This is a genomic window from Virgibacillus sp. W0181, from assembly GCF_051846915.1.
Classification (GTDB): domain Bacteria; phylum Bacillota; class Bacilli; order Bacillales; family Amphibacillaceae; genus JBPYCR01.
This window is the reverse complement of the sequence record NZ_JBPYCR010000012.1, coordinates 1-57,671: the sequence shown is the minus strand read 5'-3', so window position 1 is coordinate 57,671 and position 57,671 is coordinate 1. Positions and strand designations below refer to the sequence as shown.

General features: G+C 38.3%; 46 protein-coding genes (1 of these 46 running past the window's edge). 38 read left to right on the top strand and 8 right to left on the bottom strand.

The window, feature by feature from the left end; genetic code table 11:
- The 4 genes from ACLIBG_RS07325 to ACLIBG_RS07310 all read left to right on the top strand — a co-directional run.
- Positions 1 to 596, top strand: the 3' portion of a protein-coding gene (locus ACLIBG_RS07325) for an ABC transporter ATP-binding protein (RefSeq protein ID WP_439312103.1). The gene continues 1,138 nt to the left of window position 1, outside the view; 596 of the gene's 1,734 nt are visible here — the last part of the coding sequence; the start codon falls outside the window, past its left edge; it ends in the stop codon at positions 594 to 596.
- The gene (locus ACLIBG_RS07320) at positions 593 to 2,386 is read left to right on the top strand and encodes an ABC transporter ATP-binding protein (RefSeq protein ID WP_439312102.1); all 1,794 of its coding nucleotides are present in this window, start codon (positions 593 to 595) and stop codon (positions 2,384 to 2,386) included. The genes ACLIBG_RS07325 and ACLIBG_RS07320 overlap by 4 nt, the downstream gene beginning before the upstream one ends.
- Positions 2,387 to 2,480: 94 nt before the next feature.
- Complete coding sequence (locus tag ACLIBG_RS07315; RefSeq protein ID WP_439312101.1) at positions 2,481 to 4,517, top strand: DEAD/DEAH box helicase; 2,037 nt, start codon at positions 2,481 to 2,483, stop codon at positions 4,515 to 4,517.
- Between the two features lie 15 nt (positions 4,518 to 4,532).
- Complete coding sequence (locus ACLIBG_RS07310; RefSeq protein WP_439312100.1) at positions 4,533 to 5,504, top strand: hypothetical protein; 972 nt, start codon at positions 4,533 to 4,535, stop codon at positions 5,502 to 5,504.
- Between the two features lie 51 nt (positions 5,505 to 5,555).
- Here the strand turns inward: ACLIBG_RS07310 and ACLIBG_RS07305 are convergent, their stop codons facing one another.
- A complete protein-coding gene (locus ACLIBG_RS07305; RefSeq protein WP_439312099.1) occupies positions 5,556 to 6,791 on the bottom strand; it encodes a MerR family transcriptional regulator in 1,236 nt (411 codons plus the stop codon).
- Positions 6,792 to 6,947: 156 nt separating this feature from the next.
- Between ACLIBG_RS07305 and ACLIBG_RS07300 the strand changes: the two genes are divergently transcribed.
- The 3 genes from ACLIBG_RS07300 to ACLIBG_RS07290 all read left to right on the top strand — a co-directional run bounded on the left by ACLIBG_RS07300 (position 6,948) and on the right by ACLIBG_RS07290 (position 12,588).
- A complete protein-coding gene (locus tag ACLIBG_RS07300) occupies positions 6,948 to 8,207 on the top strand; it encodes an NAD(P)/FAD-dependent oxidoreductase (RefSeq protein ID WP_439312130.1) in 1,260 nt (419 codons plus the stop codon).
- Positions 8,208 to 8,389: 182 nt separating this feature from the next.
- Positions 8,390 to 9,982: a sodium:solute symporter family protein gene (locus ACLIBG_RS07295; RefSeq protein WP_439312098.1), complete on the top strand. Its 1,593-nt coding sequence runs from the start codon at positions 8,390 to 8,392 to the stop codon at positions 9,980 to 9,982.
- 302 nt (positions 9,983 to 10,284) lie between these two features.
- On the top strand, positions 10,285 to 12,588 hold the full coding sequence (locus ACLIBG_RS07290; protein ID WP_439312097.1) for a hypothetical protein: 2,304 nt from the start codon (positions 10,285 to 10,287) through the stop codon (positions 12,586 to 12,588).
- A gap of 50 nt (positions 12,589 to 12,638) precedes the next feature.
- Here the strand turns inward: ACLIBG_RS07290 and ACLIBG_RS07285 are convergent, their stop codons facing one another.
- On the bottom strand, positions 12,639 to 14,126 hold the full coding sequence (locus tag ACLIBG_RS07285; protein ID WP_439312096.1) for an amidase: 1,488 nt from the start codon (positions 14,124 to 14,126) through the stop codon (positions 12,639 to 12,641).
- Between the two features lie 242 nt (positions 14,127 to 14,368).
- Between ACLIBG_RS07285 and ACLIBG_RS07280 the strand changes: the two genes are divergently transcribed.
- Both ACLIBG_RS07280 and ACLIBG_RS07275 read left to right on the top strand, forming a co-directional pair.
- The gene (locus ACLIBG_RS07280) at positions 14,369 to 15,592 is read left to right on the top strand and encodes a Zn-dependent hydrolase (RefSeq protein WP_439312095.1); all 1,224 of its coding nucleotides are present in this window, start codon (positions 14,369 to 14,371) and stop codon (positions 15,590 to 15,592) included.
- Positions 15,593 to 15,803: 211 nt separating this feature from the next.
- Positions 15,804 to 17,105, top strand: coding sequence for a pyrimidine-nucleoside phosphorylase (locus tag ACLIBG_RS07275; RefSeq protein WP_439312094.1), 1,302 nt, complete (start codon positions 15,804 to 15,806; stop codon positions 17,103 to 17,105).
- Between the two features lie 277 nt (positions 17,106 to 17,382).
- Here the strand turns inward: ACLIBG_RS07275 and ACLIBG_RS07270 are convergent, their stop codons facing one another.
- Entirely contained in the window at positions 17,383 to 18,132 is a 750-nt protein-coding gene (locus ACLIBG_RS07270) for an Rpn family recombination-promoting nuclease/putative transposase (protein ID WP_439312093.1), read from the bottom strand.
- Between the two features lie 958 nt (positions 18,133 to 19,090).
- Here ACLIBG_RS07270 and ACLIBG_RS07265 point away from each other — a divergent pair.
- A complete protein-coding gene (locus ACLIBG_RS07265; RefSeq protein WP_439312092.1) occupies positions 19,091 to 19,792 on the top strand; it encodes a Crp/Fnr family transcriptional regulator in 702 nt (233 codons plus the stop codon).
- A gap of 290 nt (positions 19,793 to 20,082) precedes the next feature.
- On the opposite strand, the gene ACLIBG_RS07260 is transcribed toward ACLIBG_RS07265, so the two are convergent.
- The gene (locus ACLIBG_RS07260; RefSeq protein ID WP_439312091.1) at positions 20,083 to 20,619 is read right to left on the bottom strand and encodes a helix-turn-helix domain-containing protein; all 537 of its coding nucleotides are present in this window, start codon (positions 20,617 to 20,619) and stop codon (positions 20,083 to 20,085) included.
- A gap of 464 nt (positions 20,620 to 21,083) precedes the next feature.
- On the opposite strand from ACLIBG_RS07260, the gene ACLIBG_RS07255 reads away from it, so the two are divergent.
- The 4 genes from ACLIBG_RS07255 (at position 21,084) to ACLIBG_RS07240 (ending at position 25,476) form a co-directional block, all read left to right on the top strand.
- Complete coding sequence (locus ACLIBG_RS07255; protein ID WP_439312090.1) at positions 21,084 to 22,148, top strand: TRAP transporter substrate-binding protein; 1,065 nt, start codon at positions 21,084 to 21,086, stop codon at positions 22,146 to 22,148.
- 71 nt (positions 22,149 to 22,219) lie between these two features.
- Complete coding sequence (locus ACLIBG_RS07250) at positions 22,220 to 22,708, top strand: TRAP transporter small permease (protein WP_439312089.1); 489 nt, start codon at positions 22,220 to 22,222, stop codon at positions 22,706 to 22,708.
- A gap of 2 nt (positions 22,709 to 22,710) precedes the next feature.
- Entirely contained in the window at positions 22,711 to 23,985 is a 1,275-nt protein-coding gene (locus ACLIBG_RS07245; RefSeq protein WP_439312088.1) for a TRAP transporter large permease, read from the top strand.
- Positions 23,986 to 24,096: 111 nt separating this feature from the next.
- A complete protein-coding gene (locus ACLIBG_RS07240; protein ID WP_439312087.1) occupies positions 24,097 to 25,476 on the top strand; it encodes an amidase in 1,380 nt (459 codons plus the stop codon).
- A 279-nt stretch (positions 25,477 to 25,755) separates the two neighbouring features.
- On the opposite strand, the gene ACLIBG_RS07235 is transcribed toward ACLIBG_RS07240, so the two are convergent.
- Both ACLIBG_RS07235 and ACLIBG_RS07230 read right to left on the bottom strand, forming a co-directional pair.
- Entirely contained in the window at positions 25,756 to 26,514 is a 759-nt protein-coding gene (locus ACLIBG_RS07235; protein WP_439312086.1) for a creatininase family protein, read from the bottom strand.
- 591 nt (positions 26,515 to 27,105) lie between these two features.
- Positions 27,106 to 27,555, bottom strand: coding sequence for an Lrp/AsnC family transcriptional regulator (locus ACLIBG_RS07230; RefSeq protein ID WP_439312085.1), 450 nt, complete (start codon positions 27,553 to 27,555; stop codon positions 27,106 to 27,108).
- Between the two features lie 344 nt (positions 27,556 to 27,899).
- Between ACLIBG_RS07230 and ACLIBG_RS07225 the strand changes: the two genes are divergently transcribed.
- The 11 genes from ACLIBG_RS07225 (at position 27,900) to alr (ending at position 38,745) form a co-directional block, all read left to right on the top strand.
- Positions 27,900 to 29,066, top strand: coding sequence for a M24 family metallopeptidase (locus tag ACLIBG_RS07225; protein WP_439312129.1), 1,167 nt, complete (start codon positions 27,900 to 27,902; stop codon positions 29,064 to 29,066).
- Between the two features lie 245 nt (positions 29,067 to 29,311).
- Positions 29,312 to 31,228 (top strand): TRAP transporter permease, encoded by a 1,917-nt coding sequence (locus ACLIBG_RS07220; protein ID WP_439312084.1) that lies wholly within the window; start codon positions 29,312 to 29,314, stop codon positions 31,226 to 31,228.
- A gap of 177 nt (positions 31,229 to 31,405) precedes the next feature.
- Positions 31,406 to 32,476, top strand: a complete 1,071-nt coding sequence (locus ACLIBG_RS07215) for a TAXI family TRAP transporter solute-binding subunit (RefSeq protein WP_439312083.1) — start codon at positions 31,406 to 31,408, stop codon at positions 32,474 to 32,476.
- Positions 32,477 to 32,488: 12 nt separating this feature from the next.
- A complete protein-coding gene (locus ACLIBG_RS07210; RefSeq protein WP_439312082.1) occupies positions 32,489 to 33,217 on the top strand; it encodes a maleate cis-trans isomerase family protein in 729 nt (242 codons plus the stop codon).
- A 97-nt stretch (positions 33,218 to 33,314) separates the two neighbouring features.
- Positions 33,315 to 34,118, top strand: a complete 804-nt coding sequence (dapB, locus tag ACLIBG_RS07205; RefSeq protein ID WP_439312081.1) for a 4-hydroxy-tetrahydrodipicolinate reductase — start codon at positions 33,315 to 33,317, stop codon at positions 34,116 to 34,118.
- A 258-nt stretch (positions 34,119 to 34,376) separates the two neighbouring features.
- On the top strand, positions 34,377 to 34,976 hold the full coding sequence (locus tag ACLIBG_RS07200; protein ID WP_439312080.1) for a chromate transporter: 600 nt from the start codon (positions 34,377 to 34,379) through the stop codon (positions 34,974 to 34,976).
- Positions 34,973 to 35,503 carry a chromate transporter gene (locus tag ACLIBG_RS07195; RefSeq protein WP_439312079.1) on the top strand — a complete coding sequence of 177 codons (531 nt, stop codon included), beginning with the start codon at positions 34,973 to 34,975 and terminating at the stop codon, positions 35,501 to 35,503. Before ACLIBG_RS07200 ends, ACLIBG_RS07195 begins: the two co-directional genes overlap by 4 nt.
- A gap of 183 nt (positions 35,504 to 35,686) precedes the next feature.
- On the top strand, positions 35,687 to 35,824 hold the full coding sequence (locus ACLIBG_RS07190) for a hypothetical protein (RefSeq protein ID WP_439312128.1): 138 nt from the start codon (positions 35,687 to 35,689) through the stop codon (positions 35,822 to 35,824).
- A 28-nt stretch (positions 35,825 to 35,852) separates the two neighbouring features.
- Entirely contained in the window at positions 35,853 to 36,158 is a 306-nt protein-coding gene (gene ortA / locus ACLIBG_RS07185; RefSeq protein WP_439312078.1) for a 2-amino-4-oxopentanoate thiolase subunit OrtA, read from the top strand.
- Between the two features lie 3 nt (positions 36,159 to 36,161).
- A complete protein-coding gene (gene ortB, locus ACLIBG_RS07180; protein WP_439312077.1) occupies positions 36,162 to 37,571 on the top strand; it encodes a 2-amino-4-oxopentanoate thiolase subunit OrtB in 1,410 nt (469 codons plus the stop codon).
- Positions 37,572 to 37,623: 52 nt separating this feature from the next.
- Positions 37,624 to 38,745: an alanine racemase gene (gene alr, locus ACLIBG_RS07175; protein WP_439312076.1), complete on the top strand. Its 1,122-nt coding sequence runs from the start codon at positions 37,624 to 37,626 to the stop codon at positions 38,743 to 38,745.
- Between the two features lie 191 nt (positions 38,746 to 38,936).
- Here alr and ACLIBG_RS07170 read toward each other — a convergent pair whose 3' ends face one another.
- Entirely contained in the window at positions 38,937 to 39,479 is a 543-nt protein-coding gene (locus tag ACLIBG_RS07170) for a helix-turn-helix domain-containing protein (protein ID WP_439312075.1), read from the bottom strand.
- A gap of 247 nt (positions 39,480 to 39,726) precedes the next feature.
- On the opposite strand from ACLIBG_RS07170, the gene pruA reads away from it, so the two are divergent.
- Entirely contained in the window at positions 39,727 to 41,280 is a 1,554-nt protein-coding gene (pruA, locus tag ACLIBG_RS07165; protein ID WP_439312074.1) for an L-glutamate gamma-semialdehyde dehydrogenase, read from the top strand.
- 238 nt (positions 41,281 to 41,518) lie between these two features.
- Here the strand turns inward: pruA and hemQ are convergent, their stop codons facing one another.
- Positions 41,519 to 42,262 carry a hydrogen peroxide-dependent heme synthase gene (gene hemQ, locus ACLIBG_RS07160; protein ID WP_439312073.1) on the bottom strand — a complete coding sequence of 248 codons (744 nt, stop codon included), beginning with the start codon at positions 42,260 to 42,262 and terminating at the stop codon, positions 41,519 to 41,521.
- 235 nt (positions 42,263 to 42,497) lie between these two features.
- Here hemQ and ACLIBG_RS07155 point away from each other — a divergent pair, with 235 nt between their 5' ends.
- The 12 genes from ACLIBG_RS07155 (at position 42,498) to ACLIBG_RS07100 (ending at position 57,298) form a co-directional block, all read left to right on the top strand.
- Positions 42,498 to 42,647 (top strand): hypothetical protein, encoded by a 150-nt coding sequence (locus tag ACLIBG_RS07155; protein ID WP_439312072.1) that lies wholly within the window; start codon positions 42,498 to 42,500, stop codon positions 42,645 to 42,647.
- Between the two features lie 768 nt (positions 42,648 to 43,415).
- The gene (locus tag ACLIBG_RS07150) at positions 43,416 to 44,810 is read left to right on the top strand and encodes an FAD-binding oxidoreductase (protein ID WP_439312127.1); all 1,395 of its coding nucleotides are present in this window, start codon (positions 43,416 to 43,418) and stop codon (positions 44,808 to 44,810) included.
- Positions 44,803 to 46,092, top strand: a complete 1,290-nt coding sequence (locus ACLIBG_RS07145) for a (Fe-S)-binding protein (protein ID WP_439312071.1) — start codon at positions 44,803 to 44,805, stop codon at positions 46,090 to 46,092. Before ACLIBG_RS07150 ends, ACLIBG_RS07145 begins: the two co-directional genes overlap by 8 nt.
- Before the next feature lie 273 nt (positions 46,093 to 46,365).
- Positions 46,366 to 47,232 carry an N-acetylmuramoyl-L-alanine amidase gene (locus tag ACLIBG_RS07140; RefSeq protein ID WP_439312070.1) on the top strand — a complete coding sequence of 289 codons (867 nt, stop codon included), beginning with the start codon at positions 46,366 to 46,368 and terminating at the stop codon, positions 47,230 to 47,232.
- A gap of 344 nt (positions 47,233 to 47,576) precedes the next feature.
- Positions 47,577 to 48,722 carry a conserved virulence factor C family protein gene (locus ACLIBG_RS07135; RefSeq protein ID WP_439312069.1) on the top strand — a complete coding sequence of 382 codons (1,146 nt, stop codon included), beginning with the start codon at positions 47,577 to 47,579 and terminating at the stop codon, positions 48,720 to 48,722.
- 428 nt (positions 48,723 to 49,150) lie between these two features.
- On the top strand, positions 49,151 to 49,717 hold the full coding sequence (gene folE / locus ACLIBG_RS07130; RefSeq protein WP_439312068.1) for a GTP cyclohydrolase I FolE: 567 nt from the start codon (positions 49,151 to 49,153) through the stop codon (positions 49,715 to 49,717).
- A gap of 183 nt (positions 49,718 to 49,900) precedes the next feature.
- Positions 49,901 to 50,362 (top strand): VanZ family protein, encoded by a 462-nt coding sequence (locus ACLIBG_RS07125; RefSeq protein WP_439312067.1) that lies wholly within the window; start codon positions 49,901 to 49,903, stop codon positions 50,360 to 50,362.
- 535 nt (positions 50,363 to 50,897) lie between these two features.
- Complete coding sequence (locus tag ACLIBG_RS07120; RefSeq protein ID WP_439312066.1) at positions 50,898 to 52,475, top strand: cation:proton antiporter domain-containing protein; 1,578 nt, start codon at positions 50,898 to 50,900, stop codon at positions 52,473 to 52,475.
- 248 nt (positions 52,476 to 52,723) lie between these two features.
- Positions 52,724 to 53,647 (top strand): LCP family glycopolymer transferase, encoded by a 924-nt coding sequence (locus ACLIBG_RS07115; protein WP_439312065.1) that lies wholly within the window; start codon positions 52,724 to 52,726, stop codon positions 53,645 to 53,647.
- Between the two features lie 615 nt (positions 53,648 to 54,262).
- Positions 54,263 to 55,399, top strand: a complete 1,137-nt coding sequence (locus tag ACLIBG_RS07110; protein ID WP_439312064.1) for a hypothetical protein — start codon at positions 54,263 to 54,265, stop codon at positions 55,397 to 55,399.
- A 67-nt stretch (positions 55,400 to 55,466) separates the two neighbouring features.
- Positions 55,467 to 56,564: a 5,10-methylene-tetrahydrofolate dehydrogenase gene (locus ACLIBG_RS07105; protein WP_439312063.1), complete on the top strand. Its 1,098-nt coding sequence runs from the start codon at positions 55,467 to 55,469 to the stop codon at positions 56,562 to 56,564.
- Between the two features lie 107 nt (positions 56,565 to 56,671).
- The gene (locus tag ACLIBG_RS07100; protein WP_439312062.1) at positions 56,672 to 57,298 is read left to right on the top strand and encodes a metal-dependent hydrolase; all 627 of its coding nucleotides are present in this window, start codon (positions 56,672 to 56,674) and stop codon (positions 57,296 to 57,298) included.
- The last annotated feature ends 373 nt before the right edge of the window (positions 57,299 to 57,671 follow it).

Genomic DNA, 57,671 nt, shown 5'->3' with positions numbered 1-57,671 from the left:
TGATTCCACGGTTTTATGATGTTACGAAAGGGACAATTCGCATCAATGGGATCGATGTTAAGGAAGCATCTCAAGCAGAGGTTAGATCTAAAGTAGGACTCGTTCCACAAAAAGCATTTTTGTTTACGGGGACAATTGCTGAGAATATTCGTTACGGCAATGACGAAGCTACCATGGAAGACATTCGCTGGGCTGCAGAGGTTGCGCAAGTGGATGCGTTCATTTCTGACATGGAACATGGGTATGATACAAGACTTGATCAAGGAGGAACCAATTTATCTGGTGGACAAAAACAACGTCTCGCGATAGCAAGAGCCCTTGTCAGACGTCCGGATATATATTTATTTGATGACAGTTTCTCCGCTCTTGATTATAAAACAGATGCCAAGCTCCGTCAGGCATTAAAAGAAGAAATTACGGATGCATCGATCGTGGTCGTCGCCCAAAGAGTCAGCTCTGTCATGGATGCAGACCGAATTATTGTGCTTGACGACGGACATGTAGACGGTATTGGCACCCATGAGGAACTACTTGAGTCGAGTGCAACGTACAAGGAAATTGTTACGTCTCAGTTCGGGGAAGAGGGGATCGCATGAGTAAACAAAACAAAAAACCACGTAAATCATTGGGTATATTAATGCGCCTCCTCCGTTATCTTGCTCCACGAAACAAACGTTTAATTGTTGTACTTTTTGCTGTTATTTTGAGTACCTTTTTTACTATTTTAGGTCCTAAAGTAATGGGGGATACAATAACAGAAGTGTTTGAAGGTGCTTATGCACAATTGACTGGTACCGGTGAAGGGATTGACTTTGTTACCGTTGGAAAAATGCTTCTCTTTCTAGGGGCATTGTACTTGTTCAGCAGCCTGTTTACTTTTGTTCAACAATATCTAATGGCAAGTGTGGCACAAAATACCGTTTATGATTTACGGGAAGATATTTTCACTAAGTTGAAGAAGCTTCCATTGAAGTATTATGACGGTCACAGTCATGGAGACACATTAAGTCGTGTAATCAACGATATCGATACGATTGGTAATACATTGCAACAAAGTATTACCCAGTTTATACGTTCGATGGTAATGATAATCGGTATTACAATCATGATGTTGACGATCAGCCCATTATTGACGCTTATTGCTTTTGTCAGCATCCCGGTATCTTTGTTTGTCATTAAGCCTTTTTTAACGAGATCCCAAAAGCATTTTGCCGACCAACAAGATACACTTGGGAAATTAAACGGGCATGTTGAGGAAATGTACACAGGGCATCAGGTTGTAAAGGCATTTGGTCAAGAAGCTAAAGCGCAGCATGAGTTTGATGATGTAAACGAAAAATTATTTCAGGCAGGACGTCGTGCACAGTTTATTTCGGGGATTATTATGCCTGTGATGACGTTTATCGGAAACTTAAGCTACGTTTTAATTAGTATTGTCGGTGGTATACTCGTCACCCAGCGGACAATTTCCATAGGGGATATTCAGGCATTTATCACGTATACAAGGGAATTTAATCAACCGATTAACCAAACAGCGAACATTGCAAATATCATTCAGTCGACAATTGCTGCAGCTGAGCGGGTATTTACGCTGCTTGATGAGGAAGAAGAAGTCTTAGAGACAGCTTCAGGAAAAGTCGCACAAACAAAAGGAGCGGTTTCGTTCAATCATGTTGCATTTGGTTATGATGAAGCATTGTTAATGAATGACTTGAATATTGATGTGAAACCTGGACAAACGGTTGCTATCGTTGGACCAACCGGTGCCGGAAAAACGACATTGATTAACTTACTGATGCGATTCTATGAAATCAGCAGTGGCTCAATTAGCGTTGATCGTACAGATATTCAGTCGATGTCACGACATAAGCTGCGAGCACAATTCGGTATGGTGCTACAAGATACATGGCTCTTTAACGGTTCAATTAAAGATAATATTGCTTATGGAAAAACCGGTGCATCCGAAGCTGAAGTGATTGAAGCGGCTAAGACGGTTCGAGCGGACCAGTTTATTCGTACACTTCCAGACGGATATGACACGATGTTGAACGAAGATGCCACCAATATATCCCAAGGACAAAAACAGCTGATTACAATTGCCAGAGCAATATTAGCTGATCCGCCAATCATGATCCTTGATGAGGCGACATCTAGTGTGGATACCCGGACAGAAGCTTATATTCAGGCAGCGATGAACAAAGTAATGGAAGGTAGAACGAGCTTTGTTATTGCCCATAGACTTTCTACGATACAGGACGCCGACAATATCTTGGTCATGGACCAGGGGGATGTTATCGAGCAAGGCACACACGAAGATTTGCTTCAGCAAAAAGGATTTTACGCTGACCTGTATTATAGTCAGTTTGCTGGTGAAGAGGCCGGGTGAGCGAGGCCTTCACTCCAGGAAATGATAAAGTTCTGACGTGAAGTAGGGAGAAATCTCTTTACTCAAATGGTATAATAATAGGGGAAAGTCAGAAATGAGGTTGGTGTATCTGATGGAACGGTATCTATTTAAACTGAATAAAGAATTGATGGATCTACAGGCCATGGAGATGGATGAGGCGCTATGTACATTTTTCCAGCAATTGCGTATAAATGATGAGCCATTTGAAATAGAAAATGATCAAGGAATGAAAAGGAAATTTACGATTAATTGGGACGAAAAGTTATTGCAGGGCAGGGGAATTAAAGGCTTTTTTGCCAAATATGATGCAGCTTATTTATGGATTACCTCTACGAAGGAGCAACAAATTCTAGTAGAAGCACAAGAAGCAGTGACAGCGGATGGTCAATTGCATAACCGAGAACATGCGGACGCTGTGCTTCGGGAACTATCCGGATTTATGAATCATAAAGATGCGTGGTTTCAACTCTATCAATCTGCAGAAAAATTTCAATTGAATCCGGACGATAATCAGTTGATCTGTCAGCCGTATATTCGGGAAATGGAGCCGTTTGAATATCAAAATCGAACAGTGAAGGCCGTACTAAGTCGCTTTAAAGGCCGGGTGATGCTTAGTGATGAAGTTGGACTTGGGAAAACAGTGGAAGCCGGTATGGCCATGCTCGAATATATAATGCGTGGTCTCGCTCGGCGAATTTTGATATTAGTTCCGCCATCGCTTGTTCAGCAATGGGAAAACGAGATGAAAAGAAAGTTTAATCAGGACTTCGTACGCGCCGATCATCCCGAGTTTAAAAAAATGGGAGATGCTGCTTGGGGGCATTATCAAAAAGTCATTGCTTCCATCGATACTGCGAAACGGAAAAATCATCGTACGGCGATTAGCGAACAGTATTATGATTTGGTCATTGTGGATGAAGCCCATCACTTGAAAAATAGGCGAACACAAAAATGGCAATTTGTTAATGCGATTAATAAAAAATATATTTTTCTTTTGACCGCAACCCCGGTACAAAATCATCTGGAGGAACTGTACAATCTAATTACTCTTTTAAAGCCGGGGCAGTTAAGCACCTATAGCTATTTTCGGAAGAATTTTGTGGATGGAAAAGAAGGCATTGAAGCAAAAAATGTGGACAGGCTGAAACAATTATTGGCAGATGTGATGATACGCAACAAACGAAGCAATGTGGATGTAACGTTCACCAAACGAACAGCGTATACGAAAACGGTACAGGTTCCGGAGCGGGAAAAGGTGTTGTATAACCATTTGAGTACATATATTCGCAACAACTATGAACGGCAGCATAGTGTGTTAAACCGTTTCAGACTGAAAAAATTACAGGAACAAATCGGCAGCACGATTACGGCAGTCATCCCGTCGCTGGAAGGGCTAGTGACGAATGAAAAATTATCCGCTTTTGACCGAAAAGCAATAAAACGATTTTTAGATGAGGCACGGGCGATCGTTGCTGATGGTGACGCAGGGAATGAAAAGGCAAAAGAAGTGGCAACTATTTTGCAAAACTTTGACGGGAAAATGATTGTTTTTACTAAATTTACTTCCACCCAGCGGTATTTGAGTGACTTCCTGAAAGATAGCGGTTTTAACGTTGCTGAATTCCATGGGGGTTTACGCCGCATAGAAAAGGAAAAACAGATCACATATTTTCGTGAAAATGCGGATGTGTTAGTTAGCACCGAAGTTGGCGGGGAAGGGCGGAACCTACAGTTTTGCAATGGCATGATTAATTATGACCTCCCTTGGAATCCGATGGCCATTGAACAACGGATTGGCAGAATTCATAGGATCGGTCAAGAAAAAGATGTGTTTGTGTATAATCTGGTCACGGAAGATACGATCGAATATTACATTCTCGATTTGCTTGACCGCAAAATTAATATGTTTGAGCTCGTTGTCGGTGAGGTCGATGCTATTCTTGGTGATATGGAAGAAAAAGATGACTTTTCTGAGCAGGTTATGAAAGCTTGGGTTGATGCGGAGAACAGTGAAGAAGTTGAAGCAGAGTTAGATGAAATCGGTGAGACGATGCTGGAAAACAAGGAGAAATTAATTAAACAGCGAAATTTGGATGATACATTATTTTAGGGGGGACTGGATCACATGCAATTACAACAATTTGTAACGGAAACAGTTGAAAATCTGGGCGGTATGGTTATGCCGGTCGAATATGCATTATGTGATGTACTGATCCCGGAAACGTATGCTCCTTATTTCCAAAGTAAAACAGAACTCAAGCTGGCTTTTGATTTTGAAGTCGCACAGGAAAATCCCGATGCTGAATTTGTCACGTTTGGAAGTTATATACTGGAACAATTGCTAACCCTTGTGAACGAAGAAGCCAAAACGGCTATGCGCTATGCCGTGCTGGATCGGTTGGAACTTGGCAATCCGGAAAAAAAGATTGCAGCGTTTTTAGAAAACGAGCAGGGGAGATTGACGATTGAAACGGAAAGAACCGTGTTCGGTGTCTGGGCTGTTTTTCAATATGTTATTGCCTTTGTAGCGGATGAAAAAACGGAAAAGGCTAATCAAGTCTGGATGAATCTGCTTACAAATGAAGTTGACGATGTAATGAAACAAGAACAAAACAGAATCATGTATGAGAAAAAGGAAACCCATACTTATCCAATCCCCGGTATGCTTGATATAAATCGTGCCCTCCAGAAAGCAACGACACATGTGAAGGAAGTAAGTGAACAACATCAACGTGACCAAACCGATGAACGGGAAATTGCTAAGGATATCGAGCGAATCAACAACTATTACGATGCACTTCTTGGTGAAAATGCGAAACGTGCGAATCGGAAGGGATTGAGTGAAGATAAGCAAAAGGAAATCTATGCCAAAGCAAAAACGATTAAACTGGAGCGCGACAAGCAACTGAAGGAAATTTATAATAAGGCAAATGGGGAACTGGAAATTAATCTTCATCATGCTATTCTATATTTTGTGCCCCTCTTGGAATATACCGTAAACAGCGAGTTTAAAGGAAATAAAAAGCAATGGACCATTTTTTATAATCCAATAACGAAAGGGTTTTTTTCGGGTGAATTGATTGAGAAAAATAAATAAAAAGTAGACCATAATTTAGGGCTACTTGAAGAAATACTTGCATGTTCACTTTTAACTTCGGAGAGCAGTGTAGTTGTAAAATTTCGCTGCTTCTCCAGGGACATGGTATTTTATATATTTACCTGGATCGGTTGTTTGACCGACTTTTTCCTTATCTGACATGTGAAAATTTCCAAGTTGCAAATTTTCCATCATGTAATTTATCTTTAAATTATCCGGGTGACCATTCGGATGTAATGCTTTTAGTTTAAGTAATGTCTTCGCTTTTTCTTCGTATTGAAAATAACATCCAACTATTAGTGAATTGGTGTGCAAATAAGGACTGAGCTGTTTCATTGGCAATGTACGGTGGAATAATGAATATTCGTTAAAGGAATAGCTATCGATTAAGTAATCAATTGAACCATGTTTAAATGGTAAATTCAAACCACTGTTTAAGACATACAATACGTGTAAGTCTGGTTGGGTTTGATCAATTTTTGTTTTTAACATTTTCAGCATTGAAAGGGTACTTCCAGTAAAAATATAGCGGGCCTCCGGATCTAAATCAGCCGCATATTTGTTTAAGAAGACATATGTTTCTACGTTCGTTTCCACTATAATTTTGTTTTTTAAAGGTTGTTTGAGAAGCTGTTCTTTAATATATAATCCGGCTTTTTCACTTATGCTGATAAAACTAGATTGAACAGTTTTTAGCATTTCAATGTCATAAATATAAAAAGGGTTGAAGGAATCCTTGTTTAAATGTTCTGTAATCACAATACCTTCCTGAATTTTCGCGGAGTAATCACAGACAGAACACGACAGATCGCCGGTTATTATTCGCTGGCCTTTTGTATTAACGTTTTGTAACTCCAATGCTTCCTGACAGGTAGGACAGTATAACAGCGAGATAAAATCAAAAGCCATTCCCGTCGTTTCCAACTCACCATATTGCTCATTATTAATTTCCGTAATTTTATTGGAAATGGCATTGATGGCTTGGTTTGTGTGTTCGACTTCCACGGTAAGTGATCTTTTCTTTTCTTCCAGCATTTGAATTAAAAAACCAACACCTTCTTTATTGGATAAAGAAGTGACCCTCTTAATGGCAAGTATGTTATTAATTTCCTGCAAGGTAAAATAGTAACTTTTTAATTCTGTAATCCACTTCATATCTTCCACACAAGTCGCATCAAATTCGTAATAATGATTCTTTTTCTTTGGTATAAGCAATCCTAATTCCATGTAATAACGGATCGTGTCAGTTTTGACATTGAATTTTTCCGCGAATTTTCCAATCAGCATAAGTAACCACCTTTCTCATTTTTATTATAAAGAAAGGGTGGAGTATACTCAATGGTTAAGGTAATCTTTCGTGAAATTAGGCCTTGCTATAATGTGGACTCCATTACTTAAAATATGTCTATATTGTGAAAAAAGGGGATAGTGAAGTTGGAAACGGTGACACTATGGGAAGAAAACGCAGCGTATAATAAAACATATCCACAGTTGGATACGAAGATAGATACAGATGTTGTCATTATTGGGGGAGGCTTTACAGGTATTTCGTCTAGCTATCACCTTCAGGAAAGAGGAGTTAACTCCGTTGTACTTGAGGAACATACAATAGGCTGGGGAGCAAGTGGAAGAAATGGTGGCATGTTAAATACCGGTTATAAGCTTTCGCCAGCTGAATTAATAAAAAAATTCGGTTTGGAAGAAGCAAAGAAATTGGATCAATATGCTTTAGATAGTAATGAAGCAGTAAGAGCTATTGCTGAAAAGCATCAAATCGATTGTGAAGTAAGGCAATGCGGTCATTTAGGTTTATCAAGAAAAGCTTCTAAAGCAAAAGATTTTGCGAAGTCTCAGGAATTGATTCAGAAGCATTTTAATCGTGAAGTTCATGTGCTGACAGGGAATGCTATTCAAGAGGAATTAAATTCAGATTACTTTAAATCGGCATATCTTGACCCATTAAGCTATCAATTCCACCCATTAAATTATGTGCGTGGTCTGGCGGAAGTGGCATATGAAAATGGGGCACGAATTTTCGAGAATTCAAAAGCACTTCATATTCAAAAAGAAGGTACGACTTTTATCGTTAAAACGGCAAAAGGGGAAGTTCATGCTAAAGAGCTCATCTATGCAACAGATGGTTATTCCGGAAAAATAACAAAAGAATTGCATAAAGGTATCTTTCCATTAGCCAGTTTCGTTATTGCTACACAGCCTTTAGACGAACGTTTTGTGAAAGAGCTTATTCCAAATAATCGTAATTTATATGACACAATAAATTTAACGAACTATTTTAGAAGAACACCTGATAACCGCATTATATTCGGAGGGTCAGGGATTGGATATCCGGCAAAGCCGAAATTTAAAGAAGAGTTAATCATGCTATTGACTTCAGCTTTTCCACAATTAAAAGGTACGAGAATAGATTATTTCTGGGGCGGTATCATCGGGGCTACAGTAGATAAATTTCCGGTTATTGGACGAACTTCCGATGGAGCCTATTATTCAGTTGGGTACACGGGTCACGGAGCTGCACAATCAACATTGCATGGTAAAATGCTTGCAAAATGCATCGTACAAGAAGATCGAATCAATACGGTATTTGAAGAAACTCCGTTACGTACGGTTCCGTTGTATCAACAGAAAAAACTACTTGTAACTGCAGCAAACCTATATTTTCGGATGATGGATAAATTAAGCTAGGTGAAACTTGTAAGTAATAGGTATGTATAGAAGACAGGCTTAGAAAGGGGTTTTAAAATGGCCATTGGTGAACTGCTTTTCACCGTGTTTTTTGGTGGTGTTATTGCACTTACTGGTATTATGACTAAGATTTTTATAGACAATGTATATAAACAATAAATTTCAGTGTGGAGGATTTTTTTATGATTTATACGGTTGGTGCGTTGGTATCTTTTGCAATATATATGTTAGTAGGCTTGATGGTTTCAAAAAAAGTTAAAAACTTGGAAGACTATTATGTATCAGGAAGGAATGCCCCAACATTATTAATAGTTGGGTCATTGGTCGCTTCCTATTTAAGTACCGTAGCTTTCATGGGTGACTCTGCCTTTTCATATGATGGTTATGGATTACCGATGCTCATTATGTCTATCTTTGTTTTGCCTGGTTATATTACAGGCGTTATGTTTTTCGGTAGGTATTTGCGCAGAAGTAAAGCATTAACATTGCCTGAGTATTTTGGGGACCGCTTTCAATCCAAAGGCATTAGGCAATTGGCGGCAGTTACTTTGATTATTGGGATTACCGCGTACTTGGTCGCAGTAACTCAGGGAGCTGGCTTATTATTATCAGAAATTACCGGAATGGATTATACCTTTGCACTCATTTTGATTACGGTTATTTTTACGGTCATTACCTTTTCTGCAGGGGCTAAAGGGGTATTAATTACGGATACGATTATGTTTTTCGTTTTTACTATCGCTACCTTTCTATCCATCCCTTATATTTTAAAAGCTGCAGGTGGTGTGCCCGAAGCGATTATTAATGCATCAAAGCTGTCTGAGAAACCCAATATTATGGCATGGCACGGGATCACAGGTGAAGGGGCATATATGGGTTCGTCCCTCGATATTTTGCTTTATGTTATTATTATTGGACTTGTTTGGGGATTTGTTATTGCCGTGAGTCCATGGCAAACGAGCCGTTATTTAATGGCAAAAAGTGAACATGTGGCACTACGTTCATCTGTGCTTTCTACTATCTTTTTGGCATTGATCTACTTATTTCTTCATATTACAATGCTTACGGTTAATGTTGTTAACCCGGGAATTGAGCCTTCAGAAAGAGTATTTATTTGGGCGGCAATGAATTTAATTCCGACATGGATAGGAGTTATTGCGGTTAGTGGTATTTTGGCAGCTGCATTGTCATCTAGTTCAACCTTTTTACAGTTAATCGGAAATAGTATTTCGAAAGATTTATTTCGAAGCACGTCCATGTCTGATGAAAAATTATTGAAAATAAGTAGATTTATGATGATATTGGTCGCTGCAGTCACCTTAGTTATTACACTTTGGCAGCCACCGGCTATTTTTTGGATTTCTGTATTTGCCGCTACTTTGTTTGCTGCATCATGGGGACCAGTTGCTTTTGCTAGTGTTTTATGGAAGAGAGTCACTAAAGTTGGGGCCTTTTGGAGTATCGTTGCTGGTACAGTAGGTGTTCTTGCGACAGAGTTATTAAAATTGGCTGGTATCTTAAATTTGCCGGTATACTTGAATTCTGCCGTGTTTGGAGGAATTTGTTCTCTTGCCGCTTTAATAATCGGATCTTTATTAACAAAACCAACAGAAGCTGAGTTGGCATATAGAGAAAAATTATTAGTCCTTCCCGAAGAAGAAAAGGATCCGGCAGAAATTCGTCGAACAAGAAAGTATCCAGCTCTATTAATTATTGCCGGGTTGTTCATGATTGTAGTCACTTTTGTTTTCTATTACATGCCTTTATATATGTAATGTGTAAGAGAAGTACTATTTCATCCAAGTGGTGGAATAGTACTTTTTTGCTTGCTCGAGGAGTCTTTCTTCACCTACATCACAAGCTCATTTTGATAGATCGGAAATCCAAGTGATCGAGCCAGTAAGCATTCATAATGAACTAGATTTTATCTGTGTTTCACACTACATATTACATTCGCAGGAAAGCTACTAACGATAAAAATAAAAGACACATATCCATTAGCCCTAGTACACACAATCACATTCATTTGTGAATAACATAATGTAAATTTCACGTAAACAAATGGAGGGTTGTGCATATGAAAATTCCAGCCCTATTGGCCGGGCCGATCATTCGTCGTGTCGAACCCGCTCGTGTTTATATTTGGATGGCTACAAGCTCCCCATTTCAAATAGGAGCGGATTTATATGAAATTAAACAGCACGAAACAAGTGAAATGGAATATAGGCAGATAAACACAATTACAAGAACAGAAACGGTGCAAACGGGCGAGTACATGTTCATTCATTTATTGAAAGTCATACCCGAATTAGGGATGTTCCCTACAGATATGTTAATTGGCTATAATCTTCTCTTTTCTACAAGGTCAGATCAATTTGACTTAGAGAGCCTCAACCTACTTTCTCCTGAAAATCCAAACAATATCACTTATGGCAATTTAAAATATCCGTCTTTTTTTATTCAAAGAAATAAACCGAGCCATCTTTTGTATGGATCATGCCGAAAACCGCATAGTCAAGGAAGCGATGTATTAGCATATGCTGACCAAACGTTGGAAGATACGTCATGTAATTTAAGTGAACGACCAAGTCATTTGTTTTTGATGGGCGACCAAATTTATGCGGATGACGTGTCGGACCCCCTTTTTTATGTGCTTTCTAATTGGGGAGAAATTTTGATGGGAAATGAAACTAAGCTGCTAAGTGGAGCCGATACTTCCTTAGTTAAGTCCGGTGCCAGAGATGGAAATGGTTATACGGAATTCTTGGCGGAAGTCGATAGAAGACTGAAAAATGAACCTTTTCCATCTGCGTTGAATCAAGTTCATGGCAGGCAATATATTATGGAAAACTTTTGTCAATTCACGTCACGAAATGCGGCAAATCATCTTATTAAATTTAGTGAATTTGCTACGATGTATTTGTTGACATTAAGTCCGGCCCTATGGGAAAGCATAGGTGGGGAGGACTCATCCTCAGCAATGAAGGTAAACACGGAAAAGCTATTTCCAACTTTTGAACAATTAATTGATAGGGAAGCTATTTATTTTAAGTACCCAGATGAGAAACCTTTTGAAAAAGAAAGGGCAAAAGAATTAAAAAAACATCGTAAAAGGTATGAGGAACAGTTGCAAGCGTTGCAGCTATTTTTAAAAGCATTGCCTCAAATGAGGAGGGTGCTTGCCAATACGCCAACATACATGATATATGATGATCACGATATCACAGATGATTGGAATATTTCGGCCGAATGGAAGGAGCGTGTTCATCGTGAACCTTTGGGCAAGCATGTCGTTGGGAATGGTTTAGCAGCTTATTGGCTTTTTCAAGGCTGGGGAAATGACCCAGATTCTTTTGATCATACTTTCATATATACGATGACGGACTATTTTAAAACCGGTTTTCAGAAAGGACCAATGTATGAAAAGTGGCTAGAGCAATTATGGGATTTCGAATATTGGTGTTTTGCAGCACCTACAAATCCTATAAGTCTATTTTTAGACACTCGAACGATGCGAGAATATGATATCTCTCCGCAACCGGTTCGAATTGGTCGCAAAATGGAAGAAGGTACAAAAGCGGCAGAGTTAATTAGTTTGGAAGGCTGGGAAAAGACGGAGGAGGTTTTAAAGAAAGGTAATTGGAATCATGGGGATGCGTTGATAATTATTTCACCAACTCCGTTATATGGCCTCGGTATTATTGAATCGTTTCTTTATAAGTATATTTATCCGTTCCGTATTCTCGGCATTCCGGTTCGGTATGAACTTGACTTTGAAGCATGGAAATACAATGGAAAAGGATTTAATCAATTTATTCAACAAATTGCTAACTGGCGTCCACGGGCTTGTTTTATTTTATCCGGAGATGTCCATTATGCAAATGCCGTTCAATCCCGGATAGCGTTTAGCGCTGGGCAGGAATTGGTTGTCAATCAATTCACGAGTAGCCCGGTTCATAATATGAGTTTTACCGGTATATGGGGGTTTCTGCTAAAAACAATCATATGGTTCAAGTCATTCAAGCGAAAAAAACGTACACTTTATCGTTGTTGTGATGAGGAAAATAATTTACACATGGAAAGGAAGCTTTCAACACATGATCCATCCCATCAATGGCGTGAAAAAATACAATACCTTAGCTCGGAGCATGGGGGTATTATTGAAACAAACAACAATATTGGACTACTGACGATTAATGAAGCATCTGTCCATAATAGACTATTAGTTGACGACGGTCGAAATGAAGTTAGAAGCGACAGTTGGAGTATCGACTGGGATATTGCTCAAAGCCCAGGCTGGACTGATAGTAGAAATAAATTAGTAGAATATGAAACGATATATTTAGATAAAGAGGAAGAGAAAGTTAAGAGGGGGATGTAGTCCCCTCTTAAATAAGTAATATATATCACAGTGAGTAAAGTTATACGTAGCTATTTCACTGTTTGTCGATCCCTGCATAATTGGTATATGTCTTGCCACGGCTGTAGCTTTTCAAAAGTGCTGCTTGCAGTAAATACATCGATGTCTGCTTGCTTTCTTCCTATAATTTGCATACCGACAGGATATTGATTATCGGCTAGACCGGCAGGAATGGAAGCAGCTGGGTGTCCGGTAAAGTTTGTAAAGTAAGTCATGCACCAGCCGATTAAAGGATCAACATCAATCCCGTTGATTTGCGTTGGCCCCTTCGTTTCGCCATCCGTAGCATTTTCTACAGGTAAACATGCTAATGTCGGTGTAATAATCAGATCATAATCTTGAAAAACATTTTCCATAGCATCATAAATTTCCGTGCGAATAATTTGGTCTCTAATATGATCTGTTGTTTTCATTTCGTAGGCATGCTCTAGCCAGTAAATAAACTCGCCAGGTAAATCATGACGGAAATCTTTCAGAAGATCGAGGCCTTGTTGTTTAAAACCCTCAAAAGCTCCAACGCTTGCAGCCATTATCATACGTGACCAAAGATCACTTAATTCTTTCTGATCTCGGTTAATTCCGAAGGTCACTTCTTCTACATGTGCGCCCGCTTCCTTGAAAACTTGGACGGCTTTTCCGACAACACTTTTTACTTTTGGATCGACCGGATAAACATCAAAGTCGGGGCTGTAAGCAATTTTCCAACCTTTCATCGGGCGGTTCAGAGCACTCAAATAATCCACACTATCCTGTAAACTCATTGGATCACTAGGATGATACCCGCTTAGCGTGGTCATCCCGATAGCTGCATCTTCAACGGTTCTAGTAAGGGTACCTTCATATAAAAATGGGTTTAGTCCTCCAAAGGCATTGGGACGCATAACTAAAGGAACTCGTCCATAACTTGGTTGGTAACCGAACACACCACTCCAAGAAGCTGGAATACGAATGGATCCCCCACCATCGGTTCCTTCCGCAATGGGAATTAATCCGTCTGCGACAGCTGCCGCACTTCCACCTGAAGAACCCCCGCTATTTTTAGATAAATCAAAAGGATTCTTCGTTGGTCCAAATAATGGATTGTCACAAGCACCACGAAATCCCATAATGGGGCTGTTTGTTTTTCCCACAATAATTGCACCGGCCTGTTCCACTCTTTCCGCATACATACAATAAAAGTCGGCAATGTTATCCTTTAATGCAGGTATTCCACCAAAAGTGGATGGCCATCCCGGTTTGAAGTCAAATAGATCTTTAATAGCAGTGGGAATACCGTGAAGTAAACCAAGATCTTCTCCGTTCATCACTTTTTGTTCGGCTAATAAAGCACTTTCCCTTGCTTCATCTAGGCCTAAATAAACAAATGCATTTGTCTCGTCGTTTCTGCTTTCAATCTGTTTAATCGTGAAATCCATTAATTCCACTGGAGAAATTTCTTTGTTGGCAATTAGTTGGGACAGTTCTTTGACAGTGCGATAAGCTAGTGTTTCATTTGTCATATAAATCCCCTTTCCAACGATTTTATAACATTGTAACAGAATTTTTAGAATAATGGTACATATTTCTGTGGAAGTTGGTATTAATTGATTATGTTTTAGTGACTATTATTTAATTTAGTGGACAAAAAGTTGTATTAGGAATTCGAATGATGGATATATATCGCCATCCATCTATAATAAGAAAACTTACAATTGAATAAGTTTTATCAATGCGTTACCTTAATAGTAAAGGAGACGATTTTATGGGGATTAACATAGAGCGAGTAAAAGAAAAACATAAGGCGCTGGCTGATATCGGAGCACTTCCAGACGGAGGGGTATCCAGGCTTGCTTTAACAAAAGAAGATGCAGAGGGACGTCATCTACTAAAAAAGTGGATTACTGATATCGGCGCCGATTTTCGTATGGATGATTTGGGTAATATGTACGGTTGGATTCCAGGCACGAAACGAAGGGAGAAGCCGGTCGTCGTCGGTTCTCACTTAGACTCTGTACCATCGGGTGGCACGTTTGATGGGGTGATTGGCGTGTTGGCGGGTCTGGAGATTATGACCCGATTAAAGGAAGAAGGAATTGAGTCGAAGATTCCCTTTGCGTTGGCGAACTTTACAAACGAAGAAGGAGCGCGTTTTCCAATATCAATGATTGGCAGTGGCGTATTAAGTGGAAAGTATACGAAAGAAAAAATGGAAAGCCTGACTGATAAAGATGGTATTTCAATGGGGGAGGAATTACAACGTTTTGGGTTAGCGGGAGAAGCGTCCAATCGCTTAACAGATGTGGAAGCTTTTGCGGAAATTCATATTGAACAAGGTCCTATATTGGAAAAAGAAGAAAAAACGATTGGAATAGTCAATGGTATCCAAGGGTTGTCGTGGTACGAAGTGCAAGTGGTAGGTGAGTCCGACCATGCGGGTCCGACACCGATGAAAATAAGAAAAGATCCGCTGATAGCGGCAACGAAAGTCATTCAGTCATTACACCAGTGGGTTTGTTCTTTAAATGATGAAACGACGATTACGTTCGGCTCATTATCTGTGAAGCCAGATGTAGTGAATGTAATTTCAGGGAAATTGACATTCACCATTGATATTCGCCATCCAGACGGAGAAATATTGGAAAGTCGGGAAAAGGAAATGCACGAACGGTTAAAAGCTGCCATGGAAACAGAACCTATTGATTCGTGGGAGATCAATCCGTTATCGAAAATGCTCCCTGTCGAGTTTCACCAACCTTTTTTACAGCAAATTGAACAAATTTGTAAAAGCAACGGATACACTTATCGACATATCGTAAGCGGGGCGGGACATGATGCAATGTATATGAATCGACTTGCTCCTACATTTATGCTGTTTGTGCCGAGTGTTGGCGGGAAGAGTCATCACCCTGCAGAAAAATCACATTGGGAGGATATTGAGGCAAGTATAAACGTTTTATATGATTGGGTGAAACAACAGATCGGTTAGATTAAAGGGGTTTTATGTTCCATTTACTCCACAATCAGGCCAAATGCAAGCAAATTTATAAGTATCGGGGTCCTTGAAAAAATCGAAACAGCATATATACGTTATTTTCGTATGAAGTGGTAAACTATATATGTACACTTTTTTTAATGGATCCAGTGTATAAACAGACCACAAGTCTAACATAAAATGCTTCATCGATAGGGTGAGTAAATTGAGAATGATTGATTTAATAGAAAAGAAACGAAATGGCTTTGAACTGAATAAAGCAGAAATCGAATTTATTATTATGGGATATACGGAAGAAAAAATTCCGGATTATCAGATGGCTGCTTTCGCAATGGCTATATTTTTCCAAGACATGACACAAGCTGAAAAAGTCTATTTAACCGAAGCAATGGTCGATTCTGGTGATACGATTGATTTATCGAAAATTAAAGGGATTAAAATTGATAAACATAGTACTGGCGGTGTTGGTGATACGACAACGCTAGTGCTGGCTCCCCTTGTAGCCTCGTTGGATATCCCGGTAGCAAAAATGTCGGGCAGAGGATTGGGGCATACTGGCGGAACATTAGACAAGCTGGAATCCATTCCCGGTTTTAACGTTGAAATATCTAATGAAGCATTTATAAATTTAGTGAATAAAAATAAAGTTGCTGTTATAGGCCAAACGGGAAATTTAACACCTGCCGATAAAAAAATATATGCGTTAAGAGATGTAACAGCTACCATTGATTCCATTCCGCTAATTGCTAGTTCGATCATGAGTAAAAAGATTGCAGCTGGAGCTGATAGGATCGTGTTGGATGTAAAAACTGGTAACGGTGCTTTTATGAAAGATTTAGGTCAAGCGAAAAAGTTAGCAAAAGCGATGGTCAGTATAGGAAATGGCGTTGGACGTAAAACAACTGCTATTATATCTGATATGAATCAGCCACTCGGTTGTGCAATTGGAAACGCGTTGGAAGTTAAAGAGGCAATTGATACGCTGAAAGGCGGGGGGCCAAATGATCTGCGTGAATTATGCCTCACATTGGGCAGTTATATGATCGTGCACTCAGGCAAAACAACCAATCTGGATGAAGCACGTAAATTGCTTGAAACGAACTTGGCAAATGGCAAAGCATTCGATACGTTTAAAACATTTTTGTCTGCCCAAGGGGGGGATGTATCCGTTGTAGATGACCCGACCAAATTGCCAACAGCGGCATTTATTATCGATTTACCATCTGAAACAGATGGATATGTGTCCGAAATAATTGCTGACAACATAGGTGTTTCTGCGATGATGCTAGGGGCTGGAAGAATTACGAAAGAATCCGAAATTGATTTGGCTGTAGGAATTGTGTTGCATAAGAAGATTGGTGATTATGTTAAACGTGGAGAACCAATTGTTACGATTCACAGTAACACGGAACAAATCTCTGAAATAAAGTCCCGGATTTATAATGCATATAAAATTGTAGATGAAAAGGTAAGTGCGCCAACGTTAATATACGATGTGTTTGAATAGCCTGCAATTATGCTTTACAAAGCAGGCTATTTGCAATTTCCCTTTATCGATTATAGCTGTCGATGCAGCGTTTATGTGCCGGTGTTCGGGAAAATGAATGTAGAAACAATTGCTTAGCACCAACGTCGGAAAGTATGTACACAGCTAAGCATTATCTGTGACATGAGAGGGCATCCCCTTCTATTATGGCGGATCTAAACAAACTAACTGGTGGTGGAAATCCCGTTATCATCAAACCGAACAGCTTCAGCATGACGGGCATCTATTGCTTTTCACATTAATTTTGCAATTTTTCTATTTCTCTGTGACTGAGGCCTGTCACTTTGGATATGTCGTCTATCGCAAAGCCTTCTTTTAACATAGAGGCAGCAACTTCCTTTTTACCAATTTCTTTCCCCTTTTCTTCATACGAAATCGGCAGTTCCATAATTTTTTCCATATCGGGTGATTTGCTAACCTTTTCCATCACAGTAGCCTCCTCCTTTTCATTTAATGAAAGATATCTTTCGAAAAAGCCATTAATAAATCGCATTTTGGCTTGGTTAAGTTCCATCCTGGACATCATACGGAGGAATTCAAATTTGACTTGTGCTTTTTCCTTTTCCGTGTAGCCCATCTTGCTCAATAAAGCAGCTGCCACGGGATTATTTGACTTGATGAAATCACGCCAGTTTTTTTGTCTTAACTGGAGGGTCAAAAAGTTGAATCTCAATACGTGGAAGAAGGGAAACGTCATATTGAATGTGTTCGATTTATCGCGCTTGTCGTCATAGCTAAAAACAGCGATCGGAACAATGGGTTTGCGATATTTGTTGTATAGCATACTGAAATAGTGATACATCCGTTCATGAAAGTCGGGTTGTATATAGCTTTGGGGTTCGATGTGAATGATCAGAAGTGTATTTTGATCTTTCAATTTTGTTTCCATTACAATGTCAAGGCGTCTAGTATTCCCTTCATGCAAATCCGTAAAAACCTCTTCCGATATCGGCGTCAGATGTTGGAAATCAACATGCTTATAAACCATTTTAACACACCCTTTTAGTGGCATGAAGTCAAAACAAGGCGTGTCATCTATAGATAGTATACTACAAAGCCTAACAGGGAACGAGAGTTCTATACCAATTCATGATTTAATTGTCCTTGAACGTTTGCGTTTCTTGTTATTGTAAGACAATGAATGGTATAGTAATTAGCGCTATTATGGTCAAGAACTTACGTATCTATTTCATGTTCAATTGAACAGCAACTACATTCAAAGCATAGTACGATTTTATACTCCAAAATCATTACCATTTTGAATGCTTGGAAAGATCCTGAACACTTCGTTATCAATAAGTAGTTCAAACAAGCAGAAATTAATTTAAGTGCTATTAGCCGGGAAAGTAAATTACTTTAAGGAAATGGAGAAGACGGTGAAGCATAGTCCTCTCTATTTCCATCTTTGTTTTAAGTTAAGTTAAAATTGTATTTCCCGGCAGTTATATAGGTCATATCGTCACCTGCCATAGATCACTCTCAATCATCATATTCACTTTAAAAAATTAACGGGGAGGACGATTTTGCTTATATTTGTTATCGTTCTTCATGTCATTTAATTCTTCTTTGCTTTTGTTTTTTGTTTTCGTCTTATTTTTGTCTTTAGCCATGTCATACCCTCCTTCACGTATATTTTGTCGCATTGTATGAAAAATTATGAAGTTCTATTAATAAAGATATTTATTTTCTAGATTTATCTTATTTCCATATTAATGTTAGAGCTCTCATTTTAATTGGATAGATCGGCAAGGCTGTCGCTAAAAGTGCTGGCATCTTTTTTGCCTATTATGTTTACGATATTGGAAACTGTACAAAAAATGGTATCCTTATATATAGAAGTTTTAATTACGGATTATTTTTTTAAAAGTGAAGCTTGCATTTCTAATTAATCTCTTGAGAGAAAGAAGAACGAAGAAACGGAAATTTTATGGAAAGGGGCTGTTCAAATGTCAACGAAGCAAGATCACAGCTGTGCGCACGACACGCACAGGGGTTGTGTTTCCATAGTACCCATCTTTAATCATTTGGAGTCGGAACAGATGGACGAAATTATGAACGAGGTGCAGCATGTTTCATTGAAAAAAAGAGAAGTTCTATATCATGCCGGAGACGAGTCAGATGCATTATATATTATTCATCGCGGGAAAATTAAAATTTATCGATTAACAGAAGAAGGAAAAGAACAGGTCATTCGAGTGTTACAGCCGGGTGATTTTACGGGAGAATTAGCTTTGTTTCAACACTCCCTTCACGAAGCATTTGCAGAAGCGATGGACGATACGGAAATATGCATGATTCAGCGGAAAGATCTGCAAGGATTACTATCGAAATATCCGACCATTTCTTTGAAGATTTTAACAGAGTTTGCGAACAGACTGGACACTGCTGAAAAACAGTCTACACGTTTTGCTGCTGAAAAAACTGAGACGAGAATCGCTTTGTTTTTGGCGGAATGTTTAGAGCGCATAAATACAGATAGCGGTGAAATCGAATTGCCGATGAGCAAGAAAGATTTAGCATCCTATTTAGGCACCACTCCAGAGACTCTAAGTCGCCGGCTAAGCCAATTTGAAGCGGAAGGGTATATTAAGCAAAAAGGACAAAGAAAAATAATTATTAATGATTTGGAAGGATTGTTATTAGTATAGTTGCTGTTTTTTGAAACTCATGATAACACCAAGGTTTTTCTAGCAGTTGTTGTTCCTCTATTTATCTGATCGTGGTAAGCTAGAAGCTTCCCGAGCGTTCATTGCCTTTTTTCGATTTAAGTTACACGCTGTTTGCTTTCTTTCAATAAAACGCTAATTCAAACTTCTGTATTTTATCGGAATTAGATGTGTACCTGTTCGGGTTATTGAGAGTGAATCGTCTATTATTAGTTCCTCCGGCATGGTAACAACCTCTTATATAAGAGTCATTTCGAGCACAAGACTATTTATTAATAATCAGCATAGACATATAACAGCTTAACAGGCTTTTTAGAATTATTAAACCAGGTATGCGGAATGGAAGAATCGATATGAAAACTGTTTCCTGCCTCAAGCAATGTTTCTTCATCTTGGATCACTAGAGTAAGTGTACCATCCATTACGTAAACGAATTCTTGCCCACTATGGCTTGAGGGCATTTCTTTTTCTTCATTATGCAGTAAAATAACAAGCATTGGTTCGAATAACGGAGTATTCATATTGCCTGTTAAGCTTTGATAGATAAAATATGAATCCTTAAAATTCAAGTCATTACCTTTATTTTTGTATACATCGGACTTTGCGGTATGATTGTTAAAAAAGTAACTACGACTTACATCAAATGCTTCAGCAATCCGTGAAAGTGATTGTAATGTTATAGAAGATTTACCTCTTTCTACTTGAGATAAAAAGCTAATAGATAGGTCGGCGCGTTTTGCTACTTCTTTTAATGTTAATTGTCGTTTTAATCTTAGTTTTTTTATGACTTCTCCAATATTATCTTTCATTTCTTCCTCCTAATAAAATGACAGTTCCTTTTATAATAAATTTCAGCCTGCATATACATTAAATGCTTTAAGATTAATCATTGAAACCATTTATGACTTCTACATAATAAAAATATCTAATTTCATTTATTGTACACCATTACAATTATTTGTAATAGTTAAAATTGAAGTGTCATCAAAAAAATTATATTGACTTTGTAATTATTGTTATGTAAAATTATTCAAAGCGTTGTATTTTTTCAATTTTTAAACTGTTGGATTCATCTATATTTAATAAACTCACTAACAGTGCTCACCAATTTCTATCTGTATAGTATTAACTTAACAATTGAAAGCGATTCCACTTTGATTTTAACTGCAATAATTGATTGAAGTAGTTTATAAAGACAATTGAGAGTGTATAGTCCCGATATTAAATGTTTAATGTAAGGAGTTACAAAAATAAAAGGAGAGTGAAGAAAGTTATGAGAAAAATAATTGTTGTACTGTCTGCAATTTTTTTATTGCTGTTCATTAGCGCCTGTGGTGAAAACTCTAGTACGGAAAGCACTAATAATAGTACTGGCACGGAAACAGGTAATGATAACAGTGAAGGAACGGAGTCAAATGAGACAGTAGAACTTAGACTCGGTCATGCGGTACAAGGAGAAAACCATCCATATCACATGGCTGCCCGACATTATGCGGACTTAGTAGAAGAAAAGTCAAATGGAGAAATAAGTATTGAAATATTTCCAGGAGGACAACTGGGTGGAGAGCTGGACATGCTGGAAATGGTTCAAAACGGCACATTGGATGCTGCTTTAATATCTGCATCTATCTTTAGTGGGTCAACCCCTGTTATGGATGGATTAACCATTCCTTTTTTATTTGATAATTATACGACGTTTAATGAAGCTTTAAAAACGGATGTTGCTCAACAAATGCTTGATAGTTTGGAAGAATTACAGTTGAAGGGCTTAGGTTTTAATAATGCCGGTATGCGCCATGTTGGTAGTAACGTAGCACCGGTGGAAGATCCCGAAGATTTTTCCGATTTAAAAATCCGAGTCATGGAAAGTCCGTTAATGCTGGATATTTTTGAAACGTTAGGAGCAAATCCGACACCAATGGCTTACGGTGAGCTATATAGTGCATTGCAAACAGGAGTAATTGATGCACATGAAACGAATTTGATTTCTTTTACGGATGAAAACTTCCATGAAGTAACAGAGTATATTTCACTGTTAAGTATATATCCGACGCCAAATATAAATATTATGAATCTGTCATCATACAATGAGATGTCGGATGAACATAAAGAAGTGCTTACTGAGGCTGGACACGAAACTTCTACATGGATTGTTGAACAAATGGAGGAAATAGACAAGGAAGCGTTGGAAGAATTAAAAGATCTGGATAAAAACATAAATGAAATTGATGATATGCAAGTGTTTATTGATAAGGTTCAACCAATCTATGATGAATATGGTGATAAGCATCCACTTATAAAAGAATTTATTACGACTGTAGAGGACATTAAGAATTAATAGAATGTTGCTAAATAGGATAAGGTGCTTTCTTATCCTATTTAGTTTTTAACAAGTAGGGAGGTTGCGTGTTGATTCTTAGTAAATTAAGTAATTACATATATGCCGTTTCCAGATATATGCTTATCTTTCTAGTTGGATCAATGTCATTGGTCATTATCGCGCAGGTTTTTTGTCGTACATTTTTAGGATTCTCCATTTTTTGGAGTGAGGAATATGCTCGTTATTGTTTGATTTGGACTACTTTTATCGGAGCGAGTATGGCCATGAAAAATGGGGAGCTCGCTATGTTTGATTTGTTTTTGGCAAAAACAAAGAAAGAATGGCAGGATTATTATCGATTGATCTTAAACTTTCTCGTGCTAATTTTTGTTGTTGTGTCTATTTATTTTGGATTCAAACAAGTGTTTAGTCCAACAGCACTTATGCAAGTTTCCCCTGCACTTCGTATACCTATGTGGTTTGTAAATCTTTCTGTTCCTACAGGTTTCATTATCATGTTTATCTATATTGTAAATACCATCATGGAAACATTGTTGGCAAAAAACAAGGGGGAATAACGATGTCCATTGCCCTTATCTTTATGGTTCTTTTACTTGCAGGTGTCCCTGTTGCTTTTGTTTTAGGATTGACGAGTGTATTTTATTTATTGGTAAGTGGTAATTATGATTTCTTTTTAACCATTCCTCAACGAATGATATCTGCACCTAATAATTTTAGTTTATTGGCGATTCCGTTATTTGTTCTCGCTGGTGAAATTATGAATAGTGGTGGGATTACAAAAAGACTTGCTGACTTTTCTCGCGCGCTCGTTGCTCATCTAAGAGGTGGGCTGGCCTATGTAAATATATTGGTAAGTGCTTTTTTATCAGCAATTGTTGGTTCGGCTAATGCGGTTGCCGCTATTCAAAGTACTTTCATGGTTCCAGAGATGAAAAAAGATAATTATGATGAGGATTATTCTGCAGCTGTTACAGCAGGTGGTTCTATTATGGGCCCTATTATTCCACCGAGTTTAATTTTTATTTTATATGGTGTAGCGGCTAGTACATCGATAGGGGCTTTATTTTTAGCAGGTATTATCCCAGGTATTATGCTGACGCTTGGATTTTTTGCATTAGCTTTTATTTATGCGAAGAAAAAAGGATTCCCGGTAAAAGAAAGAGCAAGCATGCAGACAGTTTTTAAAAGTTTTCTAATGGCGCTACCTGCACTGCTCGTTCCATTTTTAATCATAGGGGGTATTTTTTCTGGCCAATTTACTCCTACTGAGGCTGGTGCAATTGGGAGTGTTATTGCATTCATTGTAGGAATGTATGTTTACAAAGAGTTAAAGATTTCAAACATGCCAAATGTATTGATTCGAACAGGTGTAATCAGTGCCTCGGTTTTAATTATTAATTCCACTGCTAGCGTGTTTAGTTGGACAATTACAATGGAAGGAATCCCACAAATGATTGCTGAAGGGCTGACTTCCATTTCGGAAAAACCGTGGGTAATTCTTTTAATTATTAATATACTTTTACTTATAGTAGGAATGTTTTTGGAACCTTTATCAGCAATTATTATTTTAGTGCCGATTTTACTGCCGGTTGTTGAAGTATTAGGGATTGACCCTATTCATTTTGGTGTCGTGGTATCACTCAATTTAACAATAGGCTTGATTACGCCTCCAGTTGGTTTGGTTTTGTTCGTAGTGTCAGGAATTACAAAGGTATCTTTTGTTCGATTAAGTAAAGCAATTATCCCTTTTGCATTAGTGGCTATTGTCGTATTGCTTATTATTACTTATATTCCAGCCATTGTAACGTTCATACCAGAGTTTTTTCTTTCATAGGTAATTAGGGACAATTTTTTATATAGTTAATAAACTAAGAGTAGGAATTTAAGTACTAACTATTTGTGTTTTTTCGACTGATGTATACTGTAGCAGCAAGGAGGATGACTATTGAACAAACAACTAGCTAAAAAGTCCATTACGGAGCTTGCGTCGTTAATCCAAAGTAAAGAAGTTTCTCCGGTTGAAATTACAACTGCCGTCATAGATGAAATTGAAGGTAAAAATGATTTAATTAATGCTTACATACGAGTCGATAGTAATGAAGCGATGTCGTGTGCAAAGCAGGCCGAAGCGGATATTGTTAAAGGGAAATATATCGGCCCATTACATGGTATTCCAATGGCACTGAAGGATATTTTTTACTTTAAAGGTAAAAAGATGACAGTAGGTTCACGCATTCATAAGGACTTTACGCCAACGTATGATGCAACCGTTGTAAAAAAGTTGAAACAACAGGGAGTTATTTTTACGGGGTCGCTTAATATGCATGAGTATGCGTATGGAGTTACGACGACAAATCCACATTATGGAACTTGCCGTAATCCTTGGGACATGAACAAAATTCCCGGTGGATCGAGCGGAGGTTCTGCTGCTGCCGTTAGTGCCAATATGACAATTGCTTCTCTCGGTACTGAAACAGGTGGTTCTCTTCGTGCTCCGGCAGCTTTTTGTGGTGTTGTATCACTAAAACCAACGTATGGGAGTGTTAGTAAATATGGTTGTTTTCCTTTGGCCAGAACGTTGGATCATATTGGACCAATAACAAAAACGGTTGATGACGCGGCGCTATTATTTAACCGTATAGCCGGCTATGATCCATCCGATCCCGATTCGATTCATACAGCCTCTGTAGAATATGCGAAACATGAAATTAGTAATATGAAGGATTTAGTAATAGGAATAGACGAAGAACAGTTTTTTACAGGTGTAGACAATGAAATAGCTGAAAAAGTTAAAAAAGTTATTCGGTTTATGTCGTCTGTGGGGGCAAAAACGGAATTAGTACATCTGGATACGTTCGCTGAAACTGCGGAAACCTATGCTAAAACAGTCGCTGCAGAAGCAAGTGTTGTACATGAGAAAAACTTGCGTGCTCATGCTGGCGATTTTGGTAGTGATGTGCGGGAACGATTGGAGCGTGGAAAGGAAATCCCGGCGGTCGATTATATAAAAGCGCAACAGAAAAGGGAAGAGATACGTCAAGAGTTCAAGCGGATTTTTGAAAAAGTAGATGTTCTTATTGCCCCATCCGTACCATTTACAGCACCTGCAGTTGGTGATGATGACGTATGGGTGAATAATAGTAAGGTAAGCATTTATGATTTAGGAAGTCGGTTAATAAGACCTGCAACACTGATAGGAATACCGGCGATATCTGTTCCGTGCGGGTTTAGTAAAGGGATGCCAGTAGGAGTACAAGTGATGGGAGCACCTTTTCAGGAAGAACTTGTCTTGCAAGTTGCCAAAGTGATTGAGTCAATGGAGTAATTATGGAACAAATGCACTCCTCATGTATTTTTTTATAAGGTCAGAAAGTATAAAAATTTCGCGCATAGCTGTCTAGCTTAAGCGCCCAGCCCCTCGAGGTCTTAAGCAATAATTCTTCGTGACAAAAACCGTCACTACGAATTCTTGCTTAAGCTTGTCGGGGCTGAACAGGGCGCTTGCGCTTTTCTTAATAAAACACAGATGACAATATACATGCTAAGAGAAAATAAATATAGACCCGAGGAGTCGAGTTTCCAAGGGTCTACAAAATAATTCATATTAAGAACGTTTGGATGCAATGAATTCATCAATGAATATGGATATGTTTTCTAATGCCTCTTCAATAATCTTTTCACCTAATTCATAGCTTCCTTTTGTAGGATCCCCCAAATTGCCGTTTTTAGTTAGTTCATTGAATTGGTGTACTAATGTCACGTAGTTATCTTCGGCATATTTAACGGTAAATGAGTCATACATGTCTGCCTTTTCGATTCGATCTTTTCTTACGATTTCTGGAACCATGTATAAGCACTCGGAAACTTCCCGTTCACAAGCATGACCAAAGTATTCAGAATGAATCTCTTCTTTAATAGTATTTTTCGCAGCACGTACAAATAAGGTGTGACCAATTTCAACGTCGTATTTACGTGCTATGTTTTCTGCAGCTACAGCCATTGGTGCATTATTCCCGCCATGTCCGTTAACGAAAAGAAACTTCTTAATACCATGTTTATTTAAACTAGAAACTATGTCTTCTAATAAGTTAATTAAAGTTTCAGGTCTAAGGGTGATTGTGCCTGGAAAGTCCATATGATGCGGAGAAATCCCATAATTAATTGTTGGTGTAACAATCACTTTAGGAAAACATTTCTCGGCTAAACGTGCTGAAAATGCTTCTGCGCGATATGAATCACAGCCTTCAGCTATCAAATGACCATGTTGTTCTTGTGCGCCTATTGGAATTAGTGCAACCTCTGCTGTTTTTAATGCTTCCTTTACTTCCGGCCAAGTCATTTTTGGCAAAATAAATGCGTTCATTTTCCAGTCCTCCAATAATGTATTATGTAATTAGGTCTTAGATTGGTATTCTTTCAATCTATATAAAAAAATTGCAAACATTTAACTTATAAGAATTATATAATTATTCATAATGTAAGTCAAGAATCAAATTAATTTACCCTTTGGTCATAAAAAGTAGATGTTAGCTTCCGAAGTTAAGTAATGGCTTAGAGGAATAAGAGTTATGTTGAGACCTAAATGATGTTAAAATAAAAGTTTGAATTAGGCATTTCTTCAGGGAATGCTCTTTTTTTGGCTTGATATTAGGTCCGGATTAAAGGAATCATGATAGTTTCGTGGCACCCTTATACATTCTTGTTGGTAGTTTTTTAATACTTGCTTCATAACTTAGGTGATCTTTAATCTCTTTAGGCTTGGATAATAAAATAAACACCCAAACGCTAGATATTTGCTTCCAATACAAAAACTGAACTGCGAAGGAAGAGGCGTACACTTTCCCACTTACACAGTTCAGTTTACACTCCCGTAAAAGAAGTAATGCGGAGGTTTTGAAAACGATATAAAATTAGGTTTAAATTTAATAACGTAACGATGAACTATAATCTTCATTTACAGTTTGTAACCTGTTCGACTTTTAAATCGCTTCAGTATAACATGGCTATCTACCCTGGTTATGCCTTTAACAGAATATAATTCATTGTTAATAAATATTTCTAGCATTTTAAAATTTTCAACAAGTACATGCGTATGCAACGTACTTGGCCCAGTCATTTGATAAATACTTGCCACACTTGGATTATCAGCCAAGTTTTGGGCAACTTCCTGTAACCGGTTCGGTTCCACATCAATATCAAAGAAGGCGGAAACGCGTTTTCCGATTTTCTCTGAGTTAATAACAACACTGAACTTTTCGATGATACCCTTACTTTTTAAGCTTTCGATCCTATCCTTGACTGCAACACGAGATAAATTCACTTTTTCAGCTAGCTCTACGTAAGAAATGCGTCCATCCTTAATAAGTTCTTCTAATAATTGCTTGTCGATGTTATCATACTTCATCCAATCAGACTCCTACTAATTTATTGATACAACTATTCTTAATTATTTTAACTTTAGCATAATATGTGTGTTCAAACAAAAATTTACAGTTATTTTATTATAATGGTTATTTACCCAAAAAGAAACCGTGATCTTTATATGGTTTCATAAAGAAAGAAAAAAATAAAAAAATAGACTTATATGATAAAAATATATTGACATTAATTTATTTATTTAGTAATATCAAATCTAACCCAATACAATAAAAATTAAGAAAATTGGGTAAGGGGGAATAATTACATACTCTAGAAGGTTTTCACAGTAACATTTTAATGACGAAAAGGAGATGGGTACAGTTGGGTATGATGTATTTTTCGGTTCCCGAATATAAAGAGAGATTAGCAAATACAAAAAAAAGCATGGAAGAGAAAGGCATAGATGTTCTTCTAATCACAAATCCCGGAAATATGTGTTATTTAACAGGGTATGACGCTTGGTCATTTTATGTTCATCAAATGCTGATTGTAGCTTTGGATGAAGAGGAGCCAATCTGGGTTGGTCGTGGAATAGATAGAACGGCAGCACAATTTACGACATGGTTAAAAGAAGAAAATATAATTGCATATCCGGACGATCATGTCCAGTCAACAACAAAACATCCAATGGACTATGTTTGTACGGTGTTGAAAGAGAGAAAATTAGATAATAAAAACATTGGTATGGAATTTGATACCTATTATTTTACGGCAAAATGCTATATGCGATTAACTCAAGGTTTACCGAACGCTACCATTAAAGACGGCCATGGCCTTGTCAACTGGGTGAAAATTGTCAAATCTGACATAGAAATCGAGTATATGCGACGTGCCGGCATTATTGCGGCTAAAGCAATGCAAGCCGGGATTGATAAGATTGCCGCAGGTGTAAGACAGTGTGATGTCGTGGCTGATATTAATTATGTTTCAACGGTAGGCACGGAGGAATTCGGTGGAGATTATCCGGGTCACGTTCCATTACTTCCAAGTGGGGAGCAAACATCTGCTTGTCATATGACTTGGACGGACGAGCCTTTAGTACAAGGCGAGCCATCAATTATTGAAATGGCGGGGGCATACCGTCGCTATAATGTACCAATGGCTAGAACGGTATCGATTGGAGAGCCAAGTGACGAGCTAAAACATTTAGCTGATGTTTGTATTGAAGGAATTAACGAGGCATTAGACGTAGTAAAAGAAGGTGTTACAGCAGAAGAAGTTGAAGCGGCTTGGAGAAAGTCGATTGAGAAAAAAGGCTTTAAGAAAGAATCTCGAATCGGTTATTCTGTTGGTCTTAACTTCCCGCCATCTTGGGGTGAAGAAACAGTTAGTATTAGACCAGGAGACAAAACCGTTCTACAGCCGAATATGACACTTCATATTATCCCTGGCATGTGGCTAGACGGAATAGGCATGGAAATTAGTCAGTCATTCATTGTAAAAGAGGATGGGTATGAAGTATTAGGAGATATTCCGCGTCAGTTGTTTGTAAAGTAATAGAATGCGAGATTGCGAAAATAAAAACTATTTGTAAAAATGGAAGCGGCGTCAAACCCGCTTCCTGATATTAGCTAGTATGAATGCAGTTGTTTTAATTGATGAATTAGGTATCATTAAATTCCATTTAACATGACTTGTTGTAATTGATAACGCTAATTGTCTTTTAAACTCTAAAACTGACATATGATGATTGAGTTTTAATTTGAAAATTGCCTATATTCTGAAAGGAAAGGATGTACGATATGCGCCAATTTAATGGGAAGCTCGCTATCATTCTAGGTATTTGGGCAATCATAACAGCAGTCTTTCATTTATATACAGCATATTATGGTTCTTTTGAACCTCGCTTTCAACGCGCTACGCATGTGATGCTGTTGCTTCCAATCGCTTTTTTGGTATTTCCGGGAAAGCGCTATCAAAAAAGTGAATTGCCAAGTGTTTTTGATTGGATTTTAGCTGTTCTTGCACTGCTTCCCAGCCTATATTTAATGATACAAAGTGACTCTTTAGCCCGAAGAGTAGAACTAGTAGATCCAGTAACAACGGTTCAGTTAATTTTAGGAATTATGATCGTTCTACTCGTAATTGAAGCATGTAGACGTGCTGTCTCCAGCATATTTGCTGGACTTATTACATTACTACTTTTGTATATGTTTGCGGCACCATATTTACCGGGACCTCTGAAAGCGAAAGCCTATAGTGTAGATCAAGTAACCGAGCTGATGTTTTTATCGGCGGATCAAGGTATATATGGGTTTTTAACAGGAATTGGCGCCACAATAATTTTTGTTTTTATACTATTTGCTGCAATAATGATTCGCTCAGGTGTCGGACAGTTCTTTATGGATATTTCTGTCATGATTGCTGGTAAGTACCGTGGAGGACCGGCAAAAGTAGCTGTACTTTCCAGCGGCCTTTATGGAAGTATCTCTGGAAGTGGTGTGGCTGATGTTTATTCAACAGGCAGTTTCACTGTACCACTTATGAAAAAGGTAGGCTACAATAAAACTAGTTCCGGGGCGATTGAAGCGGTTGCTAGTGCGGGTGGCCCTTTCTTACCACCGATAATGGGTGCGGGAGCTTTTATTATGGCGGAAATAACATCAACGAGTTACTTGATTGTTATTCAAGCAGCAATCTTAGCCGGCATTTTATACTATATCGGTGTAACTACAACGGTTCATTTTGAAGCTGTAAAAAATGATATTAAATCTGCTCCGATAGAGTGGAGTGTAGGTTGGAAGAGTATTTTTAAACGATTACCACTAATTATTCCATTTATTATCATGGTTTGGCTACTTATAGGGGGAATATCACCAGCGAAAGCCTCGGCTACATCTATTGTAGCGATGTTGATTATATGGATTATAGTCAGTGGAAAAAAATTCAAAGTAACCACTTTAATACGGGCACTTGAGTATGCGACGAAGAGTGGTGCAGTTATAGCAGCTGCTTTAGCTGGTGCAGGGATGATGGTTGCGGTTGTTAACCAAACCGGGCTTGCATTATCTTTAGGAAATTTGATTACTAAATATTCATTCGGAGTATTGGGAATTGCACTTGTTCTAGTGATGATTACAGTAATTGTACTAGGTGCAGGTATTCCAGCAACTCCATCATACATCATTACCGCTACAGTAGCAGTTGGGGCATTATCAGCATTTGATATTCCACTCCTGTATGTACATTTGTTCATATACTATTTTGCGATCTTGGCTGATATTACACCACCTGTTGGTGTAACAGCTTTTGCAGCAGCAAACATAGCGGGGTCACCACCATTAAAAACAGCTTTATTTAGTGTTAAGTATGCATTTGCTGGATTTGTTGTTCCGTATATATTCATTGCAAACCCAGCGTTGTTATTAGGCCAAGGTGATTACGCATTGTCTGAAACACTTCTCGTTTTTGTTCTCACTGCAATAGCTATTGTTGGATTAGGTGCAGCTGTAATTGGAGCTTTCTTTGAAAGAATCAGCTGGATGAAACGATTAGTACTAGCCATTCTTTCGATTGGAATCGTGTCAGGGACAACGTATATATCCATTATTTGTTTGGGATTACAAATTGTGCATATAGCAATAATGTACATTCAATACAGAAAAGATAAAAATAACGTAACAGAAAATGATTTAGCTGTAAAAGCTATTCAAGAGTAGCTTTTATCATAAAGAAAGCTCGCCGATTAGCAAGTCTAATAAGCGAAGATAGCGGATAAGTAGTGTTTACGTCACACAAGATGAACTAGTACTGGATTTTGATGGTATTTGCTAGTGAACAGCAAGAAAGTTTAACACCATCTTAACTGCTAATAAAAACAAAAAGGAGCTAGGAAAATGAGAAAAGTTATACTAGGAGCTATTGTGTTAATATTTGCACTCTTACTAACCGCTTGTGGAGGAGGAAATGAGGAAAATACTTCTTCAGATGCACAATCAAACAATAATGAAGCAGAAAGCAATGAAGCAAGTGATGGTTCGTCAGAAGGACTGACGGAGCCAGTTGAACTGAGCTGGGTAACTGGATCCCAAGGTGGCGTTTGGTATGGAGCAGGTGGTGGATTTGCCTCTCTATTAAAGGAATACGACGATAACTTCAATATAAAAGCAATTCCAGGAGGCACCGTTCAGAACATTGCTCTCGTTGATGAAGGTGAAGCAGATATAGCATGGAATATGGCTTTCTTTGCAAATCAAGCACTCGAAGGCTCAGAGCCATTTAAACAGGAGCGTAGTAATATCAGTGCGATAGCGAGTGGTTTAGGAGATAGTACTTTCCATTTTGTTATTGCTGCTGATCATGAATATGAATCTTTAGAAGAAATATTTGAAAAAGGAAATATTAAAATCGCTATTACACCACCATCTGGTTCAGACGACTATATTTTCCAAACAATGATGGAGTTTTACGACACATCCTATGAAGATATGGAAGCAAATGGTGTAGACTTTTTTCATGGTAGTTATGCAGAACAGGCAGAACAGTTTAAAAACTCTAACGTAGATGCGATATTTGCTTTATCTGGTTTACCAGGATCTTCGATTACAGATGCTTCGATTAGTCGTGATTTAAGACTACTAGAGTTTCCGGATGACTTAATTTCACACTTGGAAGAGCATAGTTTTCCTGAAAAGACAATACCTGCTGGAACTTACGAGAAAGCAGTTAATGGCGATGAAGATATAAAGGTTGCTACTGCTCCTAACGTTATTTTGGTTAATAATGAATTGCCTGAAAATGTTGTTTATGAAATGGTAAAAGGACTTAATGAAAATGAAGACCGATTTACTTCTGTTCATGCAGCCATGGATTATTATGATAAGGAAGAAGCTGCAAATAACTTAGGTCAGGTTCCACTTCATCCAGGAGCAGAAAAATATTATAAAGAAATTGGAGTAATCGAATAAGGGGATTGTAAAATGGCAGTCACTAAAAATAATCTTATACGTACCCGCATTGGCTTCCTTGCTATAGCCAATGCAGGTATCATTGAAAATGATATGTTTTCGATGAAGCCAGATGGCGTGTTTCTTCATTTTACTAGAATTCCAATGGGAACGGAAGTAAGCATAAAAAACCTCTCCGGCATGGAAAAAAGCATTGGATCTTCCGTAGATACTTTGATGCCAGGTCGGGAAGAATTGAGTGTTATTTGCTATAACTGTACTTCTGGTAGCTTTGTCATAGGTGAAGAGAAAGTCATAAATAAGATAGAAGAAAAGCGCCCAGAAGTGAAAGGTACAACTATGATCTCAGGCGTTGTTAATGCGCTTCACACATTGAATGTACGAAGAATTGCAGTAGGAACAGCCTATACGAATGATATTAACGAACTGGAAAGCAAATTTTTAAAAGATAAAGGTTTTGATGTTCTTCATATTAAAGGTTTGAACCTAAAAACAGATGTAGAAATGAATAACGTATCGCCGGAGGAATTGGTTGATTTTGCTATTTCTCTCGATCATCCTGAAGCAGAAGCTATCTTTTTAAGCTGTGGTGCTTTGCGTTCGACTGAAGTCGTTGCAACTATTGAAGAAAAGGTCAATAAACCTGTAATAACAAGTAATCAAGCAAGTTTCTGGAATTGTTTAAGGCTTGCTGGTATTGAGGACAATGTCAAGGGTTTTGGAAAGCTGTTTGAACATTAATCTATGCTTTTACTGAGGCAGTAATATGTCTTTATCGCCTTCGTATTTACAGACTATACAGATAAAGTGAAATTCAACTGAGAGGAGTAAATAGATTATGTCAATTAATGTAGTTTTAGCTGGTCCCCGTGGAAGGATGGGAACTGAAGCAATCAAAATGATTGAGGAAAAGGAAGACCTTAAATTGGTTGCTTGTATTGATCGGAAAAATGATGGTATGAAATTAAAGGATATACACGATTCTTTTGATTTGGATATTCCCGTATATGAGAATCCTGTACAGTGTTTAGAGGAAGTACAGCCAGACGTTTTATTGGATTTAACTGTTCCAGCTTCTGGATTTGAGAACACTTTAGTAGCATTACAGCATCATGTACGTCCTGTTGTTGGAACATCAGGCTTTACAAATGAGCAACTGCAGCGGTTGAATGAAGTAGCGAAGGAAAATAAAACAGGTTGTATCATTGCTCCAAATTTTGCTTTAGGGGCAGTATTGATGATGCAGTTTTCAAAAATAGCAGCCAAATATTTCCCGAATGTAGAAATAATAGAGAAGCATCACGATCAAAAAATAGATGCTCCCTCAGGTTCTTTAATGAAAACAGTTGATTTAATTAAAGAAAGCCGAAAAAAGACAGCTCAAGGACATCCCGACGAGTATGAAACAATTGAAGGAGCTCGTGGTGGAGATATTGATGGATTGAAAGTTCACAGTGTAAGACTTCCAGGTTTGATGGCTCAACAAGAAGTTATCTTTGGCGGCACAAGTCAATTGTTGACAATTAAACATGATTCTTTCCATCGTGATTCTTTTATGGAAGGGATATATATGGCAATCCGAAATGTAATGGAAGTAGATTCATTTATCTATGGCCTGGAAAATATTTTGGAGTTTGATTAATTTACTGTATGTACATTGTTTAAAATAAATGAAGAATGAAAACAGCCTGGGGTACTTATTGTCCTTTAAACGGTTTAACATATGGTAGTTGAAGTTCCATTTGTATCGATTCTTATACACAGTGACCCCCTTAATGTTTATAATCTGTGCATACTTTACTACTAGAATTTCAGGTAATGGTATCCCAGGGCTCTATTTAGGAATTATTTTATATTTTAACAAATCAAAGGAATAGTTTACTATCGAGTGATGAGTCTGATGAACAAAGGTAGTGATGTAATGCACAAGGATTTATTTATAGCCTTTTTCCGTGCAGGGATGCTTGGATATGGAGGAGGGCTTTCGGCGATTCCATTAATGCATAAAGAAGTAGTAAAAACATTTAAATGGATGGGTGATGATGAGTTTTCCGACGTATTAGCCCTTGCGAATACGTTACCAGGCCCAATTAACACAAAACTATCAGGCTATATTGGGTGGCGACTTGCTGGATTTTGGGGGCTAGTAAATTGTATTTCTGCTACTGTGCTTCCAACGGCTTTACTGATGACACTTCTGCTAACGGTATTGAATGCTTATAAGGATAATTCTATGGTACAAGGAATGTCAAGAGGTGTCTTACCAATTGCCGGAGTTATGATCGGAATCTTGGCTTGGGACTTTATCAAAAAATCAAAAAAATTGTTAGGTTGGTTATCGACCATCGTATTAACGGTTATTAGTATTGTAGCAATGGAATTACTAGGTATCCATCCTGCTTTTCTAATTATTGGCTTAATTTTACTTGCCTTGTCTACTAAAGGTAATAAAAAGGAACAGCGAGAAAATACAGAAGATCGTCAGGTGAGAAACTCATGATTTATTGGAAAATATTTATGGCGAATTTTATTGCCAACTTATTGGGATATGGTGGTGGCCCGGCAACAATACCCTTACTCGAACATGAGGTGGTTCACCGTTACGGTTGGTTTACAACTTCCGAGTATAGTGAAATGGTTGCGTTGGGGAATGGTTTGCCGGGCCCCATTTCCACCAAACTAGCTGCGTATATAGGGTATGAACAAGGTGGCATTCTTGGTGCTATTATTGGTCTATTTGGTACGGTAGCGCCATCGCTAATCATGATGATTACATTAATTGGGTTTTTGTTAAAGTATAAAGATTCACCAAAAATGAAAAAACTGACACAAATTGTCCGCCCCACCATTGCCGTACTACTAGGAGTTATGACGTATAACTTTTTCTTCGACTCTTATGTTCAAGTTGGTTGGATTCATACGATTATTTTAATTGTGGGAGGATATATATTATTGGAAAAAAGAAATGTTAGCCCAACATTTGTTGTACTCGGCGCGCTATTGTATGGCGGCATATTTTTGGGATAAAGCTTAGTAAAATCCGCATGATTAGGGAAGTTTCTAATCATGCGGATTTTATTAGGCACTTATTCTCTCTAACAATTCTGTGGTGAATATGCACTAATAAAATTTAAGGTAGTGGCGAAGGCGATTTTTGGAAAAGTTATATCCGATTTTTAAAAAGTTAATTAATAGCAAGAAAAAGAAAGAATTGGGGAAATAGCGGGTCACATAGGATTTCCACAGTCTTTACATATGATTCCAGTACTACTTGAATGGAATGTGGATGAGGTTATTGAAGAAAAGAGACCGTTAATTTCAACGGAAACGAATCAATTAAAATTGTAAGGAAATTTTAATAGGAGGTAACAACACGATGACAAAAGCATCGAAAAATGATTGGGTTGAAGTCGAAGTATTACTCTTGAAACCTTCTGAAAGAGCGGATACTCTTCCGAAAGAAACTTCAAATGTACCGTTATTATCATATGTACAAGGTTATCTTATTAATGAAAATGGAGCTTTAGGAGATCAAGTTCAAGTGAGAACACAAACCAATCGAAAAATTCAAGGGAAGTTGATTAATCTGTCTCCCAAGTTTGAACATGACTTTGGCCATCCAATGCCAGAATTACTAATAATTGGCTCCGAACTGAGAAAATTTATGACAAAAGGAGTGTAAATAGTGAATTTGTTAGAATCTATTAAAGGTGATCAGAAGTCTATTATTAAACAGTCAATAGGGATGGATTATGATGATTTCGAATATGAACATATTGGGTTTGATTATGAAGGCATGATGAAAAGCCATCCTTACTCTATAAAACAAATAAAAGAGATTCAAAAAAACGCTAAAGTCGGAGAAACCCCATTCATTGAATTGAAAAATATTAATCAATTAATAAAAAAACTATCCAAAAAGGGATATGGGGCAAAAATTTTTGTGAAAGATGAAGCGTGTAATCCTTCCGGTAGTTTTAAAGACAGGAGATCATCCGTTTCCGTTTATGACGCAATGAAAAAAAGTTATGAAGGTGTTATTTGTGCAACGAGCGGGAATTACGGTGCAGCAGTTGCTTCACAAGCGGCGATGTATGGGCTAAAAGCGATTATTTTACAAGAAGCGTTTGATAGCAGGAAGGTTGGGCAACCGGAAATTCTTGAAAAAGCAAGAGCATGTCTTGCTTATGGTGCCGAAGTAAACCAGTTAACAGTTGGGCCAGAGTTGTTTTATGAACTATTAAAAACGTTAAGGGATACAGGATTTTATAATGCCTCCTTGTATTCTCCTTTATCTGTCGCAGGTGTTGAAACATTAGGTTTTGAAATTGCAGAAGACTCAAAAGAAACTTTTAATCAATATCCGGATGCTGTTGTCGTTACACATGCAGGTGGTGGAAATGTAACAGGTACAGCTCGAGGGTTATTAAAAGCGGGAGCTGCAAAAACACAAGTTATTGGAGCTAGTGTCGACTTAACGGGGCTTCATATGGCGAGCGATAAAGACTTTAATAAAAAGTCATTTACGACTGGCCATACGGGATTTGGTATGCCGTTTTCAGTTGACCCCGATCGCGTAGATGTACCTCGAAATGCGGCTAGACCTTTAAGGTATCTTGATCGTTATGTGCTTGTCTCACAAGGAGAAGTGTTTTATACAACTGAAATGCTGGCACAATTAGAGGGCCTTGAGCGAGGACCTGCGGGAAATACTTCTTTAGCTGCAGCTGTTTCTTTGGCGCAAGAAATGGATGAGGATCAAATCATTGTTGTTCAAGAAACAGAATATACAGGTGCCGGAAAACACCCAACTGCTCAGTTAACATTTGCCCGTCAAAATGGGATTGAAATACGCCGAGGACATCCAGAGAATAATATGCCAGGAAAAAATATCATCATACCTGATCATCCGTCTCAGTTGAAAACAAAAGAAGTTGATTTGGATAAATTAAGAAAATCCTATTTAAGAAGGCTACTCAAAACTGTTAATTATTCGAAATTAAATCAGGCCGAGATCGAATTTATCGCAGCGGAAATAAATAAGAATCGAGCGTTTGTTGAAAACCTGTTGTCAAGCAATTCATTGGAGCACTAAGCGGTACATTTACGTTTAAAATGAACAAAGTATAGGTAAGGAGGTTCAATCTTTGTCAGAACTTTATTTCAAAACAACTCAAATGCGAATTAGTTTGCCATTACTTAAACAAAATATAAATATTATTAAGAAGGAAATAGAACCCAAAATACTATTAGGGGTAGTAAAAGCGAATGCTACTGGGCACGATATTCTATCCATAAGCAATATTTTAATAGACGAAGGTATAAATAGGCTCGCTGTTACAACTGTTGAGGAGGGTGTTTTTTTAAGAGAAAAAGGCATTGATGTTCCGATTCTTGTGCTTGGGTCTGCTTTACCAAATCAAGCAAAGGAAATAGTAAATTATAATTTAACCACAACTATATCAGCCGAAGCCTTATTATCGGAAGTCTCCAAGTTAGCGGTTCAAACCAATAAAACAGTATCTGTTCATTTGAAGCTGGATACGGGTCTACACAGATATGGTATATTGCCTGAAGACATTATAGCATTTTGTGAAGAGTGGTATTATGCTCCAAATATAAAATGGGAAGGAATTTATTCTCATTTTTCAAATGCAGATATCGCAGACTGGTACACAACGGATGAACAGTTTAATACATTTAATCATGTTGTTAATGAATTATCCGCTTTAGGATTTACATTTCAAATTAAACATATTGGAGGAACGGCTGTAGTCTTTCGAAAGAAGTATCATCTTGATATGGTGCGAGTTGGAATAGGGTTGTTTGGTTATCCCCCAATAGATGATGAAAACTTTAAAAAACTAAAACCCGTTTTAACAATAGCGTCTCAAATTGTTCAAATAAAAAACATTTCTAAAGGTACTCCGATCGGTTACGGGGGCAACTATATTACGAGTAGAGATGAAAAAATAGCTCTTATTCCACTTGGCCATAGCAACGGGTATAAAAGAGGTTATGCTAAAGAAGGATACGCGCTTGTAAATGGTAAAAAAGCGAAAATTGTAGGAGCCATTTCCCTTGATCAGGCGTTATTGAATGTAACGGACATAGAAGATGTATCGGTTGGGGATGAAGTAGTTGTTTTGGGATATCAAGGGGACCAACACTTGTCCGCGAATGAATTAGCGAATTGGATTGATAGTAGTTCAGATGAAGTTTTAGGTAGTTGGTCAGATCGTTTACTGCGTGTAATTGTCGATCAATAAACTTATAAGTGAATTTAATGCTTTCAGTAGTTCCTTTATTGTGAATTAGGCAAAGGGGTCACCTAGCATATTCATAATAAAGGAATCTGTTATTGGAAACAGGTGAAAACTGATGTTTAGAACACAATAAAAGTAATAAGGGCATTGGTATTATAACTGTTTATAATAAAATTCCTACTAGGCACACTCACTTACCCATTCGCAGATACACAGAGAAATTTGATCGGTTCATCCGTTCTATTCAGCCAGTAATGGGGTGTTGAAGAGTCGACTAAAATGCAATCATACGGGTTCAAATCGTATGCCTCATTTTTTATTAATACGGTTAGCGTTCCTTCCAGCACATATAAAAATTCCTGTCCTGAATGAGTGAGATTACTTCCCCGATTGCCTCCGGGATTAAGAATAATTAAATTCGGCATCAGGATCGGGTTTTCTATATTTCCAGAAAGGTCTTTATAAATAAAATTATTGGACTCACCACTGGTTGTACTTAAAACGTTACGAATAACTTTTGATTTTGGCTTCTCTTCCGTTTCGGAGAAAAAATAACTCGGTGTGACTCCCAGTGCTTCGGATATTTTTTTGAGAGATTCCAGTGTGGCTGAAGTTTTAGAGTGTTCCAGCTGGGAAATAAAACTAATGGAAAAACCTGTTTTTTCAGCAACTTGCTTCAGTGTCAATTGTTTTTTCTTCCTCAATTTCTTGACTTGTTCACCTAGTAGCTTTGACATAATTCCTCCACTAAACGATGTTTTCATTTACTTTCTTATTTGGATTATATCATAATCACATCATTTTAGGCGTATTAATACGAAAAATAATAAGGAAGCGCCTATTTGACAGCCTGTTTAGATTAATGTAAAATTTATATTGGATTAAAGTAATACTTAAATTATATTTAAGATTTACTTTAAATGAAGAGCTAGTATTTTAGCTTAGTTTGAAAAAATACATTGAAATAATTGGAGGTTTTTATTCATGGTAGTTCCATACACGCACGAGCCATTTACGGATTTTACGATTGAAGAAAACAAACAGGCGATGCAGGAAGCATTGAAAAAAGTTGAGGCTGATTTAGGTAAAGAATACCCGCTAATTATTGGCGGCGAGCGCGTGACAACGGACGAAAAAATTGTTTCCGTTAATCCGGCCAATCGTGAGGAAGTAATTGGTTATGTGTCTAAATCTAATAAAGATTTAGCAGAAAAAGCGATGAAAGTAGCGGATGAAACGTTTGAATGGTGGAGAAAAACGGATCCGGCAGTCCGTGCCGATATTTTATTCCGTGCTGCAGCAATTATTCGACGCCGGAAACATGAGTTCACGGCACATTTAGTTAAAGAAGGCGGAAAACCGTGGAAAGATTCCGATGCGGATACGGCTGAGGGGATTGACTTTCTTGAATATTATGGACGTCAAATGCTGGAATTAAAAGACGGGGCACCGGTAAATAGCCGTCCGATCGAGCATAACCAATTCCATTATATTCCACTCGGTGTCGGGCTCGTTATTTCCCCGTGGAACTTCTTGTTTGCGATTATGGCAGGAACAACGGTTGCTGCTATGGTAACGGGAAATACGGTGTTATTGAAACCAGCAAGTACAACACCAGTTATCGCATATAAGTTTATGGAAGTGCTTGAGGAAGCTGGCATGCCTGCAGGTGTAGTCAACTATATACCAGGACCTGGAAGCGAAGTCGGTGACTATTTAGTCGACCACCCACGCACACGTTTTATCAGTTTCACAGGTTCTCGAGAAGTCGGTACACGGATTTTTGAACGTGCGGCTGTCGTACACGAAGATAAAGGGCAAAAATGGCTTAAGCGTACGATTATTGAAATGGGCGGAAAAGATACGATCGTTGTAGATAATGAGGCTGATCTTGAACTTGCGGCACAATCAATCGTCCAATCGGCATTTGGTTTCTCCGGCCAGAAGTGTTCCGCTTGTTCCCGCGCAGTTATCCATGAAGACGTATATGATCAAGTAAAAGACCGCGTTGCCGAACTTGCGAATGAAATGGCTGCCGGTGACCCAGCAACGAATGAAACGTATACAGGTCCTGTCATTGATCAGGCTGCGTACGATAAAATTACGAGTTACATTGACATCGGTAAAGAAGAAGGCAAACTAATTGCAGGTGGAACCGGTGATGATTCGAAAGGCTGGTTCATTCAGCCGACGGTATTTGCGGATCTTGATCCAGAAGCGCGTATTATGCAGGAAGAAATCTTTGGCCCGGTTGTTGCTCTTGCAAAAGCTAAAGATTTTGACGAAGCAATTGAAATTGCGAACAACACGGACTATGGCTTGACCGGTTCAGTTATCACAAACAACCGAGAGCATCTTGAGCAAGCAAGAGAAGATTTCCATGTAGGTAACTTGTACTTCAACCGCGGGTGTACCGCAGCAATCGTTGGTTACCAACCATTTGGCGGCTTCAACATGTCAGGAACCGACTCCAAAGCGGGTGGTCCGGACTACTTGATCCACCACATGCAAGGAAAAACGACTTCAGAAATGTTTTAATATAGGACGGTATAAAACTTTTTAAGAAAACTAGCATTGTTTTTTATGCAGTTTTGTATGAATAAAAGGCAGACATCCATCATCAGAGGGTGTCTGCCTTTATTACTTTAATTACATTAGACTAATATTCAGTATATAAATAGACGGCGTCGATAGGATGCAACACATCCTAAAATAAAAAACGGACAAAGCTGCTAATGCACAGATCGTTCTTCTTCATTTTGGTTTCAAACAAGTATTAGTCCAGAAAATAAGCGTTAATTTCTTCTTTAGATACATGGGTGCCGATATAAAATGATCCGAAGTTACCATATTTTGCACTTACTTCATCAAACCGTGTATCATAAATAAGTTTTTTGAATGGAAGAGGATCATCGCAAAATAGGGATACGCCCCATTCATAATCGTCCAGCCCCATTGCTCCAGTGATAATCCGTTTTACTTTTTCTGTAAAAGGTTTTGCTGTCTTAATATGATCAAACATCATTTTTCCGCGTTCGGATTTCGGCAGCTGATACCAATTATTTGTTTCGCCCCGCAGTTTACTCATCGGATAAAAACAAACATATTCCGTTTTTGGAATGACTGGGAAAAGTTTGCTTCGCATGGCAGGATCTTCATACGGGTTTTGAGTTGGCTTTGTATAAGAACTTTTTTCGATAATAGACACAAAAGAATAAATAGGTTTGAAATAATGAGCCATCATTGTTTTATTAAATTCATTTTCAAGTTGGTTCAGTTCTTTCATTGTTGGTCGAAGAAACATGAACATAAGATCCGCCTTTTGACCAATGATGGAAAAAAGTGCATGACTCCCTTGTTTGTTATCTTCTATGAGTTGCCACTTCGCTAATAATTCGTGAAGTTCGTTTAAAGCGTTCGTTTGTTTTGTTTTTTCTGTTTGCTGCCACTTTTCCCAGTCTATCGTTCTGAAGTCATGTAGGGAATACCAGCCATCGTATGTTTCCACAGTTTCTACCATAAATAAATCCCTCCAACATTTGATAAATTAATTGATATGTTCATCATATTCCTAAGTACACTGTTAATAAGTGACTTTTGTCATAGGTTATAAAAAGAATGTGAAGGAATCATGAAGTACTGACAGTGGATAGGAAAAATGCACACTTTAATTAAGGGGCTATTGATAATTAAAAGCATAATACTTACATTCCGAGGCATGCTAAGAATAATTATGCCTATAGGAGGGTAATGTTATGTCAGAGGAGAACAAAAATAAAAACAAAGATAAGAACAAGCAACGAAATGTTATCAAGTATAATACCGAACCGAAAAACGACGTGGAGTTCAGTAATGAAAGTGAATTTTTGAATTTGGATAATAAGAAAAACAAGCGAAAACGATAAATAAAAATGCTGTCCTATAAAGGTTAATCTCCTTTTGGGACAGCAATTTTATTTGTGGAAATAGAGCCAAAATTTGCTGACTAATAAAACTTCATAAATTATTTCCTAGATTTTGTCAGTCAATTGCAAAAAGAGTTGATTTATTCACCGAAAATGTTGTATGGTTGTAATACAAGTTATAATTAAATATGTAATACTAATCTAAATCTATAAACCTTACATAAAACAAACGATTACTAGTTTTATAATAGCACTTTCATTCATATTATATAGTTATCAATATATAAAGAAAAATATCTCTAAGCAAATAGCACGAATGAACACATCCTGATTTTAGTACTGGTAAAATTATATCATAAGATGAAATAATGGAAAATTGCACCGTATACGAGAATGCTTCAAAGACGGAACAAGTACGTAAATTAGAGCGTGTTTACGTAAAGATTGAAAGGTTTCTAACGGAAATGATGGTGATTTAGCTAATCTTCATTTGAAAGCGTTAAAATATTCCTTTCCAAAAATCTTGGCCGGAATGATAAACGAAAAATTGTTATTTTTTAAGGCAAGTCAATATTTAAGAAAATTAAAAATAAATATGAGGATTCGGCTTACCAGGCAGAAGCGGAGCACCTAATGAACGCTATGTGTAAAGCTTAGGAATACTCGTGGTAATGATATTCAAAATAGTGGAGGTACATCATGGAAGCAAAAGAAAGAGAAAAAGAAGGTAGTGTAAAGGAAAAAATAGATACTAATAAAGCAGCATGGATGCCATTACTTGCGGAAATTATTCCTGAGAGCAAGCGCATATTAACCGACCATGCTGACCTATACAGTTATGCGTTTGATGCATCGTTTGGCATGTTTTTACCGGAAGTTGTTGTTCAGCCGGAATCAACGGAGGAAGTGGCAGCGATTATGAATCTGGCCAATACATATGAAATTCCTGTGTATCCAAGAGGACAAGGAACGAGTTTAAGCGGTGGACCACTCCCGGTCCAAGGCGGAATTGTGCTCGACTTGTCCAACTGGGATGATCACCTTCTCGTCGATCCGGAAGATATGGTGGCGGTTGTTTCCCCAGGCGTATTGACGTCAGACATTAACACGGCTGCATTGGAGTTCGGAATGATTTACCCCCCTGATCCGAGTAGTTCGCATGTGTCGACGATTGGCGGAAATTTGGCAGAAAATTCAGGTGGGCCGAGGGGCCTGAAATATGGGGTCACTAAAGATTATGTGATCGGTTTGGAAGTTGTAACTCCCGAGGGAGAAGTCATTCGTACTGGTGGTCGAACGATTAAAAATGTTACCGGATATGATTTAACGAAATTAATTGTCGGTTCAGAAGGCACGCTTGGAATTATTACGGAAGCGACGTTGCGGTTGAGCCCAAAACCTCGAGCGACGAAAACATTGATGGCGTTGTTTGATGATTTGGTAAATGCAGGTGCAGCCATTTCCAAAACACTTCAGGCGGGAATATTGCCGTCTAAACTGGAAATCATGGATCATGATTCCATCAATGCTGTAGAGGAATACGAACCGTTGGGGCTCCCGACAGATGTGGAGGCGATGCTGTTAGTGGAGCTGGATGGACATCCAGCGGCAATTGAAGACGAAATTAACAATGTACAAGATGTATTTGCTGCAGCAGGTGCCCGGGAAGTGCGAATTGCACATACGAAGGAAGAGGAGAATGAATTATGGCGAGCTCGTAAACTCGTTTCTCCAGCAATTGTACGAAAGAAGCCTACGAAAATATCAGAAGACGCTACGGTACCAAGAAGCAAGATACCAGATATGTTTGCGAGATTAAAAGAAATTAAAAATAAATACAAGATTGATTTGGTTGTATTTGGTCATGCCGGAGATGGCAATCTGCACCCGAATATTATTGCGGATAAAAGGGATCATGAGGAAATGAGACGCGTTGAATTAGCTGTGGAGGAAATATTTGAAGCAGCTGTGGAACTCGGAGGAACGTTATCCGGCGAACATGGCATTGGAACATTAAAAGCACCATTCATGGAAATGGAGCTAGGTGCCATCGGTCTCGATATGATGAAACGAATTAAAGAAAGCTGGGACCCGAACAATATTTTAAATCCGGGGAAAATCTTCCCGAAGCCTGGACAGAAGTTGGTGTTAACAGATGATTAAGCATGAACTTGCATATGAAGAAACGTTTGATTGTGTACAGTGTGGCTATTGCCTCCCAGCTTGTCCGACTTATGTCACGATGGAAAAAGAAACACATTCCCCAAGAGGGCGTATTAATTTAGTGAAAATGGCTGCTGAGGGGAAAATTACTTATTCCGAGTTGGAGGCACCTATTAATCTATGTTTAGGTTGCCGAGCATGTGAGGTTGTTTGTCCAACGAATGTGCAGTACGGTAAAATTTTAGAGTCGGCGAAAGCGGCGATCGTTGCTGACAAAAAAGAGAAACAATCCAAGCGCGCGAAGTTATTTCAGGAGTTTGTTTTCGATGGTGTACTGTCAAATAAAAAAATACTTGGGCTTGCTGGAGCAGGTATGGCGGCTTATCAAAAGACAGGCATGCAGCGTGTTGTGCAAACGACGAAATTGACGAACGTATTACCGGAAAATCTACGTTCGTTTGAGAAAATTTTGCCGAAAGTCGAAGGTGTTATGCAACGCAGAAAACGTGCAGAACATTATCCTGCTCAGTTAAAACCTGCCTATAAGATTGGATTTTTCACGGGATGTATTATGGATACAATGTTTTCGTCGATTAATACAAAAAGCATAAAGCTCCTTCAAGCAGCTGGATGTGAAGTTACGGTGATTAAAGAGCAAACATGTTGTGGTGCGTTGCAAAGTCATAGTGGAGAAACGGAGATTACAAAAAAGCTTGCTTTGGAAAACATTGAAGCATTTGAAAAATACGATTTTGATTATATCGTAAACAGCATTGGCGGTTGTGGTGCGATGCTCGTTGAATATGACCATTTATTTGCAAATGATGAACCGGAATTACATGCACGAGCAAAAGCATTTGCTGAAAAGAATGTGGATATTAGTGTGATATTAAATACGTTGTCGTTACCACTTGAAAAAGAGATTGATCGATTAGTAACGTACCAGCCATCCTGTCATATGAGCAATGTGCAGAAACGAACGAATGAACCGTTGGCACTTCTTCATTCGGTACCAGGAATTACGTTTAAAGAACTACCGGATCAACATATGTGCTGCGGTTCAGCCGGTATTTATAATATCGTCAATTACAATGAATCAATGGATATTTTGGATGAAAAAATGACACATGTTGAAAAAGTAAAACCAGAAATGATCGTAACGACGAACCCTGGTTGTCATTTACAAATGAAGCTAGGCGTTGAACGTGAAGGGTTAAAAGATCAGGTTGAAGTCGTTCATTTAGTAGAATTACTAGCTGAAAGCTGTGGAATAGAAGTTTAGGAGTTTAGCACATTGCCTTATCCTTTATGAATATGGAGCACAGCGCATCAGCGACAGAGTAACGCGCGTAAGCAGGTGAACATCGCGCGTCACAGAAATAAATCACTCCATAGCAATAGAAAACTAATTAAGAACAAGTGTGAAACACGAGCTTAACCTAATTTTCCATAAAAAAATGCCACCTACCTCCTTCATTATTCGATTGTAATAATGAGCAGACAGCCAAATAGTTGGCGTCTTGCTTCATCAATCGTTTTGAAGGGGGATTTTATAATGGTAAAAATCTTTATTGATCCGGGTCATGGGGGAACGGATCCTGGGGCAGTGGCGAATGGGTTAAAGGAAAAGGATATTTGTTTACACGTTTCATTAAAACTTCGGGACATATTACAAAAAGAATTTAAAGGGCTAATGGTAAAACTATCTCGTACAGAAGATCGAACGTTGCCATTGCGGGAACGAACGAGAATGGCGAATCGTTGGAAAGCGGATTATCTAGTTTCCATTCATATCAATGCAGGAGGAGGTCAAGGATTTGAGTCGTATGTTTATAACGGCCTATACAGGAAAAAGCAAGAGACGGTGCGTCTGCAACAGAAGATTCACCGTGCAATCGTGAACCGGACTGAATTTACGGATCGTGGGAGGAAAGAAGCAAATTTTCATATGCTTCGTGAATCGGCAATGCCTGCTTTACTTACGGAAAGTGGGTTCATTGATCATCGTGAAGATGCTGAACATTTAAAAACGGCGGCATTTCTCAATAAGATAGCTAGGGGGCATGCGGAAGGTATCGGTGAGGCGTTCGGGTTAAAGGTGAAAAGAAAAACAATTAATAACAAAAACCGGATCCATATCGCCCAACAGGGAGATACACTTTGGAAGATAGCAAAAACATACCATGTAACGTTACGAGAGCTGCTTCAATTAAATGAAGGGATTGAACCAGAGCGCCTTCAAATAGGGCAGGAAGTTATTGTGAAAGCCTCTGATCAGCCAGCCACTCATACCGTTCATATAGGAGATACGCTTTGGCAGATCGCCCAGTCGAACAATATAACAGTAAAAGAATTGGTCAAATTAAATGATGGTGTTGATCCGAAACATTTACAAATTGGAATGAAGCTTCGCCTGCGATGAAAAATAGAAATTACCTTCAATGGCAGAATGTGGTTTGCTACTCATTCTGTTTACAGTCATGCTCTTTTAGCGCATAATATGGTAAGAACCAATTTTCATCCTTGTTCGTAAAAAGAGGTGTTTGTTGTGCAAAATAACAACGGAAATAATGCACTGCTAAAAATTGCCTCCTGGTGGCTTTCTATTCCGCGGGTGTGGCGACAAGGTGGGTTTTGGCTAATCATACTCATCCTATCGATCATGGGGTGGGTTAAACTTTTTCGTGGTTGAAGAAAAATCTCTTTTTTATAATAGATAATAAAATTGATGATAAAATATACTTTAAGCAGAAAAGGGTGTTTAAATTGAAAATTGTTTCCATCGAACCAACTCCAAGTCCACATTCTATGAAGGTCAACTTAGATGAATCACTGCCTGACGGGGAAACGTATAATTATCAGTCAAAGGATGAGGGGAAAACAGCACCCCCTTACATAAATAAATTACTGCAAATTGATGGTGTCAAAGGGCTTTATCACGTGCTTGATTTTATAACGATCCAACGAAATCCGCGCATAAAATGGGAAGAGATATTGCCTGAAGTACGTGAGTTACTCGGAGCTACCGGGGAATTGACCGAAAACTTTATTGCGGCAGGCAACCCGGAGACTGCTCCGTATGGAGAGGTTAAAGTGTTTCTGCAAATGTTCCGCAATATTCCTATGCAGGTGAAATTGGAAGATGGAGATACAGAGCTGCGATTTGGCCTTCCGGAAATATTTACAAACGCAGTAATGGAAGCATCAAAGGCGTCATCTAACATGTTAATGGAAAGAAAATGGGTCGAACAAAGTACGCGTTATGGCGACATGAAAGAAATCGGGGATACGGTTGTCGAAGAATTAGTAGCTACTTATGATGAGAACAGATTATCAAACCTTGTAAAGCGTGCTTTTTCCAATGAAGATAAAGTGGAAGAAACGACTGCTAAACCAAAAGAAAAAGTAACGATGGACATACTGGAAAGTCCGAACTGGAAAGAACGATATGCAGCACTAGACCTAATTGTCGAACCTACAACGGAGGATCTTGATGTCTTAAACAAAGCATTGGATGATGAGAAATCCTCTGTACGACGTCTCGCGACTGCTTTACTTGGCATGATTGAAGATCCGGAAGTATTGCCTTTCTTGTATAAAGCATTGAAAGATAAGGCAGTTAACGTACGTCGAACAGCTGGAGACTGTCTGTCAGATTTAGGATTGAAGGAAGCGATGCCGGAAATGACGGACTCCTTAAAGGACACCAATCGGCTTGTACGTTGGCGTGCTGCGATGTTTTTATATGAACTTGGAGACAAGACTGCAATCCCAGCGTTGAAACAGGCATTGGACGATCCCGAGTTTGAAGTGCGTATGCAAGTGCAGATGGCTTTAGCTCGCATTGAAGGTGGTAAGAAAGCGCAAGGGTCTATCTGGCAGCAGATGAACGAAGCGACGAAAAAAGATTAAAGACATTCATTTGTCAATGTTCAATAAAAACCTTCCAAGTCTGGATAGCGGGTGTATTTTAATAAGAGCAAATAATGGGCATGGAGGAACGTGTCTCGTTTGTGCAGATGCAGTTTATATAATAAGATAGGTTTGATCACTTTTTTAGCACGTTTAATTTAACAAAGCTATACAAATTCGAAAGATAAAGACCACCTAAAACATTGCTTTCCGGATTCCCAAGTTTTCTTAAAAGGTCAGAAAGTATAAATTTTTGCGCATAGCTGTCTAGCTTAAACGCCCAGCCCCTCGAGGTCTTAAGCAATAACTCTTCGTGGCAAAATTCGCCACTACGATTTCTTGCTTAAGCTTGTCGGGGCTTACCAGGGCGCTTGCGCTTTTCTTACCAATTACTAGTAGAAATGGAAATGATATAAATGGAGGACAAAATGCAAGTAGATCACGCAAAAATTCAAGAAGCAGTACGCATGATGCTGGAGGCAATCGGGGAAGACCCGGAACGTGAAGGGTTAGTCGATACACCTGCAAGGATTGCTAGAATGTATGAGGAAGTGTTCTCGGGGCTGCATCAGGATCCGAAAGAATACTTTGCAACGATATTTGGAGAAGATCATGAGGAACTTGTACTTGTTAAAGATATTCCGTTTTATTCCATGTGTGAGCATCACCTCGTTCCTTTTTATGGTGTGGCACATGTCGGGTATATTCCTAAAGGTGGTAGAGTAACTGGATTAAGTAAATTAGCTCGCGCAGTCGAGGCTGTTACCCGAAGACCACAACTGCAGGAGCGCGTAACAGCGACCATTGCAGATGCTATGAAAGATACTTTGAAGCCACATGGAGTGATTGTTGTAATAGAAGCAGAGCATATGTGCATGACAATGCGTGGCATTAAAAAGCCCGGATCAAAGACGATTACGTCAGCTGTTAGAGGCATTTTTCAAAAAGATGCAGCCGCTCGGGCGGAAGTATTTAGTTTGATTAAAGGAGACTAATGGAAACAGTTATTCATGCTGTTTCCTATCTATTTGTTACGGAGCACTAAATTAAAAGAGACTGCTGTGAGTGACTTAATTGAGCGGATTACTACTGTATACGACTGTTATTTCGGAGCCGAGTGTTGCCTTATATTCATAAATTACACAAGTGATTATCCATTCATAAAGGAATTGTATAGTATGTATAAATATGGTTTGTGGGCTGCTGTTTTCATTTGGATGTGGTTGATTTTTTACTTATCGCATCAACAGGGAACTTCATCCAGTGAGTTAAGTAGCGGAATTACGGAAGTTATAAAACATGCAATTGAAAAGGTGTTTCCCCATTCCAACATAGACATCGAGCATTTACACCATGTTATTCGGAAAAATGCTCATTTTTTTGCGTATTTTGTTCTCGGTTGGCTGATCATATATGCTTGGAGAAATAGCGGTATTGATGAATTGCGTAGCGTTGTATTTGCTATTTGTCTTTGTGTTCTATATGCCATTTCCGATGAAATACATCAACTATTTGTACCGGGAAGATCCGGTGAAGTTCGTGATGTATTCATTGATAGCGCTGGATCGGTTACTGGGGTTGGAACATATCTGCTTATAGGTTATCTCAGAGGAATAGTGAAAAGAAGTAGAAAAAAATGATTTTTGTTTGTTAAAGGATTATAAACATCATGCTTCAATGTTATCCCTGTTCTACATGTACAGTTTTTATTATGAATTTAAGGGGTATAATACCCCTCACGTATGAAGAAATGAAGCGTGAAGGTTGAAGAAAAGGAACCCCCCACTGAATGACAGGTCACTTTATTGTTTGGTTCCCTAGTCGTTCATTTAAAGTTGATAGTTTTGATCCCACGAGAGGGCCTCTTTCCAAATGTATTTTTCTTTAAGCATACATTTGTCATAGAGCCCTTTCTTTTTTTATTTGTAAATTAATTTCCATGTAGATCGATCGTGCGTGGAATCATGTTTTACGTTAAAATTTTTGCGGAAGATTAGAAAGCTATGTCCTCAATTCGTCTGGGCTACGCTTACAGCTTCATAAAAAGTAGAAGAACCGGACAAACTACGAGTCAGTCTTGTTGCCAAAACTAAGGTTTGAATTATATTAACTTGTGCAAAAGTAAACAATAAATGCCGAGTTTTCTCATTTCAGGATAAAGGAGGTGGCCTTTTTATGGAACATTTGGATTTGCATCATATTTTTCAGCTTGGTCTTATTTTAGTTATGATAGCAGCCGGGATTACGGCAGTTGCTAAGAAGTTTAAACAACCTTATCCTATTGCCCTTGTTATTGTTGGTGCATTTATTGGATTGGTAAATATCCCTGTATTGAAACCGTTGAAACAATTTATTACGGAAGGAGAAGTTTTTAATTTTGTTATTATTACGTTGTTTTTACCGGCTTTACTGGGGGAAGCTGCTTTAAAACTTCCAATAAATCATTTGGTCGAAAATAAGAAGCCAATTATTCTGTTGGCTTTTGGCGGGACGTTTCTATCATTTATTGTTGTTGGTTTTTCTTCCATGTGGCTTTTAAGTTTTTCAATTCCGGCAGCATTCGTTTTTGCAGCTGTGATGAGTGCAACAGACCCGGTTAGCGTGCTGTCTATCTTTAAGAGTGTAGGTGTTGAGAAAAGATTATCCACTGTTATTGAGGGAGAAAGCTTATTTAATGATGGGTTGGCCGTTGTGCTTTTCAATATTTCTGCGTTTTCATTACTTGCTTACGCGGACCTTGGATTGGAAGGTGCAGGCTATGGTCTGTTGGAATTCATTAAGGTAATTGCGCTTGGGCTGATGGTAGGTGGTGTGCTCGGATTCGGTATTTCACGTTTAACGAGATACTTTGATGATTATCCTCTGGAAATTATTTTTAGTATTATTTTATTTTATGGCGCTTTTTTACTAGCAGAAGCGATAGGTGCATCAGGTGTTATAGCGGTAGTCGTCGGTGCACTTGTACTAGGAAATTACGGGACAAAGATTGGAATGAGCCCAGCAACGAAATTAAATATTAGTAACTTTTGGGACGTTGCCGCATTGCTTGCAAATTCACTCGTATTTTTAATGGTCGGTTTGGAAATTACCCGAATTAATGTTGCAGATAAATGGGGGATGATCTTTCTTGCGCTTCTTATTGTACTTATTGCTAGAAGTGCTGCTGTCTACATCAGTTTATTATTCGTTCCAAAGATTCCGGCTGCATGGAAGCATACTTTAAATTGGGGTGGTTTAAAAGGGTCCTTATCGATTGCGCTTGTGTTAAGTTTGCCAAGGGATTTCTCCGGTCGGGAAGAAATATTGGTGATGGCCTTTAGCATTGTGCTATTTTCACTAATTGTACAAGGTCTTTCGATCAAGCCGCTTATCAAATGGCTTGGCGTTACAAAAAAGGAGACGGGGAATGAAGAATATGAGCGTTTGATTGCAAAAGGGCACGAATATGAAACCGCCATTAATGAAATACAAAAAATGAAAAAGAAATTGTTTATTACGGGAGCAGTGACAAAAGAGGTGATCAAAAAATATGAAACAAGCCTGGAAACGTTACGAGTAGAGGTAGAGCAGCTATTTAATGAATACCCCGAATTAAAAACGAAACAGCAATCCATTTTAAAGAAGTATTCTTTATATGCGCAATATGATGCGATTAATCAATTGGTAAAAGATGATATTATTTCAAACGATGTGGCGGAACGTGAGCATGATTTGATTACGAACGAACTAGTTGAATTAGAAGATGAAGAATAAAGGTTTATTAAATGACAGCGAGAATTTCCTCACTTAATTAAATGGAAGCGTGCTGTTGTTTAGATTGATAGAGAATGATTTTGCAAGAGTCTTACTAGTTGGTTGATTCGTTTCTATTCTCCAAAATAGTACTTGTGCTTATGGGGAAGATGGACTAATATAGAAAGGTAGAAGAATTTGTCAAAAATAATCGCTAGAGATAAAAATGTTTCGATAGATTTGATAGAATGAATACGAGGTGGCTTACATTGAGCAGAATAGAACGGAAAAAATCAAAAAAGCGGTGGTTGAAAATACCGCTTATCATTATTGGACTATTCGTATTGGGAGTAGGGATTTATGCATTCTCGGTTTATAATAATGCCAAAAATACAGTGAATGAAAAAATGCATGAACCGGTTGAATCGATCGACACATCTATTACAAAGAAGAAAATCAAAGGGACGGAGCCTTTAAATATTTTATTGCTTGGAATTGATGCAGAATCCGGTGAAAGGGGTCGGTCTGATGCATTAATGATTTTGACGCTAGAGCCTAAAAGTGATCGAATGCAGCTCGTCAGTATTCCCCGGGATACACGAACAACAATTGTCGGTAAAGGAATAGAAGATAAAATAAACCATGCATATGCATTTGGCGGAACGGATATGACAATTGCTACGGTGGAAAATTTTCTCGATATTGACATTGATTATTATGTGCGTATGAATATGGCTGGGTTAAAAGACCTAGTTGATGAGCTTGGGACAATAACGGTAAATAATGAAATCGAATGGAGCGACAGCAAATATAATTTTAATAAAGGTCCGATTGCAATGGATGCGGATCAAACGATGGCCTTCGTTCGAATGCGAAAACAAGACCCTGCCGGTGATTTCGGTCGGACGAAGCGACAGCGGCAAGTGATTAAGGGGATTATAAACGAAGGTGCGTCGATTGGATCAGTTACGAAAATAGACAGCATGATTAATATCTTTGGAACAAACATGGCTACAAATATGGATTTTGATGATATGAAGAAAATATTTGGCGGCTATAAAGATACGCGAAAAAATGTTGCTGAATATATGATGGAAGGAACCGGAAAGAATATTGGCGGAACATATTACATGATTGTGTCCGATGAAGAAGTGCAAAAGGTGCATGGCATGATAAAAGAAATGGAAATGTAGACCGCATATATATTTATACAAAAATATGAACCTGTACAGTCTTTAGTGAAGCTGTGCAGGTTTTTTTCGAAAGATAAGGAAGTATAAAATTTTGTTCATAACTGTCTAGCTTAAACGCCCAGCCCCTCGAGGTCTTAAGCAATAACTCTTCGTGGCATAGTCCGCCACTACGATTTCTTGCTTAAGCTTGTCGTGGCTTACCAGGGCGCTTGCGCTTTTCTTAAAAGATAAGAATGTATAAAATTTTTCGCGTAGCTGTCTAGCTTAAGCGCCCAGAAACTAGGCGACTTCCTGCAGCGCCTTGCGATAAGTCATCATCGATTCGCGGTGCTCATCGTGATTCCTTTATCTTAGTTGCTTCAGTCCAGTCGCTACGTTTCTAGGCAGGGCGCTTGCGCTTTTCTTTAATTGTATATAAATTCATATAGGGTTTAAATTCAGTTGTTTGTTAAATACTATCTTGAACAGTGCTAAGGACTGATGGGGTAGCGCTTTGTCATAACGATACAGATTTATATAGAATAAATGTTTTACTGACATGTTTCGGGGAATATCTTTAGTAATTATATTTTGTATTGAAGAAAAGAACAATAGATGATAAGGGAAGGGAAGAATATGCGAACAATTACCGTCGGTTTAATACCTTCTCCTGATTTGCCTGCAGATATTGCTGCTAAGATGATTGGACCATTGCCTGACGCTTTTGAAAAATTCGTTGATTTCGACGTTTCTTGGAAAGTGGAAACGACCGTTGACCCTTTAACTGGAGCTGCAGAGAATATCGGTGAAATTATTGATGAAGCAGCAAAAATAAAGAAAGAAAACAATTGGGATTTCGTAATTTGTCTAACAGATTTACCAAGTTTTTTTAAAAAACGGGTAGTAACAGCAGACGTACGGTTAGATGCTAGGGTGGCATTTATTACTTTGCCGGCTTTTGGTGCTTTTCCTTTAAATAATCGGATTAAGAAGGCGATATTGTTTCTATTGGATGAAATGTATTCCTATGCAGAGGGAGAGGTGGGTGAAGATCAATCCAATTCTTCTGATTTAAATTGGCGATTTTTATTTTCTAAAATACGTCGAATCCAACCTGCTGATGAAAAATCATCAAGTGTACGGTTTGTATTAAACTCCCGTGTTATTGGTTGGTTACGAGTGCTTTCCGGTATGACATTTGCCAATCGTCCGTGGACTGCGCTTGTCTCGTTTAGGAAGATTGTCACGCTCGCATTTGCGACAGGAGCATATATTTCAATTTTTTCCACACCTTGGGAATTAAGTGTGGAGTATACGACAGCACGCTTTATTATTTTAATGTTTGCGTCGATCTTTAGTATGGTAATTTGGGTTATATTTGCGCATAATCTTTGGGAGAAGCCGACAAGCAAAGGTGGCGTCCAGCTCCGCAAATTGTATAACTTAACGACTGTTTTTACTTTACTTATCATTGTAGCAATAAATTATATTATATTATTTATTTTATTTCTTTTGGCATTATCTATTTTCGTGCCTCCACATCTGTTTGATGCATGGACAAGTTTTAAGGGTGAGCCTAGTCTTGTGGACTATTTTCGGTTGGCGTGGCTAGTTACTTCCCTTGGTACGTTAGCAGGTGCAATTGGGGCAACAGGCGAGCAAGAAAGCAGAATCAGGCATATTACGTATTCATATAGGCAAATGAATCGATTATACGAATTGGAAGAGGAAAAAAATAATAAATCGAACGAAAGCGAAACATCCATGTCATAATTGTTATGGACAACGAAAAAAGTTGTTTCGTACCTGGTTAGGAATCAGGACTGCAGGAGTGATTAATTTGGAGGATAAAATCACAATTGGCATTATCGCAGCACCGGGATTAGCCGCTGACATCACCGGAAAAATGGTGGATGATTTACCGGAATCATTGGAGGAAGTCATTGATAAAAGGTTGAATTGGAGAGTGGAAAAAGAGGTTGATCCACTTACAGGGGCAGCGGAGGATACGGATGAAATTTTCTCCAATATAATGGATTATCAACAAAACAAAAAATGGGATTTTGTCATTACTTTGACAGACCTGCCATTGTATCATAATAAAGATATCGTTGTTTGTGATTTGAATTCCGATAAAAAAACAGCTGTTTTATCCTTACCGGCATTCGGCTGGGTTCCAATGAAAAAAAGAGTAAAGCGTTCGATCATTCAAGTGATCAGCATACTTTACAATGATAGCATAACAAAAAATAATGCAGCGGGTAACAAGACTTATGTTTCAGACTCCATTACGAAGCAATTTCCATTAGCTCCTATCCGCTATTTGCACATGGAAAATGGACATAAGAAGTTTGTCATTATCCCAAAGGTTAACGGACATGCTCGATTGTTGCTCGGGATGACATGGGCAAATAACCCGTTTAAAATTATGTCCAGCTTGACGAATTTAATTGCGATTGCTTTCACGACGGGGGCATTTGGTATGATTTTCACTACTATGTGGAAATTAAGCCATGCTTTTTCGATCTACCGGTTAGCGGGATTGTTTATCGCTGCAATTATAGGAATGGTCTTGTGGATTATTGTCGCGCATCATTTATGGGAGCGACCTTCCAGACAAGAAAAAAAGAGCTCGCACCATTTCTATAATATAGCGACCGTACTGACACTCCTTATTTCTATTACTGTATTCTATTCCGTTTTGTATATTATTTTCTTCGTTACAGCAGTCATTTTAATACCACCAGAGTTTTTTGCGCGTGTTCTAGATCTGGATCATGCAGTAGGTTTAGCTGAATATTTAAGGGTTGCCTGGCTCGCTGCTTCCATTTCAACTTTTGCAAGTTCTATCGGTGCAGGGCTCCAAAATGAGGAACTAGTACGTGAAATTACGTATGGTTATCGTCAATATAGAAGGTACTATGAAATAAAAAAGTAAAGATACTTGTATATTATGGATGGCGAATTGGTTTCGTCCCCCTTGAAAATCATAACGAAAAGATTATAATCGTATAGGTTAGTCGTATTTCATTTAAGGGGATAATTATGGACGGAAAATTACATGGTTTAATCGGTGCAGGTGTTGGTTTTGGGGTAAGTCAATCTGTTGGTGCGGATGTTGGAGAAACTTTATTTCTTATGGCTGCAGGAATCGTATCATCGTTAGCACCAGATTTAGATACGGCAAGCAGGCTTGCTAATAGAATCTCTTTTCCACATCAAATTATGCAAAATATGATGCGATTGATCGGCAGTTTTTTAGCAGTGTATTCCTTTCTAAAGCTAGCCACTACGGAGAAAATAGTCGGGATTGCAACGGGAATGGTTCTTTTTTTGATTGCTCCGAAATTTTCCCGGAAATTCATGCTTTTGATCAGTGGTGTGGTCGTCATTGGTGCAGGCATATACGTGAATAAGACTTGGGTAATTTTGGCGGGATGCTATATTGCTGCGGCATCGTTACTGAGCCATCGGACATATACGCACTCTTTGCTCGGATTAGTCTTTTTTAGTTTAATCGCTGTGAGAGCTGAAGAAGATTTAGGCGTGAGCGGTTTATACTGGGCTGCCATTCTTGCTTACGCCAGCCATTTAGTTGCAGATATGCGACTTATTCCGGGAAATAAAAAAGGAGTCAAATTGCTGCTGCCACTTAGTCGATGGGAATTTTGATATTGCTTTTTTTAGTAGGCAGAAGGATTAGATTGCACAATAATCTATCATCCGTGAGGAAAATGCAGTGAATTTACAGTAAGCAGAATGGAAAAAGCTTATCTCGTACCTTAGTATATGTTACGGTAGGAGCCGGATAAGCTTATTCTAGGGAGGCATGAAATTAACCTATAATGTATTATCTGTGCTGTCGTTAAAATTCGGTTTCTAATTTGTAGCACTAGCGTTGCATTAATTAAAACAAATAATTGTTAATATTCCCAATGATCAGTAATTTGCTTTTTATTCAATAAAAAATCCTTTATAATGGAGAGACAGGTGGTTCCTGTCCAAATCCCATTACAAAGGATAACAGATATGGACAAGAATACAC

Bases quoted from the DNA above. Each gene is read 5' to 3' on its own strand.
- ACLIBG_RS07320 (WP_439312102.1), top strand. From the start codon at position 593: ATGAGTAAACAAAACAAAAAACCACGTAAATCATTGGGTATATTAATG.
- ACLIBG_RS07315 (WP_439312101.1), top strand. From the start codon at position 2,481: ATGAGGTTGGTGTATCTGATGGAACGGTATCTATTTAAACTGAATAAA.
- ACLIBG_RS07310 (WP_439312100.1), top strand. From the start codon at position 4,533: ATGCAATTACAACAATTTGTAACGGAAACAGTTGAAAATCTGGGCGGT.
- ACLIBG_RS07305 (WP_439312099.1), bottom strand. From the start codon at position 6,791: ATGCTGATTGGAAAATTCGCGGAAAAATTCAATGTCAAAACTGACACG.
- ACLIBG_RS07295 (WP_439312098.1), top strand. From the start codon at position 8,390: ATGATTTATACGGTTGGTGCGTTGGTATCTTTTGCAATATATATGTTA.
- ACLIBG_RS07290 (WP_439312097.1), top strand. From the start codon at position 10,285: ATGAAAATTCCAGCCCTATTGGCCGGGCCGATCATTCGTCGTGTCGAA.
- ACLIBG_RS07285 (WP_439312096.1), bottom strand. From the start codon at position 14,126: ATGACAAATGAAACACTAGCTTATCGCACTGTCAAAGAACTGTCCCAA.
- ACLIBG_RS07280 (WP_439312095.1), top strand. From the start codon at position 14,369: ATGGGGATTAACATAGAGCGAGTAAAAGAAAAACATAAGGCGCTGGCT.
- ACLIBG_RS07270 (WP_439312093.1), bottom strand. From the start codon at position 18,132: ATGGTTTATAAGCATGTTGATTTCCAACATCTGACGCCGATATCGGAA.
- ACLIBG_RS07265 (WP_439312092.1), top strand. From the start codon at position 19,091: ATGTCAACGAAGCAAGATCACAGCTGTGCGCACGACACGCACAGGGGT.
- ACLIBG_RS07260 (WP_439312091.1), bottom strand. From the start codon at position 20,619: ATGAAAGATAATATTGGAGAAGTCATAAAAAAACTAAGATTAAAACGA.
- ACLIBG_RS07255 (WP_439312090.1), top strand. From the start codon at position 21,084: ATGAGAAAAATAATTGTTGTACTGTCTGCAATTTTTTTATTGCTGTTC.
- ACLIBG_RS07245 (WP_439312088.1), top strand. From the start codon at position 22,711: ATGTCCATTGCCCTTATCTTTATGGTTCTTTTACTTGCAGGTGTCCCT.
- ACLIBG_RS07235 (WP_439312086.1), bottom strand. From the start codon at position 26,514: ATGAACGCATTTATTTTGCCAAAAATGACTTGGCCGGAAGTAAAGGAA.
- ACLIBG_RS07230 (WP_439312085.1), bottom strand. From the start codon at position 27,555: ATGAAGTATGATAACATCGACAAGCAATTATTAGAAGAACTTATTAAG.
- ACLIBG_RS07225 (WP_439312129.1), top strand. From the start codon at position 27,900: ATGTATTTTTCGGTTCCCGAATATAAAGAGAGATTAGCAAATACAAAA.
- ACLIBG_RS07220 (WP_439312084.1), top strand. From the start codon at position 29,312: ATGCGCCAATTTAATGGGAAGCTCGCTATCATTCTAGGTATTTGGGCA.
- ACLIBG_RS07215 (WP_439312083.1), top strand. From the start codon at position 31,406: ATGAGAAAAGTTATACTAGGAGCTATTGTGTTAATATTTGCACTCTTA.
- ACLIBG_RS07210 (WP_439312082.1), top strand. From the start codon at position 32,489: ATGGCAGTCACTAAAAATAATCTTATACGTACCCGCATTGGCTTCCTT.
- dapB (WP_439312081.1), top strand. From the start codon at position 33,315: ATGTCAATTAATGTAGTTTTAGCTGGTCCCCGTGGAAGGATGGGAACT.
- ACLIBG_RS07200 (WP_439312080.1), top strand. From the start codon at position 34,377: ATGAACAAAGGTAGTGATGTAATGCACAAGGATTTATTTATAGCCTTT.
- ACLIBG_RS07195 (WP_439312079.1), top strand. From the start codon at position 34,973: ATGATTTATTGGAAAATATTTATGGCGAATTTTATTGCCAACTTATTG.
- ortA (WP_439312078.1), top strand. From the start codon at position 35,853: ATGACAAAAGCATCGAAAAATGATTGGGTTGAAGTCGAAGTATTACTC.
- ACLIBG_RS07170 (WP_439312075.1), bottom strand. From the start codon at position 39,479: ATGTCAAAGCTACTAGGTGAACAAGTCAAGAAATTGAGGAAGAAAAAA.
- pruA (WP_439312074.1), top strand. From the start codon at position 39,727: ATGGTAGTTCCATACACGCACGAGCCATTTACGGATTTTACGATTGAA.
- hemQ (WP_439312073.1), bottom strand. From the start codon at position 42,262: ATGGTAGAAACTGTGGAAACATACGATGGCTGGTATTCCCTACATGAC.
- ACLIBG_RS07155 (WP_439312072.1), top strand. From the start codon at position 42,498: ATGTCAGAGGAGAACAAAAATAAAAACAAAGATAAGAACAAGCAACGA.
- ACLIBG_RS07150 (WP_439312127.1), top strand. From the start codon at position 43,416: ATGCCATTACTTGCGGAAATTATTCCTGAGAGCAAGCGCATATTAACC.
- ACLIBG_RS07145 (WP_439312071.1), top strand. From the start codon at position 44,803: ATGATTAAGCATGAACTTGCATATGAAGAAACGTTTGATTGTGTACAG.
- ACLIBG_RS07140 (WP_439312070.1), top strand. From the start codon at position 46,366: ATGGTAAAAATCTTTATTGATCCGGGTCATGGGGGAACGGATCCTGGG.
- folE (WP_439312068.1), top strand. From the start codon at position 49,151: ATGCAAGTAGATCACGCAAAAATTCAAGAAGCAGTACGCATGATGCTG.
- ACLIBG_RS07125 (WP_439312067.1), top strand. From the start codon at position 49,901: ATGTATAAATATGGTTTGTGGGCTGCTGTTTTCATTTGGATGTGGTTG.
- ACLIBG_RS07120 (WP_439312066.1), top strand. From the start codon at position 50,898: ATGGAACATTTGGATTTGCATCATATTTTTCAGCTTGGTCTTATTTTA.
- ACLIBG_RS07110 (WP_439312064.1), top strand. From the start codon at position 54,263: ATGCGAACAATTACCGTCGGTTTAATACCTTCTCCTGATTTGCCTGCA.
- ACLIBG_RS07100 (WP_439312062.1), top strand. From the start codon at position 56,672: ATGGACGGAAAATTACATGGTTTAATCGGTGCAGGTGTTGGTTTTGGG.